This is a genomic window from Thermus sp. (assembly GCF_039793865.1).
In the GTDB taxonomy this organism is placed as follows: Bacteria; Deinococcota; Deinococci; order Deinococcales; family Thermaceae; genus Thermus.
Map to the genome: position 1 here is coordinate 1 of NZ_JBAMMI010000041.1, position 41827 is coordinate 41827.

Annotated in this window: 31 protein-coding genes and 3 pseudogenes; 18 read left to right on the top strand and 16 right to left on the bottom strand. The window is 69.6% G+C overall.

The features are described 5' to 3' along the window. The first annotated feature begins 86 nt into the window (after window positions 1–86). The gene (gene mfd, locus ABJK26_RS03785; RefSeq protein WP_347240903.1) at window positions 87–3023 is read left to right on the top strand and encodes a transcription-repair coupling factor; all 2937 of its coding nucleotides are present in this window, start codon (window positions 87–89) and stop codon (window positions 3021–3023) included. On the opposite strand, the gene ABJK26_RS03790 is transcribed toward mfd, so the two are convergent. Both ABJK26_RS03790 and ABJK26_RS03795 read right to left on the bottom strand, forming a co-directional pair. Continuing rightward, window positions 3020–3577, bottom strand: a complete 558-nt coding sequence (locus ABJK26_RS03790) for a hypothetical protein (protein WP_347240904.1) — start codon at window positions 3575–3577, stop codon at window positions 3020–3022. The genes mfd and ABJK26_RS03790 overlap by 4 nt on opposite strands. A 12-nt stretch (window positions 3578–3589) precedes the next feature. Continuing rightward, the gene (locus ABJK26_RS03795) at window positions 3590–4936 is read right to left on the bottom strand and encodes a hypothetical protein (RefSeq protein ID WP_347240905.1); all 1347 of its coding nucleotides are present in this window, start codon (window positions 4934–4936) and stop codon (window positions 3590–3592) included. A 122-nt stretch (window positions 4937–5058) separates the two neighbouring features. On the opposite strand from ABJK26_RS03795, the gene ABJK26_RS03800 reads away from it, so the two are divergent. The 3 genes from ABJK26_RS03800 to ABJK26_RS03810 are packed head-to-tail and all read left to right on the top strand — an operon-like array spanning window position 5059 to window position 10299. Next, entirely contained in the window at window positions 5059–7350 is a 2292-nt protein-coding gene (locus ABJK26_RS03800) for a 3-hydroxyacyl-CoA dehydrogenase/enoyl-CoA hydratase family protein (RefSeq protein ID WP_347240906.1), read from the top strand. A gap of 11 nt (window positions 7351–7361) precedes the next feature. Next, window positions 7362–8555: a thiolase family protein gene (locus ABJK26_RS03805; protein WP_347240907.1), complete on the top strand. Its 1194-nt coding sequence runs from the start codon at window positions 7362–7364 to the stop codon at window positions 8553–8555. Window positions 8556–8565: 10 nt separating this feature from the next. Then, a complete protein-coding gene (locus tag ABJK26_RS03810) occupies window positions 8566–10299 on the top strand; it encodes an acyl-CoA dehydrogenase family protein (RefSeq protein WP_347240908.1) in 1734 nt (577 codons plus the stop codon). Between the two features lie 70 nt (window positions 10300–10369). Here the strand turns inward: ABJK26_RS03810 and cysS are convergent, their stop codons facing one another. After that, window positions 10370–11809 carry a cysteine--tRNA ligase gene (cysS, locus tag ABJK26_RS03815; RefSeq protein ID WP_347240909.1) on the bottom strand — a complete coding sequence of 480 codons (1440 nt, stop codon included), beginning with the start codon at window positions 11807–11809 and terminating at the stop codon, window positions 10370–10372. Window positions 11810–11845: 36 nt separating this feature from the next. On the opposite strand from cysS, the pseudogene hslO reads away from it, so the two are divergent. The 6 genes and pseudogenes from hslO to merA all read left to right on the top strand — a co-directional run bounded on the left by hslO (window position 11846) and on the right by merA (window position 16729). Beyond that, a pseudogene (gene hslO / locus ABJK26_RS03820) lies at window positions 11846–12875 on the top strand (Hsp33 family molecular chaperone HslO). Window positions 12876–12887: 12 nt separating this feature from the next. Next, on the top strand, window positions 12888–13301 hold the full coding sequence (locus ABJK26_RS03825) for a universal stress protein (protein WP_347240910.1): 414 nt from the start codon (window positions 12888–12890) through the stop codon (window positions 13299–13301). 9 nt (window positions 13302–13310) lie between these two features. Next, window positions 13311–14549: an aminotransferase class I/II-fold pyridoxal phosphate-dependent enzyme gene (locus ABJK26_RS03830; protein WP_347240911.1), complete on the top strand. Its 1239-nt coding sequence runs from the start codon at window positions 13311–13313 to the stop codon at window positions 14547–14549. A gap of 165 nt (window positions 14550–14714) precedes the next feature. Continuing rightward, window positions 14715–15143 (top strand): MerR family transcriptional regulator, encoded by a 429-nt coding sequence (locus ABJK26_RS03835; protein WP_347240912.1) that lies wholly within the window; start codon window positions 14715–14717, stop codon window positions 15141–15143. A 9-nt stretch (window positions 15144–15152) separates the two neighbouring features. After that, the gene (locus tag ABJK26_RS03840) at window positions 15153–15362 is read left to right on the top strand and encodes a heavy metal-associated domain-containing protein (RefSeq protein ID WP_347240913.1); all 210 of its coding nucleotides are present in this window, start codon (window positions 15153–15155) and stop codon (window positions 15360–15362) included. Continuing rightward, entirely contained in the window at window positions 15359–16729 is a 1371-nt protein-coding gene (gene merA, locus ABJK26_RS03845; protein ID WP_347240915.1) for a mercury(II) reductase, read from the top strand. The genes ABJK26_RS03840 and merA overlap by 4 nt, the downstream gene beginning before the upstream one ends. Before the next feature lie 115 nt (window positions 16730–16844). Here the strand turns inward: merA and ABJK26_RS03850 are convergent, their stop codons facing one another. Together ABJK26_RS03850 and ABJK26_RS03855 are read right to left on the bottom strand one after the other, a co-directional pair. Then, a complete protein-coding gene (locus tag ABJK26_RS03850) occupies window positions 16845–18071 on the bottom strand; it encodes an aminopeptidase (RefSeq protein WP_347240916.1) in 1227 nt (408 codons plus the stop codon). A gap of 31 nt (window positions 18072–18102) precedes the next feature. After that, on the bottom strand, window positions 18103–18228 hold the full coding sequence (locus ABJK26_RS03855; RefSeq protein ID WP_347240917.1) for a hypothetical protein: 126 nt from the start codon (window positions 18226–18228) through the stop codon (window positions 18103–18105). 67 nt (window positions 18229–18295) lie between these two features. Here ABJK26_RS03855 and nifJ point away from each other — a divergent pair, with 67 nt between their 5' ends. Further along, complete coding sequence (gene nifJ, locus ABJK26_RS03860) at window positions 18296–21796, top strand: pyruvate:ferredoxin (flavodoxin) oxidoreductase (RefSeq protein WP_347240935.1); 3501 nt, start codon at window positions 18296–18298, stop codon at window positions 21794–21796. 10 nt (window positions 21797–21806) lie between these two features. After that, window positions 21807–22805 carry a dihydroorotate dehydrogenase-like protein gene (locus ABJK26_RS03865; protein WP_347240918.1) on the top strand — a complete coding sequence of 333 codons (999 nt, stop codon included), beginning with the start codon at window positions 21807–21809 and terminating at the stop codon, window positions 22803–22805. Here ABJK26_RS03865 and ABJK26_RS03870 read toward each other — a convergent pair. After that, window positions 22771–23019, bottom strand: a complete 249-nt coding sequence (locus tag ABJK26_RS03870; RefSeq protein ID WP_347240919.1) for a hypothetical protein — start codon at window positions 23017–23019, stop codon at window positions 22771–22773. The genes ABJK26_RS03865 and ABJK26_RS03870 overlap by 35 nt on opposite strands. A gap of 34 nt (window positions 23020–23053) precedes the next feature. Between ABJK26_RS03870 and polX the strand changes: the two genes are divergently transcribed. Beyond that, on the top strand, window positions 23054–24781 hold the full coding sequence (gene polX / locus ABJK26_RS03875; RefSeq protein ID WP_347240920.1) for a DNA polymerase/3'-5' exonuclease PolX: 1728 nt from the start codon (window positions 23054–23056) through the stop codon (window positions 24779–24781). Here polX and ABJK26_RS03880 read toward each other — a convergent pair. Both ABJK26_RS03880 and ABJK26_RS03885 read right to left on the bottom strand, forming a co-directional pair. Continuing rightward, on the bottom strand, window positions 24759–25418 hold the full coding sequence (locus ABJK26_RS03880) for a type-5 uracil-DNA glycosylase (protein ID WP_347240921.1): 660 nt from the start codon (window positions 25416–25418) through the stop codon (window positions 24759–24761). The two genes, polX and ABJK26_RS03880, sit on opposite strands and share 23 nt — an antisense overlap. Next, on the bottom strand, window positions 25418–26983 hold the full coding sequence (locus ABJK26_RS03885) for an acyl-CoA carboxylase subunit beta (RefSeq protein WP_347240922.1): 1566 nt from the start codon (window positions 26981–26983) through the stop codon (window positions 25418–25420). Before ABJK26_RS03885 ends, ABJK26_RS03880 begins: the two co-directional genes overlap by 1 nt. A 70-nt stretch (window positions 26984–27053) precedes the next feature. Between ABJK26_RS03885 and ABJK26_RS03890 the strand changes: the two genes are divergently transcribed. After that, a complete protein-coding gene (locus ABJK26_RS03890; RefSeq protein ID WP_347240923.1) occupies window positions 27054–27440 on the top strand; it encodes a hypothetical protein in 387 nt (128 codons plus the stop codon). A 23-nt stretch (window positions 27441–27463) separates the two neighbouring features. Here ABJK26_RS03890 and ABJK26_RS03895 read toward each other — a convergent pair whose 3' ends face one another. Genes ABJK26_RS03895 through ABJK26_RS03905 form a run of 3 tightly spaced genes read right to left on the bottom strand, consistent with a single transcriptional unit; the run spans window position 27464 to window position 30320 of the window. Beyond that, window positions 27464–28408: an electron transfer flavoprotein subunit alpha/FixB family protein gene (locus tag ABJK26_RS03895; RefSeq protein WP_347240925.1), complete on the bottom strand. Its 945-nt coding sequence runs from the start codon at window positions 28406–28408 to the stop codon at window positions 27464–27466. 10 nt (window positions 28409–28418) lie between these two features. Further along, complete coding sequence (locus ABJK26_RS03900) at window positions 28419–29162, bottom strand: electron transfer flavoprotein subunit beta/FixA family protein (RefSeq protein ID WP_347240926.1); 744 nt, start codon at window positions 29160–29162, stop codon at window positions 28419–28421. 12 nt (window positions 29163–29174) lie between these two features. Then, window positions 29175–30320 carry an acyl-CoA dehydrogenase family protein gene (locus ABJK26_RS03905; RefSeq protein ID WP_347240927.1) on the bottom strand — a complete coding sequence of 382 codons (1146 nt, stop codon included), beginning with the start codon at window positions 30318–30320 and terminating at the stop codon, window positions 29175–29177. 97 nt (window positions 30321–30417) lie between these two features. On the opposite strand from ABJK26_RS03905, the gene ABJK26_RS03910 reads away from it, so the two are divergent. The 3 genes from ABJK26_RS03910 to ABJK26_RS03920 are packed head-to-tail and all read left to right on the top strand — an operon-like array spanning window position 30418 to window position 34740. Beyond that, window positions 30418–33300, top strand: coding sequence for an ATP-binding protein (locus ABJK26_RS03910; protein WP_347240928.1), 2883 nt, complete (start codon window positions 30418–30420; stop codon window positions 33298–33300). Next, complete coding sequence (locus ABJK26_RS03915; protein ID WP_347240929.1) at window positions 33278–33631, top strand: response regulator; 354 nt, start codon at window positions 33278–33280, stop codon at window positions 33629–33631. Before ABJK26_RS03910 ends, ABJK26_RS03915 begins: the two co-directional genes overlap by 23 nt. Window positions 33632–33663: 32 nt before the next feature. Next, a complete protein-coding gene (locus tag ABJK26_RS03920; protein ID WP_347240930.1) occupies window positions 33664–34740 on the top strand; it encodes an ABC transporter substrate-binding protein in 1077 nt (358 codons plus the stop codon). Between the two features lie 68 nt (window positions 34741–34808). Here ABJK26_RS03920 and fdhF read toward each other — a convergent pair whose 3' ends face one another. The 5 genes and pseudogenes from fdhF to ABJK26_RS03945 form a co-directional block, all read right to left on the bottom strand. Further along, window positions 34809–36848 carry a formate dehydrogenase subunit alpha gene (gene fdhF, locus ABJK26_RS03925; RefSeq protein ID WP_347240931.1) on the bottom strand — a complete coding sequence of 680 codons (2040 nt, stop codon included), beginning with the start codon at window positions 36846–36848 and terminating at the stop codon, window positions 34809–34811. Next, the gene (locus ABJK26_RS03930; protein ID WP_347240932.1) at window positions 36848–37450 is read right to left on the bottom strand and encodes a 2Fe-2S iron-sulfur cluster-binding protein; all 603 of its coding nucleotides are present in this window, start codon (window positions 37448–37450) and stop codon (window positions 36848–36850) included. The genes fdhF and ABJK26_RS03930 overlap by 1 nt, the downstream gene beginning before the upstream one ends. Further along, on the bottom strand, window positions 37440–38912 hold the full coding sequence (locus ABJK26_RS03935; protein ID WP_347240933.1) for an NADH-ubiquinone oxidoreductase-F iron-sulfur binding region domain-containing protein: 1473 nt from the start codon (window positions 38910–38912) through the stop codon (window positions 37440–37442). The genes ABJK26_RS03930 and ABJK26_RS03935 overlap by 11 nt, the downstream gene beginning before the upstream one ends. 15 nt (window positions 38913–38927) lie before the next feature. Then, entirely contained in the window at window positions 38928–39971 is a 1044-nt protein-coding gene (gene galK / locus ABJK26_RS03940) for a galactokinase (protein WP_347240934.1), read from the bottom strand. 7 nt (window positions 39972–39978) lie between these two features. Beyond that, a pseudogene (locus tag ABJK26_RS03945) lies at window positions 39979–40838 on the bottom strand (metal ABC transporter substrate-binding protein). Window positions 40839–40907: 69 nt separating this feature from the next. On the opposite strand from ABJK26_RS03945, the pseudogene ABJK26_RS03950 reads away from it, so the two are divergent. Continuing rightward, window positions 40908–41764, top strand: a pseudogene (locus ABJK26_RS03950) (aminotransferase class III-fold pyridoxal phosphate-dependent enzyme). Window positions 41765–41827: the final 63 nt, after the last annotated feature.

Consider the following 41827-nt stretch of genomic DNA (forward strand, 5'->3'; position numbering starts at 1 on the left):
CCCACAACCTGGGCCTCATGGCCCAGAAAATGGCTGGGTAGCAACTTGGGTTAGAATAGCCTTTGGCCCCTTGGGGCCTTGGCGGCATGGAAATCGCCCTAGAGAGCGTCTACGGCCACCGCCTGGCGCTTCCGCAGGTTGTGGCGGCCCTGCTTTTCTCCCGGGAGGCGCCCCCGGCCCTCCTCCTCGCGCCCGAGGCGCGGCTTAGGCGCTACCGGGACCTCTCGGCCTTCGGGGCGCGGGTCTACGTGAACCCCGGCCTCGAGGCCCTGGAGGAGAGGGCCCTCTTCGTCCTCTCCTACGAGGAGGCCCTAAGCCCCTTCCCCGAGGACCCCGAGGCCTGGCGGCTTCTCCTGGAGGTGGGCCGGAGCTATCCGAGGCAGGTCCTTCTGGAGAGGCTCCTCAAGCTGGGCTACGCCCGGGACGAGGACTACCGGGTGCTGGGGGAGGTGGTGGAGCTCGGCGAGGTGCGCCTGGAGTTCTTCGGGGACGAGCTGGAGAGGCTTCTCGTTGGGGGGGAGGAAAGGCGGCGCCACGTTCTTTTGCCCAAGCCGGGGAAGGCGGAGGGCTTCCCCTCCAAGAAGGTCCTCCACTTCCCGGGGCCCGTCTACCTAGATAGCCCCGCCCTTGCCCCTAAAGAGCTCTGGCCCCTTCTCGCGGGAAGGCCCTGGGTGGCCCTAGGCGGCGGGGTGGAGCTTCCCCCCTTGGAGCTTGGGGCGAAGCCCCTCCCCCCTTACCGGGGAAGCCTGAAGGCCCTGGAAAAGGACCTCGCCCGCTGGCTCGCCGAGGGGAAGCGGGTCCACCTCTTCGTGGGCCACGCCCGCACCCTGGAGTACCTTAAAAAGCGGCTCCAGGCCTTCTCGCCCCTGGTCCTGGACCGCTTCCCGGGGCCCAAGGGGCGGCTTGCCCTCCTCCCCGGGGACTTTGAGGGCGGGGCGGAGTGGGGGGAGTGGGTCCTCCTTACCGAGGCCCTGGTCTTCGCCACCGGGGGGGTGCGGGCGCGGGTCCGGGCGGGGGAGGGGCTTTCCGACCCCGGGGCCCTTTCCCCCGGGGACTACCTCATCCACCCGGAGCACGGCATCGGGCAGTACCTGGGCCTAGAGACCCGGGAGGTTTTGGGGGTCAAGCGGGACTACCTGGTCCTGCGCTACAAGGGGGAAGGGAGGCTTTACCTCCCCGTGGAGCAGCTCCCTCTCCTTAAGCGCCACCCCGGCACCACCGACGACCCCCCGGAGCTTTCCTCCCTGGGCAAGGGGGAGTGGCAGCGGGCCAAGGAGCGGGCGCGGAAGGACGTGGAGGAGCTCGCGGGGCGCCTCCTCGTCCTCCAGGCCAGGCGCAAGGCCACCCCGGGCCGGGCCTTCCCTCCTCTTCCCGAGTGGGACCCCCTGGTGGAGGAGGGCTTCCCCTACGAGCTCACCCCCGACCAGAAGCAGGCCCTGGAGGAGGTGCTCCGGGACCTCGAGGCCCCCCACCCCATGGACCGCCTGGTCTCGGGGGACGTGGGCTTCGGCAAGACCGAGGTGGCCCTGAGGGCCGCCCACCGGGTGGTGGGGCACGGCGCCCAGGTGGCCTTCCTCGTGCCCACCACCCTCCTCGCCGAGCAGCACGGGAAGACCTTCAAGGAGCGCTTCCAGGGCCTGCCCGTGCGGGTGGCCGTCCTCTCCCGCTTCACCCCGCCCAAGGAGGAGGAGGCCATCCTGAAGGGCCTCGCCGAGGGCACGGTGGACCTCGTCATCGGCACCCACCGCCTCCTCCAGGAGGACGTGCGCTTCAAGGACCTCGGCCTCCTCATCGTGGACGAGGAGCACCGCTTCGGCGTGGCCCAGAAGGAGAGGATCCGGGAGCTCAAGGCGGAGGTGGACACCCTCTACCTCTCCGCCACCCCCATTCCCCGCACCCTCTACTCCGCCCTGGTGGGGCTTAAGGACCTCTCCAGCATAAGGACCCCGCCCCCCGGGAGAAAGCCCATCCGGACCTTCCTCGCCCCCTTTGACCCCCTCTTGGTGCGGGAGGCCATCCTCTTTGAGCTGGAGCGGGGGGGCAAGGTCTTCTACGTCCACGACCGGGTGGCCTCCATGGAGGCCAGGCGGCGCTTTCTGGAAGGGCTCGTCCCCGAGGCCCGCATCGGGGTGGTCCACGGCCAGATGCCCGAGGGCCTCATAGAGGAGACCATGCTCCTCTTCGCCGAGGGGGCCTACGACGTTCTCCTCGCCACCACCATCATTGAGGCCGGCCTGGACGTCCCCGAGGCCAACACCATCCTCATAGAGCGGGCGGACCGCCTGGGCCTCGCCACCTTGTACCAGCTCCGGGGCCGGGTGGGGCGCAGGGAGGAGGAGGCCTACGCCTACCTCTTCCACCCGCCCCGCCTCACCGAGGCCGCGGAGAAGCGCCTCGCCGCCATCGCCGACCTCTCCGACCTGGGCTCGGGCCACCTCCTGGCGGAGCGGGACATGGAGATAAGGGGCGTGGGGAACCTCCTCGGCCCCGAGCAGCACGGGCACATCCGGGCGCTTTCCCTCGAGGTCTACACCGAGCTTCTGGAGGAGGCCATCCGCAGGCTCAAGGGGGAGGTCAAGGAGGAGAGGAGGCACGTGACGGTGGACCTCGCCCTCTCCGCCCGCCTGCCCGCGGAGTACGTGGGGAGCCTCGAGGCCCGTAGCCGCTACTACAGCCGCTTCGCCGAGGCGAAAAGCCTCGCCGAGCTTTCCCGCCTGGTGCGGGAGCTAAAGGAGCGCTACGGGCCCTTGCCCGAGGAGGCGGAGAACTTCGTGAACCTCACCCGGCTCCGCCTGGTGGCGGAGAGGAAGGGGGTGGTCTCCATCACCGAAAGCCTCACCCACCTGGAGGTGGTCTTCCCCCGCCACCCCCTGGACTACGACGCCCGGGGCCTCAAGAGCCTCCCTTGCCGGGTGGAGCTCACTCAGTACCCGCCGGGTTTTCGCCTGGAGAAAAAGGGCCTAAGGCCCCGGGACTGCCCCGAGGCCCTCTTGGAGGTCCTTTACCTCTTCGCCGACCGCTAGGGGTTTGCGATCAGGTTGAAAAGCCTAAGGCGCAGGACCACCTCGGCCTGGGTGAGGGTGTACTGGACCTGGTCCCCGCTATTCACCCGGACCCGGGCCCCGAGGCGGAAGGCCCCGGTCTTGATGAGGTTGTAGAGGCGGTCGCCGGGCCCTATGGCGAGGCTTCCGTCCAGGGTGGCCGTCTCCCCGCGGTTCAGGGTGAGGGAGGCGGTCTTCACGGCGAAGTCCCCTCCTGTGCCGTCGTAGAGGTTAGAGTCGCTCTGGGGCCCCGCCCGGACCTCGAGGGTGAGGTCTGCGGCAGAGTTGCCCGTGTTCTGAAGCCCCACCTGGAGGGCGATCTGCCCGTCCTCCAGGGCCTCGGCCCCCGGCACCTGGATTTCCTGCCCCGCCGGGTCGTCGGGGAGGCGCACCTCGGCCTGGGTGAGGCTTAGGGTCCCCGAGCGGTTTCCCTCGGGAACGAAGCTCAGGAGGTCCACCTCCACCCGGTGCACCGTGTGGCCGCTACAGGCCGCGAGGGCCAGGGCGAGTCCCATGAGAAAGAGCGCGCGCTTCACAGGCCACCTCCTCTAAAAGCTCACCGCGAGAGCGATGCCGTAGACCGTGCCCCCCACCAGGGGCGCCTCGTGGGTGGTGAGGGCGAGGTCCAGGGCCAGGGCCTCCAGGTTCACCCCCGCCCCCAGGCCGAAGCGAAAGCCCCCCTCCAGGCCCACCCCCGTCCGCAGGGCCCAGGGGCCCAGGCCGTACTCCAGTCCCAGGTGGAAGGCGGGGGCGGTGCTGCCGAAGCGGGCGTCGGCGGCGAGGAGGAGGCTACCCACCTCCAGGGGCAGGCGGTAGGCCCCGTTCAGGAGGAACTCGGGGGCAAAGAGGTCGCTCCTTTTGGTGGTGGGGGTCCGGGTCTCCGCCGTGCCGTCATAAGCCACCTCGAGGCCCTCCCACTGGGAGAAGCCAAGGAGGTTCCTCGCCCCAAGCCCCAGGGCCCACGCCCCCCCGTCCACCGCCACGCCCAGGTCGGCCCGGAGGCCAAAGCCCTGCCCCTCCGCCCCCTGGCCGAAGGCCCCCTCCAGGAAGGGGGCGTAGCTCAGGAAGTAGCGGTAGCGGTACTCCGCCCCCTGCACGTTGCCGTTTTGGTCAAAGGTAGGGCGGGCCTCGGCGTTGCCCTCGGCGTAGGCCAGGCCGTAAAACCCTTCGCCCCTCGCCCCCACGTAGACCTTGCCGAGGCCCGGCACCTCGGCAAGGGGCAGGGCGAAGCCCAGGGCCAGGCTGAACCCGGCGCTATAGCTGCCGCTGGCCTCGAGGGCGCAAGGGGAAGGGGTGCTCCCCTTGCAGGGGTCCAGGCTTCCGCTCGCCAGGGCCTGGGCCAGGGCGGGGCTTGGGCTCACCCTCAGGCCCTGGGCCCCGGCGAAGGTCCCAAGCCTCAGGTAGGTGCCGGGCCCAAGCTCCAAGGCGATGGGGAGAAGGGGGTCCGGGACGAGGGCCCGGGGCTTTCCCGGATCGCTCCCCACCTGGAAGGAGGGAACCAGGGGCTTGCCCGAGCCATCGGTGATGGAGACCCCATTGGCGCTCACCCGGAAGACCACCTCGTCGGGGCTTCTTGCCGGGTTGAGGAGGAAGCTATCTAGGTGGGCGGCCTGGTCGTAAAAGCTCAGGAGGTCAAACCGGGTGCGGAAGGCCTGGGGGTCGGTGAAGTAGGCGAAGGGGCTGGTTTCCGGGAAAAAGGGGAGAAGCCGGAGGAGGCCCACGGGAACCTGGAACCCCTCCTCCTCCCAACTTCCCGGGAAGGCGGCGTAGGCGGGGTTGGCCCCGGCCTGGGAGGGCCCGGGCAGGAGGACGCCCCCCATGCCCAGGCTTCGCACCCCCTGGGCGAGCCCCAGGGCCGAAAGCCCCATAGCCAGAAGGACAAGGGTTCTCCTCATACGGCTTTCATTCTACCCAGGTTTCTTTCCCCGGGTCAAGCTTTTGGGGGGCCTCGAGGCCGCCCCCCTTTGACAGGCGGCCCTTGGCGGCGTAAACTTTGACTCAGTATAAGGAGGTGCCCATGATCAAGAAGGTAGGCGTGGTGGGCGCGGGGACCATGGGTAGCGGGATCGCCGCCCTGGTGGCCAGCGCCGGGGTCCCGGTGGTGCTCTTGGACATCCCCGGGAAGGAGGACCGGAACGAGCCCGCCAAGCGGGGCCTGGAGCGGGCGCTCAAGGCCAAGCCCGCGGCCTTCATGGACCCCGAGCGGGCCCGGCACATTGAGATCGGCAACACCGAGGACCACCTGGAGAAGCTCAAGGACTGCGACTGGGTGGTGGAGGCCATCCTGGAGAAGCCGGAGCCCAAAAGGGCCCTCTACGCCCGCCTCGAGGCCCTCCTCAAGCCCACGGCCATCGTCAGCTCCAACACGAGCGGAATTCCCATGAAAGTGCTCCTTGAGGGGCGCTCCGAGGCCTTCCGCCGACGCTTCCTGGGCACCCACTTCTTCAACCCGCCCCGCTACCTCCACCTCCTGGAGCTCATCCCCACCCCCGAGACCGACCCCAAGGTCCTGGAGGAGATCCGCCGCTTCGGGGAGCGCATTTTGGGCAAGGGCACCGTCCTCGCCAAGGACGCCCCGGGCTTCATCGCCAACCGCCTCGGGGTCTACGGCATGGTCCAGGCGGTGCGCCTCATGGAGAAGCACGGCCTCACCATTGACGAGGTGGACGCCCTCACCGGGCCCCTCCTCGGCCGCCCCAACTCCGCCACCTTCCGCACCGCCGACCTCACGGGCCTGGACGTGCTGAAGCTCGTGACCGAGGAGCTCGCCCAGGCCACGGGGGAGGACTTCGCCCTTCCCGGCTGGGTCCATAAGCTGGTGGAGGAGGGCCGCCTGGGGGAGAAGGCGGGGGCGGGGTTCTACAAGCGGGTGAACGGGGAGATCTACACCCTGGACCCCAGGACCCTGGACTACGCGCCCCGGGCCAAGCTGGACCTCCCCGAGCTTCGCGCCCTCCGCGACCTCCCCTTGAGGGAGCGCTTTCCCAAGGTTTTGGACCTCCCCGGCAAGTACGGGGCTTTCCTCCGGGAGCTTTTCGCCAAGACCGCCCACTACACCCTGGAGAAGGCCCCCGGGATCGCCTACGACCTCGCCTCCGTGGACCAGGCCCTGGAGTGGGGCTTCGGCTGGGAGGAGGGGCCTTTTAAGAACATGGACGCCGTGGGGCTTGCCCGGGTGGAGGCCCTCTTCGCCGAGCACGGCCTAGAGGCCCCTGACCTCCTTGGGAAGGCCCAGGGGGCCTTCTACAAGGACGGGACCTACCTGGGCTTTGACGGCGCCTACCGCCCCCTGCCCAAGCGGGAGGGGGTCATCTCCTTAAAGGCCCTCAAGTCCGAGGGGAAGACCCTCTTGGAGGGCAAGGAGGCGGCCCTTTTAGACCTCGGAGACGGGGTGGCCCTTTTGGAGTTCCGCACCAAGATGAACGCCATCGGGGAAGGGGTCATCCGGATGCTCCAGAAAAGCCTGGAGTTCGTGGAGGAGAAGGGCTACGTGGGCCTCGTCATCGGCAACGAGGACCCGAGGGCCTTCTCCGCCGGGGCCAACCTGGCCCTCATCCTCTCCCTGGCCCAGGAGGGGGACTGGGACGAGCTCGCCCTGGCGGTGCGCCAGTTCCAGAAGGCCTCCATGTCCCTGCGCTATAGCCCCTTCCCCGTGGTGGTGGCGCCCTTCGGGCTCACCCTGGGGGGCGGGGCGGAGTTCACCCTCCACGCCGACCGGGTCCAGGCCCACGCCGAGCTCTACATGGGCCTGGTGGAGGCCGGGGTGGGGCTTCTCCCTGCGGGAGGCGGCACCAAGGAGATGCTCCTCCGCTTCACCCAGGAGCTAAGCCCCTACGAGGAGGCCGACCCCTTTGAGGCGGTGAAGCGGGCCTTCGGGCTCATCGCCATGGCGAGGACCTCCACGAGCGCCCTCGAGGCCCAGAGGATGGGCTTCCTCCGGGACGGGGACGGGATCAGCATGAACCGGGACTTCCTCATCGCCGACGCCAAGAGGCGGGTTTTGGAGCTCGCCCCCGACTACCGCCCCCCCCTCGCCCCGCGGATCCGGGTCCTGGGGAGCGAGGCCCTGGGCAACCTCCGCTACGCCGTCTGGTCCTTCCGCGAGGCGGGGGAGATCACGGACCACGACATGCGGATCGGCCTGGAAATCGCCTACGTCCTCTCCGGCGGGGAGGGCCCGGCCCGGGAGGTCTCCGAGTGGGACCTCCTGGACCTGGAGCGGGAGGCCTTCTTGAAGCTCCTCGGCACCCGGAAGACCCAGGAGCGCATCGCCTACACCCTGAAGACGGGGAAGCCTCTCAGGAACTAAAGGGGGAAAAGATGCGGGATGCGGTCATCGTGAGCGCGGTACGGAGCCCCGTGGCCCGGGGCAAGAAGGACGGGGCCTTGGCCACCCTCCACCCCGTGGACCTCTCCGCCCAGGTGATGCGGGCCGCGGTGGAGCGGGCGGGCCTGGACCCTAGGGAGCTTGAGGACGTCCTCTGGGGGTGCGCCATGCCCGAGGCGGCCCAGGGGCTGAACATCGCCCGGCTCGCCCTCCTCCGGGCGGGCTTTCCCGTGGAGGTGGCGGGGGCCACGGTCAACCGCTTCTGCTCCAGCGGCCTCCAGACCATCGCCATGGCCGCCCAGGCGGTGATGACGGGCATGGCCGACGCCGTCTTGGCGGGGGGCGTGGAGATGATGAGCCAGGTGCCCATGTCGGGCTTCCACACGAGGCTCCACCCCGACCTCACCCCCACGGAGTGGAGCCCCGAGACCTACTCCACCTACATCGGCATGGGCTTCACCGCCGAACGGGTGGCGGAGCGCTTCGGCATAAGCCGCGAGGACCAGGACCGGTGGGCCCTAAGGAGCCACCAGAAGGCGGCCCAGGCCTGGGCCGAGGGGCGCTTCGGCGAGGTGGTCCCCATCCGGGTGCCCAAGGTGACCTACCAGGGCACCCGGAAGCGGGTGGAGGAGGTTCTCTTCACCCGGGACGAGACCGTGCGGCCGGAGACCAGCCTCGAGGCCCTCTCCAAGCTGAGGCCCGCCTTTAAAAAGAACGGCACCGTGACCGCGGGCAACGCGAGCCCCTACTCCGACGGGGCGGCGGCGGTGGTGGTCATGAGCCGGGAGAAGGCGGAGGCCTTGGGCCTAAAGCCCCTCGCCCGCTTCCTGAGCTTCGCCGTGGCCGGGGTGGAGCCCGACATCATGGGCGTGGGCCCCGTGAAAGCGGTGCCCAAGGCCCTGAAGCGGGCCGGGCTCACCCTGGACCAGATCGCCCTCATTGAGTTCAACGAGGCCTTCGCCGCCCAGGTCTTGGCGGTGATGCGGGCCTTGGAGATGCCTGAGGAGCGAACCAACGTGAACGGCGGGGCCATCGCCCTGGGCCACCCCCTGGGGGCCACGGGGGCCAAGCTCACCGCCCAGCTCCTCACCGAGCTTAGGAGGCGGGGCGGGGGGTACGGTCTCGTCACCATGTGCATCGGCGGCGGCATGGGCGCCGCGGGCGTGTTTGAGGTGTACCCGGCCTAAGGAGGAGAGCATGACCGAGGAAAAGAAGCTTTGGCAAAAAGGCGGCGGCTGGCTTCTTGGGGTGCCGGAGCGGGTCTACACCCCGGAGGACTTTGACGAGAGCGTCAAGGAGATCGCCCGCACCACCCGCGCCTTCGTGGAGCGGGAGGTCCTTCCCCTCCTGGAGCGGATGGAGCACGGGGAGCTGGAGCTCAACGTGCCCCTCATGAAGAAGGCGGGGGAGCTCGGGCTTCTCGCCATTGAGATCCCCGAGGAGTACGGGGGTCTGGACCTCCCTAAGGTGATCTCCACCGTGGTGGCCGAGGAGCTTTCGGGAAGCGGGGGCTTTTCCGTCACCTACGGGGCGCATACCTCCATCGGCACCCTGCCCCTCGTCTACTTCGGCACCGAGGAGCAGAAGCGCAAATACCTCCCGAAGCTCGCGAGCGGGGAGTGGATCGCCGCCTACTGCCTCACCGAGCCGGGCTCGGGCTCGGACGCCCTTGCCGCCAAGACCCGGGCCACCCTCTCCGAAGACGGCAAGCACTACGTCCTGAACGGGGTCAAGCAGTGGATCTCCAACGCGGGCTTCGCCCACCTCTTCACCGTCTTCGCCAAGGTGGACGGGGAGCACTTCACCGCCTTCCTGGTGGAGCGGGGCACCCCGGGGCTTTCCTTCGGACCCGAGGAGAAGAAGATGGGCATCAAGGCCTCCAGCACCCGCCAGGTGATCCTGGAGGACGTGAAGGTGCCCGTGGAGAACGTCCTCGGGGAGGTGGGCAAGGGGCACAAGATCGCCTTCAACGTCCTCAACGTGGGCCGCTACAAGCTGGGGGCGGGGGCCGTGGGGGGGGCGAAGCGGGCCTTGGAGCTTTCTGCCCAGTACGCCAACCAAAGGGTGCAGTTCGGCCGCCCCATCGGCCGCTTCGGCCTCATCCAGCAGAAGCTCGGCGAGATGGCGAGCCGCATCTACGCCGCGGAGAGCGCCGTCTACCGCACCGTGGGCCTCATTGACGAGGCCCTTTCCGGCAAGAAGGGGCCCGAGGCGGTGATGGCGGGTATCGAGGAGTACGCCGTGGAGGCCAGCATCATCAAGGTGCTGGGCTCCGAGGTCCTGGACTACGCCGTGGACGAGGGGGTGCAGATCCACGGGGGCTACGGCTACTCCCAGGAGTACCCCATTGAAAGGGCCTACCGCGACGCTCGCATCAACCGCATCTTTGAGGGGACCAACGAGATCAACCGCCTCCTCATCCCGGGCATGCTCCTCCGCCGGGCCCTGAAGGGGCAGCTTCCCCTCTTCCAGGCGGCCATGAGGCTCCAGAAGGAGCTTTTGGAGCCCGCCTTTGAGGAGCCCGAGGACCTCGAGCTCCACCAGGTCCAGAACCTTAAGAAGCTCGCCCTCATGGTGGCGGGCCTCGCGGCGCAGAAGTACGGCCAGGGGGTGGAGGAGGAGCAGGAGGTGCTGGGGGCCGTGGCCGACATCCTCATCGACGCCTACGCCGCGGAGAGCGCCCTCCTCCGGGCCAGGCGGCTTGGCGGGCTCGCCGAGGGGCTGGCCCGCATCTACCTGGCCCAGGCCCTGGACCGGGCCCAGGCGGGGGCGCTTTCCGTCCTGCCCCGCCTCGTGGAAGGGGACGAGGCCCGGGTGGTCTACTCCGCCGCCCGCAGGCTCACCAAAAGGGAGCCCCTGGACCTCGTGGCCCTGCGCCGCCAGGCGGCGGAAGCGGTGCTGGAGGCGGGGGGCTACCCCATTTTGCGCTAGGGACCCCACCGCGGCCTTCGCCGTGGTGGAGGCCTGACCCCGTGTGGGGAAAGCCCGCACGGGGCGCTCTTTAGCGCTCTAGGCGCCACCTGGGACCCTCCTTGGTGTCCTCCACCACCACCCCCAGGGCCTTTAGCCTCTCCCGGATGAGGTCGCTCTTGGCGTAGTCCTTGGCCCGCCTCGCCTCTTCCCTGAGCTCCAGGAGGAGGGCGATGAGGTCTTCCAAAAGGGGTCCCGAGACCTTTTCCTCCAGGACCCTCTCAGGGAAGAGGCCGAGGATCCCCTCCCCCAGGGTGTGGAGGAGGGCCTCGGCCCGGGCCAGGCTTTCCGCCTTGGCCTCGGGGAGGAGGCGGTTTAGCTCGGGAAGGAAGCCGAAGAGGGCGGCCAGGGCCTCGGGGGTGGAGAGGTCGTCCTCTATGGCCTCCATGAAGGCCTTTTCCAGGGCGTCCAGCGCCCTTTCCAGCTCCGGGGTGGCGCCGGGGGGAGCGGCCTTCCTGCGCGCGCGCACCTCCCGGTAGGCGTGGAGGAGGCGGCCATACCCCTTTTTGGCGCCCTCCAGCCCTTCCCAGGTGAAGTCCATGGGGCTCCGGTAGTGGGTCTGGAGGAGGTAGAAGCGCACCGCCATGGGCTCGTGGGCCTTGAGGAGGTCGTGGAGGAGGACGAGGTTCCCCGTGCTCTTGGCCATCTTCTCCCCTTGGAGGAGGACATGGTTGTGGTGCATCCAGTGCCGGGCGAAGCGGAAGCCCGCCGCCTCCGCCTGGGCGATCTCGCACTCGTGGTGGGGGAACTGGAGGTCTATCCCCCCGGCGTGGAGGTCAAACCCCTCCCCCAGGTACTTGAGGCTCATGGCGGTGCACTCAATGTGCCAGCCGGGGTAGCCTTCCCCCCAGGGGCTTTTCCAGCGCATGAGGTGCCCGGGCTCGGCGGCCTTCCAGAGGGCGAAGTCCAAGGGGTCCTCCTTCTCCTCCCGCACCTCCACCCGGGCTCCCGCCCGAAGCTCCTCCAGGCGTTTCCCCGAGAGCTTGCCGTACTCGGGGAAGGAGCGCACCCGGAAGTAGACGCTTCCTTTCCGCTCGTAGGCGTGTCCCAGGGCGAGGAGCCTTTCCGTGAGCTCCAGCATCTCCGGGATGTGGCCGCTGGCCCTGGGGGCGATGGAGGGCCTGAGGACGTTTAGGGCCTTGAGGGCGTCAAAGTAGCTCCAGGTGTACTTCTCCGCCACCTCCATGGGCTCGAGGCGCTCCAGCTTGGCCCGCTTCAGGATCTTGTCCTCGCCCTCCTCGTCCTCGGTGAGGTGGCCCACGTCGGTGATGTTGGAGACGAAGCGGACCTTGTAGCCCTGGTGGAGGAGGTACCGCCTGAGGACGTCGTAGACGATGGGCCCCCGGGCGTGGCCCAGGTGAGGGTCGGCGTAAACCGTGGGGCCGCAGACGTAGATCCCCGCGTGGCCGGGGACCGCCGGCTCAAAGGGCACCTTGCGCCTTTGCAGGGTGTCGTAGATCACGAGGCCCATATGGGGGATTATAGGCCCGTGGCATAATGGCGGGGTATGGGAAGGATCCTTAGGGGCCTTGCCGGGGGAGGGGACTTGCGGGTGGTGGCCGCCGAGACCACGGACGTGGTGGAGGAGGCGAGGCTTCGCCGCGGCCTTTCCCCCACGGCCACCGCCGCTTTGGGCCGGGCCATGACCGGGGCCCTCCTCCTCGCCCAGCTCCTCCTCAAGACCCACAAGGAGCGCCTCACCTTGCGGGTGGAGGGCGCGGGGCCCCTGGGGGGCATGGTGGTGGAGGCGGACGCCTTCGGGCACGTGCGGGGCTACGTGAAAAACCCCAGGGCCGAGGTGCCCCTCCGGGAGGACGGGAAGCTGGACGTGGGAACGCTCGTGGGGGCCGGGGCCTTGCGGGTGGACCGGAGCCTGCCGAATGGCGAGATCTACACCAGCGCCGTGCCCCTGGTCTCGGGGGAGATCGCCGAGGACCTGGCCCACTACCTCTTCCAGTCGGAGCAGATCCCTTCCGCCGTGCTCCTCGGCGTGCGGGTCAAGGGGGAGGGGGAGGTGGAGGTGGCGGGGGGCGTGGCCGTGCAGGTGATGCCGGGAGCCAAGGAGGAGGTCTTGGGCCGCCTCGAGGCCAACCTGAAGGCCCTCCCCGGCCTCACCCCCCTCCTCCGGGAACGGGGCCTGGAGGGGGCCCTGGAGGCCCTCCTTGCGGGCCTGGGTTTTGAGCGCACCGACCTTCGCGCCCTGCCTGGGCTATTCCCAGAACGAGATCCCCGCCCGCTTCCTTTGCCGCTGCAGCCGGGAGAAGGCCCTGGAGGCCCTGGTCTTCTTCACCCCCGAGGAAAGGGAGGAGATGATCGTGAAGGACGGGGGCGCGGAGGTGGTCTGCCACTGGTGCGGGGAGGTCTACCGCTTCTCTCCCGAGGAGGTGCGCTCCCTGGTGGCCGAGGTGCGCTGCCCCGACTGCGGGGCGCTTTGGCTCTACCCCAAGGCGGACGGCACCCTGGCCCGCATAGAGGGGGATACCTGCCGCTGCGGCCGCAAGGTGGAGTTCCCCTCGGAAGTCCGGCCGCAGGCCTGATAAGCTTGGGCCATGTTCAAGACCATCCTCCTGGCCTACGACGGCTCGGAGCACGCGAAGCGGGCGGCGGAGGTGGCCAAGGCCGAGGCGGAGGCCCACGGGGCGAGGCTTATTGTGGTCCACGCCTACGAGCCCGTGCCCGACTACCTGGGGGACCCCTTTTTTGAGGAGGCCTTGAAGCGCCGCCTGGAGCGGGCGGAGAAGGTCCTGGCCGAGGCGGTGGCCCTCACCGGGGTGTCCCCGGAGAACGCCCTCCTCCTGGAGGGCCGCCCGGCGGAGGCCATCCTCGAGGCCGCCCGGGGAGAAAAGGCCGACCTCATCGTCATGGGCACCCGGGGCCTGGGGGCGGTGGGGAGCCTCTTCCTGGGAAGCCAGAGCCAGAAGGTGTTGGCCGAGGCCCCCTGTCCCGTGCTCCTCGTGCGCTAGGGAGGAAGGATGAGGTACGAGACCCTGGCGGTGCTTTCCGGCCTCCCCGAGGACCCCCACGGGGCGGTGGGGCTTCCCATCTACGCCGTGGCCGCCTACGGCTTCAAGACCTTGGAGGAAGGGCAGGAGCGCTTCGCCACCGGGGAAGGCTACGTCTACGCCCGGCAGAAGGACCCCACGGCCAAGGCCTTGGAGGAAAGGCTCAAGGCCCTAGAGGGGGCCCTGGAGGCCGTGGCCCTGGCCTCGGGGCAGGCGGCCACCTTCGCTGCCCTCCTCGCCCTCCTCCGCCAGGGGGACGAGGTGGTGGCGGCCAAGGGGCTTTTCGGCCAGACCATCGGGCTTTTTCAGCAGGTCTTGGGCCTCATGGGGGTGAGGGTGCGCTACGTGGACCCCGAGCCCGAGGGGGTGCGGGAGGCCCTCACGGAGAAGACCCGGGTCCTTTTCGTGGAGACCATGGCCAACCCCGCCCTCCTCGTGCCCGACCTCGAGGCCCTGGCTTCCCTGGCCGAGGAGAGGGGCGTGGCCCTGGTGGTGGACAACACCTTCGGGGCGGCGGGGGCGCTTTGTAGGCCCCTAGCGTGGGGGGCCCACGTGGTGGTGCAAAGCCTCACCAAGTGGGCCTCGGGGCACGGCTCGGTGCTGGGCGGGGCGGTGCTTTCCCGGGAAACTTCCCTTTGGGAGCGCTTTCCCCAGTTCCTGGAGCCCGACTCCAAGGGCCAGATCCCCTGGGAGGCCCTGGGGGCCAGGTGCTACCCCGAAAGGGTGCGCACCTTGGGGCTCTCCCTCTTGGGCATGAGCCTCTCTCCCTTCCACGCCTACCTCCTCTTCCAGGGCCTGGAGACCGTAGCCCTGAGGGTTTCGCGGATGAGCGCGACCGCAAGCTTCCTCGCCGAGCGCCTCCAGGGCCACCCCAAGGTGAAGGCCCTCCGCTATCCCGGCCTCCCCGGGGACCCGGCCTACCCCAACGCGCAAAAGTACCTGGCCTCGGGGGGTCCCATGCTCACCCTGGACCTGGGAAGCCGGGAGGCGGCGAGCCGCTTCCTCGGGGCCATCCGCCTCCTCAAGGCGGCGAACCTGGGGGACGCCCGCACCCTCTTGGTGCACCCCTGGACCACTACCCACAGCCGCCTGAAGGAGGAGGCGAGGCTTCAGGCCGGGGTCACCCCGGGGCTCGTGCGGGTCTCCGTGGGCTTGGAGGATCCGGAGGACCTGCTGGCCCTCTTCCTGGAGGCCTTGGAGGCGGTGTAGCCATGGGCCCTTGGGTGGCTTTGAAGGTGGCGGGTGTGGCTATGGAGGGTGAGGGTTCGGGTCTAGAGAGGAGATATGTGGCACATGCCAGCTTAATCGTGAAAAGATACACTAGCGCACCTCTCCGGCCCGCCCCTTCTGAAACCCCCGGATAAGGGGTGAGCCATGCCTCTTACCATCGGTCAGCTCGCCCGAGCCTTTGGCCTCTCCCCGGACGCCCTCCGCTACTACGAGAGGCTCGGCCTCCTCGCCCCCGAGGGGCGGACGAAAGGGGGGTACCGCCTCTACGGGGATCAAGCCCTTGACCGCCTCCGCTTCATCAAGGAGGCCCAGGCGGCGGGGCTTAGGCTGGAGGACATCGCCGGGATCCTCCGGGCCATGGAGGGGGGGCAGCCCCCTTGCCGCCACGTGCGGGAGGCCCTGGAAAGGCGTTTAGAGGAGGCGCGGCGCAGGCTTCGGGAACTCCAGGCCTTAGAGAGGGCCCTGGCCGAACGGCTTGCCTACGCCGAGGCCCACCCCGACCCCGCCTGCGACGGGAAGGACCACTGCGTCTACCTGGACCCCCTTGACCCTAGAGCTTGCTCTAGGGTCTAACCTGGGGGCATGGACAAAAACCGCTACCGCATCAAGGTGCCCAAGATCCACTGCGCGGGGTGCATCCGCACGGTGGAGGCGGCCCTCGGCCAGGTGGCCGGGGTGGAGAAGGTGAGGGTGGACTACCTGAGGAAGGAGGCCCACGTGGTGGGAGAGGCGGCCTTGGAGGACCTCCTCGCCGCCCTGGAGCGGGTGGGCTACCCGGGAGAGGCCCTATGACCTACGACCTCCTCATCGTGGGCTCGGGCTCCGCCGGGGTGGCGGCGGCCCTGGAGGCGAGCGCCCTCGGGGCCAAGGCGGCCCTCGTGGAGGCGGGGGTTTTGGGGGGGACCTGCGTGAACGTGGGGTGCGTGCCCTCCAAGTACCTCCTCCGGGCGGCGGACGCCTTCCACCGGGCGGGCCATCCCGCCTTCCCCGGCCTCCGCACGGAGGCCCTCGAGGTGGACTGGACGGCCCTCCTCTCGGGCAAGGAGGCCCTGATCTCGGCCCTCCGGAAGGAGAAGTACCAGGAGGTCCTGGAGGCGGCCGGGGTCCTTGTGCTCCGGGGGAGGGCCCGCTTCCTGGACGGGGAAAGGATGGAGGTGGAGGGGCGGGAGGTCCTCGCGGGGCGGTACCTCCTCGCCACCGGGGCGAGGCCCTTCCTTCCCCCCATCCCGGGCCTCCGGGAGAGCGCCCCCTGGACCTACCTCGAGGCCCTCTCCGCCCCCGCCCTCCCCGAAAGCCTCCTGGTGGTGGGGGGAGGGCCCGTCGGCCTCGAGCTCGCTCAGGCCTTCGCTAGGCTCGGGAGCCGGGTGGTGGTCCTCGAGGCCCTGCCCGAGGTCCTGCCCCAGGAGGACCGGGAGCTTGCCCGGCTCCTTCGGGGCTACATGGAGGAGGAGGGCCTTAGGGTCCACACCGGGGTCCGGGTGGAGGCCGTGGCCCGGGAAGGGTCCTTCCGCGTCCAGACCGACCGGGGGGTTTTTGAGGCGGAGAGGCTCCTCGTGGCCACGGGGAGGAGGCCGGACCTGGAGGGGCTCGGCCTGGAGCGGGCGGGCGTAGCGCGGGACGAGCGGGGCTTCCTCAAGCTGGACCCCACCTTGCGCACCACCAACCCCCGGGTCTACGCCGCCGGGGACGCCGCCGGGCTTCCCCAGTTCGTCTACGTGGCGGCCCACTCGGGCCGGGTGGCGGCGCGAAACGCCCTGGGGGTGGAGACGCCCCTGGACCTCGCCGCCCTCCCCCGGGTGACCTTCACCGACCCCGCCCTGGCCGCGGTGGGCCTCACCGAGGAGGAGGCGAGGGCGAGGGGCCTGACGGCGCGGGCGGCCTTTCTCCCCCTCTCCCTCCTGCCCAAGGCCCTCACCGCCCGCGACACCCGGGGGGGTTTCAAGATCGTGGTGGACGAAGAGGGCACGGTCCTCGGCCTCCACGTCCTGGCCCACGAGGCGGGGGACGTAGTGCAGGAGGGGATCCTGGCGGTGAAGTACGGCTTAAGCTACCGGGACCTCGTAGACGCCTTCCACCCTTACCTAACCCTGGCCGAGGGGGTGCGGCTCGTGGCCCAGGCCCTGGACACCGACCCCCAAAAGCTTTCCTGCTGCGCCTGAGGGGGTGGCCCGGTCGTGGTCCGAGGGCCAGAAGTCCGATAAGCAAGAACCACTTCGTCGCCTCACCTCCGCCTCTAAGGCTAGCCGGTGGGGAGGCAGAGGGGAGTAAAGCCCTTTACACCACCCACTTCCCCCGGCGCATGAGGGGAGTGCGGGTCCCGTCCTCGTGGAGCCCGTCCACGTCCACTTCCTCGGAGCCGATCATCCAGTCCACGTGGACGAGGCTCTCGTTCCCGCCCCGCTTCCGGAAGGCTTCCCCCGAGGGGCGGCCCTCGAGGTTTTCCGCGTAGGCCTGGCCGAAGGCGATGTGGCTTGCGGCGTTCTCGTCAAAGAGGGTGTCGTAGAAGACGAGGCCCGTTTTGGCGATGGGGTTGTCCGCGGGGACCAGGGCCACCTCCCCCAGGCGCCTCGCCCCTTCGTCCGCGTCCAATAGCCGCCTCAGCACCTCCTCTCCCTTTTCCGCCCGCACCTCCACGGCGAGGCCCCTCTCAAACCGGGCGAAGATCCCCTCCACCAGGGTGCCCCCCAGGGCCAGGGGGCGGCTTGCCCGCACCACCCCCTCCACCCGCTCCCGGTGGGGGGCGGTGAAGACCTCTTCCGTGGGCAGGTTGGGGTTGCAGAGGCGCCCCTTCTTGGTGGGGGTGGCCCCGCCCTGCCAGAGGTGCCCCTCGGCGAGGCCCACCACGAGGTCGGTTCCCGGCCCCCGGAAGTGGAGGGCGTGGAAGCGGCGCGCGTTCAGGTAGGCCACCTTCTCGTGGAGGGCGCGGTTGTGCGCCTCCCAGGCGGCGATGGGGTCCTCTAGGTCCGCCCGGGTGGCCTGGAAGATGGCCTCCCATAGCCTCCTCACCGCTTCCTCCTCGGGTAGGTCCGGGAAGACCGCCCTCGCCCAGCCGGGGTGGGCGAAGGGGACGATGGTCCAGTTGGTGACGAACTCGGTGATGGCCTCGAGGGCGGGCTTGTAGGCCCGGGCGCCCGCCTGCTGGGCCCTTCCTACCCTCTCCGGGGGAAGCCCCTCAAAGGCCTTCGGGTCGTTCCCGGAGACGGCAAGCCTCGCCGCCCCCTCCCGGAAGGCCTTGGCCATGCCCTCATAGAGCCAGGCGGGGGCCTTCTCCAGCCCCTCTTCCGGCACCAGGGCGAGGCGCTTGCGGGCAAGCTCCTGGTCCCCGTAAAGCGCGGTGAAGAGGCTCGCCCCCTCCCGGTAGGCCTTCTCCGCCAGGAGGCGCACGAAGTCCACGGCCTCTATGGGGGCGGTGGCGATGACCTCCTGCCCCTTTTCCAGATTGAGCCCCACGCGGATGGCGAGCTCGGCGAGCTTCTCCAGGTTCTGCTTGAAGGCGTCCACGCCCCAAGTCTTCGCCTAAAGGGGGCCTTCGTCAAGGCCTGGGGCAGCTTCGGGGCCTGGCGAGAAGCAGGGCGAGGCCCGCGAGGAGAAGGAGGAGGGGGCGGTAGGCCTCGAGGGCCACCCCCAAGGCGGCGAGGGCGAGGAGGTAGCGGAGCATGCCCCCATTCTACCCCGGGACATTCCTCACCCGGGGGAAGGGATAGGGTAGGGGAGAGGTGAAGCCCATGCGCCCCATCACCGTGGACGGCAACGAGGCGGTGGCCCGGGTGGCCTACCGCCTCTCCGAGGTCATCGCCATCTACCCCATCACCCCCAGCAGCCCCATGGCCGAGCTTTCCGACGAGTGGGCCGCCCGGGGGGAGCCCAACCTCTTCGGCCTACCCCCCAAGGTGGTGGAGATGCAGTCGGAAGGGGGGGCCGCCGGGGCGTTGCACGGGGCCTTGCAGGAGGGGGCCCTGGCCACCACCTTCACCGCGAGCCAAGGCCTCCTCCTCATGATCCCCGACATGTACAAGATCGCCGGCCAGGCCCTCCCCGGGGTCATCCACGTGGCCGCCCGGGCCCTGGCCACCCACGCCCTCTCCATCTTCGGGGACCACCAGGACCTCTACGCCGTCCGTCCCACCGGGTGGGCCATCCTGGTCTCGGACTCGGTCCAAGCGGCCCAGGACCTGGCGGCCATCGCCCACGTCTCGGCCCTGAAGGCGAGCCTCCCCTTCCTCCACGCCATGGACGGCTTCCGCACCTCCCACGAGGTGCAGAAGATCCTCCCCCTCTCGGACCGGGAGCTCAAGGCCCTCTTCCCCTACGAGGCCCTGGAGGCCTTCCGCAGGCGGGCCCTCACCCCCGAGGCCCCGGTGATCCGGGGCACGGCGCAGAACCCCGACCACTACTTCCAGAACCGCGAGGCCATCAACCCCTACTACCTGAGGCTTCCCCAGGTGGTGCAGGAGGCCATGGACCGCTTCGCCGGGGTGACGGGCCGGCGCTACCGCCCCTACGAGTACCTGGGCCACCCCGAGGCGGAACGGGTGGTGGTGGTCATGGGCTCGGCCTCCTGGAGCGTGGAGGAGGCGGTGGAGCGCCTCCTCCGCCAGGGGGAACGGGTAAGCATGGTGCGGGTGCGGCTCTACCGGCCCTTCCACGCCGAGGGCTTTCTCGAGGTCCTCCCCCCCACCACGAGGAAGCTCGCCGTCCTGGACCGGGGGAAAGAGCCCGGGGCCGTGGGGGAGCCCCTCTTCCAGGAGGTGGCGGCGGCCCTGGCCCTTAGGGGAGGCGAGGTGCCCGTGGTGGTGGGCGGGCGGTACGGCCTTTCCTCCAAGGAGTTCACCCCCGCCATGGCCCTCGGGGTCTACGAGGAGCTGAAGAAAGAGCGCCCCCGCCACGGCTTCACCGTGGGCATCGTGGACGACCTCACCGGCACGAGCCTCGCCTACCCGGAGGCCGACTTTGAGGACCCGGCCTCGGTGCGGGCCGTCTTCTTCGCCTTGGGCTCGGACGGCACCGTCTCCGCCAACAAGAACACCATCAAGATCATCGGGGAGGAGACCCCCCTTTACGCCCAGGGCTACTTCGTCTACGATTCCAAGAAGTCGGGCTCCCGCACCGTGAGCCACCTGCGCTTCGGCCCCAACCCCCTGAACAAGCCCTACCTTATCCAGAAGGCCAACTTCGTGGGCATCCACCAGTGGGGCTTCTTGGAGCGCTTCCCCATGCTGGAGGTGGCCGAGGAGGGGGCCACGGTCCTCCTCAACAGCCCCTACCCCAAGGAGGAGGTGTGGGAGCGCTTGCCGAGGCCCGTGCAGGAGGCCATCCTCCAAAAAAACCTCAAGGTCTACGTGGTGAACGCCTACGAGCTGGCCCGGAAGGTGGGCCTCCCGGGGCGCATCAACACCATCATGCAGGCGGCCTTCTTCAAGCTCTCCGGCGTCCTTCCCGAGGAGGAGGCCAAGGCCCGCATCAAGAAGGGCATTGAGAAGAGCTACGGCAAGCGGGGGCGCACGGTCTTGGAGCGGAACTTCCAGGCGGTGGACCTGGGCTTTGACGCGGTGGAGGCCCTTCCCGTGCCCGGGCGGGTCACCTCGGAGCGGGAGCTCGTCCCCCCCATGGTGGGGGACCCGCCCCCCTTCGTGCGGGAGGTGCTGGGCCCCATCGCCTTGGGCCTTGGGGATGCCCTGCCCGTCTCCCTCTTTCCCCCGGACGGCACCTACCCCACGGGCACCGCCCGGTACGAGAAGCGGGGTATCGCCGAGTTCGTGCCCACCTGGGACCCCGAGGTCTGCGTGCAGTGCGGGAAGTGCGTCCTGGTCTGCCCCCACGCCGTGATCCGGGCCAAGGTGGTGCCGGAGGAGGCCCTCCAAGGGGCTCCAGAGGGCTTTCCCCACCGCAAGGCCATGTGGAAGGAGCTCTCCGGGGAGTTCGTCCTGGCCATCAGCCCCGACGACTGCACGGGGTGCTCCCTTTGCGTGGAGGCCTGCCCGGCCAAGGACAAGCGCAACCCCAGCCGCAAGGCCCTGAACCTGGCCCCCCGCCTCGAGGTCCGGGAGGCCATGAACGCCCACTGGGACTTCTTCCTCTCCCTCCCCGAGACCCCGAGGGCGGGCCTCAAGCTCCACGCGGTGAAGGACGTCCAGCTCCTCCCGCCCCTCTTTGAGTTTCCCGGGGCCTGCGCCGGGTGCGGGGAGACCCCCTACCTGCGCCTCCTCTCCCAGCTCTTCGGCGACCGCCTCATCGTGGCTAACGCCACCGGGTGCAGCTCCATCTACGGGGGGAACCTCCCCACCACCCCCTGGAGCAAAAACCGGGAGGGCCGGGGCCCCGCGTGGGCCAACTCCCTCTTTGAGGACAACGCCGAGTTCGGCCTCGGCATGCGCCTCGCCCTGGACAAGAAGGCGGAGTACGCGAGAAGGCTTCTTCCCGAGTTCCGGGAGGTCCTGGGGGAAGAGCTTTTAAAGAGGCTTCTTCGTGAGGTGGGCCCCGAGGAGGTGGAGGAGCGGAGGAAGGACGTGGCCCGTCTCCAAGAAAGGCTCGCCCCCCTGGAAGACCCCCGGGCCAAGGACCTCCTGGCGGTGGCGGACGCCCTCATCCCCCACTCCGTGTGGATCGTGGGGGGGGACGGCTGGGCCTATGACATCGGCTACGGGGGCCTGGACCACGTCTTGGCCAGCGGGGCCAACGTGAAGGTCCTGGTCCTGGACACCGAGGTCTACTCCAACACCGGGGGCCAGGCCTCCAAGGCCGCGGGCCTGGGGGCGGTGGCCAAGTTCGCCATGGCGGGCAAGCCCACCCCCAAGAAGGACCTGGCCTTCATGGCCATGAGCTACGGCCACGTCTACGTGGCCCAGATCGCCATGGGGGCGAACGACGCCCACACCGTGAGGGCCTTCCTCGAGGCCGAGGCCCACAAGGGCCCCGCCCTCCTCATCGCCTACAGCCACTGCATCGCCCACGGCATCGACATGGCCAAGGGCATGGACCACCAGAGGCTGGCGGAGCGCACCGGCTACTGGCCCCTCTTCCGCTACCTGCCGGGGGAGGGCCTGAGGCTGGACTCCAAGCCCCCCACCCTGCCCCTAAGGGAGTACCTCTACGCCGAGAACCGCTACCGCCTTCTCCTGCAGACCCATCCCGAGGGGGCCGAGGCCTTCTTGCGCCTGGCGGAGGAGGCGGTGCGGGAGCGCTGGGAGCGGCTTATGCGCCTGGCGGCGAGGGAGGCCTTGGCCTGAGGAGGTGACCATGGACCTGAGGACCACCTATCTCGGTTTGGAGCTGGCCCACCCTTTGGTGGCCTCCGCCTCCCCCTTCACGGAGAAGCTGGAGGGCTTCCTGCGCCTGGAGGACGGGGGGGCGGCGGCCATCGTCATGCACTCCTTCTTTGAGGAGCAGGTGACCCTCGAGGAGGAGATGCTGGACCACTACCTCCACTACGGCCACGAGAGCTACGCCGAGGCCCTCTCCTACTTCCCCCGGGCCCACGAGTACCGCCTCACCCCGGACCGCCACCTGGACCTCCTGGCCCGGGCCAAGGAGCGGGTCTCCGTGCCCATCATCGCCAGCCTCAACGGGGTGAGCCGGGGAGGATGGGTGGAGTACGCGAGGCTTCTGGAGGAGGCCGGGGCCGATGCCCTGGAGCTCAACCTCTACTACATCCCCACCGACCCCGCCCTCTCCGGGGCTGAGGTGGAGGCCATGTACCTGGACACCATCCGCGCGGTGGCGGAAAGCGTGAGGGTGCCCGTGGCGGTGAAGGTGGGCCACGCCTTCACCGCCTTCGCCCACTTCGCCAAGCGGGTGGAGGGGACCGGGGCCCGGGCCTTGGTGCTCTTCAACCGCTTTTACCAGCCGGACTTTGACCTGGAAACCCTCTCCGTGGTGCCCACCCTAAGCCTCTCCCGCCCCCACGAGGTCCTGCTCAGGCTCCACTGGGTGGCCCTCCTCTACGGCCGGGTGGACCTGGAGCTCGCCCTCACGGGCGGGGTGCACTCGGGGAAGGAGGCCGCCAAGGCCCTCCTGGCGGGCGCCCAGGTGGCCATGATGACCTCCGCCCTTCTGGAAAGGGGTCCCCGCCACTTCCAGACCGTCCTCTCCGAGCTTCGGGCCTTCATGGAGGAAAAAGGCTACGAGAGCGTGGAGGAGATGCGGGGCGCCATGAGCTACCGAAACGTGGCCGAGCCCGCCGCCTTGGAGCGGGCCAACTACCTCAAGGTTCTGGGCTCGTACCGCCTTCTTCCTTGAGGGCGTAGAAGCCCCTCCCCTGGGCCACCACCGGGCTCCGGTGCCAGCGGGCCAGGGCGGAGAGGCGGATCTTGGCGATCTTTTCTGGCTCCCGCACCGCCTCCCAAAGGCCCATCTCCTTGAGGCGGCGGCCGATCTCCGTGTAGTGGAGGGGGTGCCCTTCGGCCTTCAGGAGGGCCACCACGGTCTTGCGGAAGCGGTCCGGCCTCGGCATGGCTTGGCCCCCAGTGTACGCGTATAGTAGGGCCATGAGGAACCAGGAGTTGGCCCGGATCTTTGAGGAGATCGGGCTCATGAGCGAGTTCCTGGGGGACAACCCCTTCAGGGTCCGGGCCTACCACCAGGCGGCCCGGACCCTCTACGACCTGGACACCCCCATAGAGGAGATCGCCGAAAAGGGCAAGGAGGCCCTCCTGGAGCTTCCCGGGATCGGACCCGACCTCGCGGAAAAGATCCTGGAGTTCTTGAGCACGGGCAGGGTCAAGAAGCACGAGGAGCTTGCCCAAAAGGTCCCCCGGGGAGTCCTCGCCGTCATGGAGGTGCCCGGGGTGGGGCCGAAGACCGCCCGCCTCCTCTACGAGGCCTTGGGCATAGACTCCCTGGAGAAGCTCGAGGAGGCCCTGGACCGGGGGGAGCTCACCCGGCTTAAGGGCTTCGGCCCCAAGAAGGCGGAGCGCATCCGGGAAGGCCTCGCCCTTGCCCAGGCGGCGGGGAAGAGGAGGCCCCTTGGGGCGGTGCTCTCCCTGGCGCGGGACCTCCTCGCGGGCCTAAGGAGCCTCCCCGGGGTGGAGAAGGCGGAGCTCTGCGGCTCGGCGAGGCGGTACAAGGACACCGTGGGGGACCTGGACTTTTTGGTGGCGAGCCGGGAGGGCGAGCGGGTGGTGGCGGGCTTCGTGGGCCTTCCCCAGGTGAAGGAGGTCTACGCCAAGGGGAAGGAGCGGGCCACGGTCTTCCTGAAAAACGGCCTCCAGGTGGACCTAAGGGTGGTCCCGCCGGAAAGCTATGGGGCGGGCCTCCAGTACCTCACGGGGAGCAAGGACCACTCCATCCGCCTAAGGGCCCTCGCCCAGGAGAAGGGCCTGAAGCTTTCCGAGTACGGGGTCTTCCGGGGGGAGAAGCGCATCGCCGGAGAGACGGAGGAGGAGGTCTACGCCGCCCTCGGCCTCCCCTGGATCCCGCCCCCCTTGAGGGAGGACCGGGGGGAGGTGGAGGCCGCCTTGGAGGGAAGGCTTCCCAGGCTCATAGCGCTTTCCCAGGTGAAGGGGGACCTCCAGGTCCACTCCACCTACTCCGACGGGAAAAACACCCTGGAGGAGCTCTGGGAGGCGGCGAAGGCCCTGGGCTACCGCTACCTCGCCGTGACCGACCACTCCCCGGCGGTGCGGGTGGCGGGGGGGCCCTCCCCCGAGGAGGCCCTGAAGCGCATAGAGGCCATCCGCCGCTTCAACGAGACCCACGGGCCCCCCTTTCTCCTCGCGGGGGCCGAGGTGGACATCCACCCGGACGGCACCCTGGACTACCCGGACTGGGTCCTAAGGGAGCTGGACCTGGTCTTGGTCTCCATTCACTCCCGCTTCAACCTCTCCAAGGCCGACCAGACGAGGCGCCTCCTCAAGGCCCTGGAGAACCCCCTCGTCCACGTCCTCGCCCACCCCACGGCGAGGCTTTTGGGGCGGCGCGCCCCCATTGAGGCCGACTGGGACGCTATTTTCCAAAAGGCCAAGGAAAAGGGCGTGGCGGTGGAGATCGACGGCTACTACGACCGCATGGACCTCCCCGACGACCTGGCCCGGATGGCCTACGGGATGGGGCTTTGGGTGAGCCTCTCCACCGACGCCCACCAGGTGGACCACCTCCGCTTCATGGAGCTCGCCGTGGGCACGGCCCAAAGGGCCTGGATCGGCCCCGAGCGGGTCCTCAACACCTTGGACTACGAGGACCTCCTGGCCCGGCTCAAAGCCCGGCGAGGCGTTTAGCCTCCTTCAGGACCTCCAGGAACATCTCCCGGGTGAGCTTTCCGGTCTGGGTGTTCTGCCGGGAGACGTGGTAGCTCGCGAGGAGGTGCCTTCCCCCGGGAAGGGGGTAGTGGGCCCCGTGGCGGAAGGGGTGGGCGCTCTTCCGAAGGCCGAAGTGGGCGAGGAGGGCCTCGAGGGCCACCCTCCCCAGGGCCAGGTAGACCCGCACCCCGGGGAGGAGGCCGAGCTCCACCTCCGTCCAGCGGGCGCAGGTGCGGATTTCCTCGGGGGTGGGCTTGTTCTCGGGCGGGGCGCACCGCACCGCCGCGGTGAGGTAGACCCCGTGAAGCCTCAGGTCGTCGCCGGGAAGGCTTTCCGGTTTGTTGGATAAACCCGCCTCGTAGAGCAGGGGGTAGAGGAAGGCCCCGGAGGCGTCCCCGGTGAAGGGGCGGCCCGTGCGGTTGGAGCCGTGGGCCCCGGGGGCGAGGCCGAAGAGGAGGATCCGGGCCTTAGGGTCCCCGAAGCCCGGCACCGGCTTCGCCCAGTAGGGCTCGCCCCGGAAGGCCCGCTTCTTGCCCGCTACCCCTTCCCGCCAGGCCACGAGGCGGGGGCAGAGGCGGCAGGCGGCGAGTTCCTCGCGGAAGGCCTCGAGGTCCATCACAGGGGGATGTTGTCGTGCTTCTTCCTGGGCCTCTCCTCCTGCTTGTCCCAGAGCATCCTCAGGTGCCGGTAGAGGACGCGCCGGGTGTCCTTGGGGTCAATGACGTCGTCAATGTAGCCCCGGGCCGCCGCCACCCAGGGGTTGTCAAAGGCCAGGCGGTACTCCTCAATCTTCCTCCTCCGGGTCTCCTCGGGGTTCGGGGAGGACTGGATCTCCTTGCGGTAGATGATGTTCGCCGCTCCCTCGGCCCCCATCACCGCCACCGCCGCCGTGGGCCAGGCCAGGACCACGTCGGCCCCCATGTCCTTGGAGTTCATGGCGAGGTAGGCCCCCCCGTAGGCCTTGCGGGCGATGAGGGTGATCTTGGGGACCGTGGCCTCGGCGTAGGCGAAAAGCATCTTGGCCCCGTGGCGGATGATCCCCCCGTGCTCCTGGGCCACCCCGGGCAGGAAGCCCGTCACGTCCACCAGGGTGAGGAGGGGGATCCCGAAGGCGTCCATGGTGCGGATGAAGCGGGCCGCCTTGTCGGAGGCGTTGATGTCCAGGGCCCCGGCCATGAAGCGGGGGTTGTTGGCGATGACCCCCACGGGGTACCCTCCGAGCCGCCCCAGGCCCACGATGAGGTTGCGGGCGAAGCGGGGCTGGATTTCCAGAAACTCTCCGTCGTCCAGGAGGGTGCGGATCACCTGGTGCATGTTGTAGGGCCTTTTGGCGTCGGGGTGGACGAGGTCCAAAAGCTCCGGGGTGGGGCGGAAGGGGTCGTCCTTGGGCTCCAGAACCGGGGGCTTTTCCCGGCTGTTTTGGGGGAGGTAGGAGAGGAGCTTCTTGATGAGGTCCAGGACCTCCTGGTCGTCCTTCCCCTCCAGGTGGGCCACCCCGCTTTTTTCCATGTGGACGTCGGCTCCCCCGAGCTCCTCAAAGCCCACCTCCTCCTTGGTGACGCTCTTGATCACCTCGGGCCCGGTGATGAACATGTAGCTCGTCCCCCGGCTCATGAGGATAAAGTCGGTCATGGCGGGGCTGTAGACCGCGCCCCCGGCGCAGGGCCCCAGGATGGCGGAGATCTGGGGCACCACCCCGGAGTAAATGGCGTTCCGGTAGAAGACCTCCCCGTAGCCCGAGAGGCTGTCCACCCCCTCCTGGATCCGGGCCCCCGCCGAGTCGTTGAGGCCCACGATGGGGGCCCCCACCTTGGCCGCGAGGTCCATGAGGCTCGCGATCTTGCGCCCGTGCATCTTGCCCAAGGAGCCCCCGAGCACGGTGAAGTCCTGGCTGAAGACGAAGACGAGCCTCCCCCCGATGGTGCCGTAGCCCGTCACCACCCCGTCCGCGGGGGCCTCGAGGCCCTCCATGAGCCCGGTCTCCAGGTGCTCGGCGAAGGGCATGAGCTCCACGAAGCTTCCCGGGTCCAGGAGGTAGTCTATTCGCTCCCTCGCCGTGAGTTTGCCCTGCTGGTGCTGCTTCCTTATGCGCTCCTCGCCCCCTCCCAGGAGCACCTTCTTGCGCCGCTCCTCCAGCTCCGCCAAAAGCTCGTCCAGGATGAGACGGGCGTTGTCGGCCATAGGTGAGGGCATGATACAATGCCCTTGGGCCCAGAGGGAAGCCCGGGCCTTAAGAGAAAGGAGGTGTTCCATGAAAAGGTGGTTTTACGCCCTTGTGGCCCTTGCGGTTCTGGTGCTCTTGGGCTGGGGGGGTTACCGGGCCTACGCCTCCTACCAAGGCCTGGCGGCCCGGGTGGCCCTTCTGGAGGCCAAGGTCCGAGCCCAAGAGGAAGCGTTAAGGGCCCTTTCCGATCGGCTTTCCCGGGTGGAAGGGGAGGTCTTCAAGGCGCCGAGCCCGCCCCTTTCCCTGCCCGAGGTGCCCCCGCCCCAGGGGGCCCCGGCCTGGCCCTATGCGGTGGGGCTTCTGGTGGCGCTTCTCCTCCTCTACCTGGTCCTCCGCCTGGTGCGGCAGACGGGCCAGGGGTCTAAGGAGCAGGCGCCCCCTTCCGAGGGGGAGGGCGGCCCGCCCCAGGGCTGAGGCCGCCCCCTGAGGTTGGGCCTTCAGTCCTTCAGCTTTTTCACCGCCTCAATGAGGGCGGGAAGCACCTGGTGCACGTCTCCCACGATGCCGTAGTCGGCGTGCTTGAAGATGGGGGCCTCGGGGTCCTTGTTCACCGCCACGACGTACTTGCTCTTGTTCATGCCCGCGAGGTGCTGCACCGCCCCCGAAACCCCTAAGGCGACGTAGAGGGCAGGCTGGACGGTCTTGCCGGTTTGCCCCACCTGCTCGGCGTAGGGGCGCCAGCCCGCGTCCACCACCGCCCGGGTGGCCCCCACCGCCCCCCCGAGGAGGGCGGCGAGCTCCTCCACCTTCTTAAAGGCCTCCGCGCTCCCCATGCCCCGGCCCCCCGTGACCACCACGTCCGCCTCGGTGAGGGAGACCCCTTTCCTTTCCTCCTGGAGGCGCTCCAGCACCTCCACCGTGGGCACCTCGGGCACGGAGAGGGCCACCACCTCGGCCTCCCCTGAAAGGGGTTCGGCCAGGGGCGTGGTGTTGGGCTTCACCGTGAGGACCACGGGGAGGGAGGCCCGCACCCGCTCCGTGACCCGGTTCAGGTAGGCGTAGCGGGTGGCGTGGACCTCGCCCTCTTCCACGCGGGACTCGAGGGTGTCCTCAAGAAGCCCCGCCTTCAGGGCGTAGGCCACCCGGGCGAGGTAGGTGCGGCTCTGCCTCGAGGAGGGGGCCACCACCGCCTTGGCCCCCGCGGCCTCGGCGGCCTTGAGCACCCCAGCCGCCCACTTCTCGGCGGTGTAGGGGCCTAGGGTGGCGGTGTAGAGGACCTCCACGTGCTTGCGGGCTTCCTCCACGGGGGCCTTCTCCTCGGCGAGGAGAAGGCCGGCCACCTTCCCCCCCAGGGCCTGGGCCAGGTCCCTGGCCCGGGTGAGGGCCTCGAGGCTTCCCTTCCTGAGCCGCTTTCCGTCGTGGTCCAAGACTACGAGCACCATTAGGCACCTCCTAGATGACCTTGGCCTCCTCGTGGAGGAGCCGCACCAGCTCTTCCGCCGCCGCTACGGGATCCTTGCCGTCCAGGATCTTGCCGAGCCTGGACTTCTCCTGGATCTCCTCGGAAAGGAGGACGACCTTGGGGGCAAGGCTGGCCTGGACCTTCCGGATCTCCTTCTTCTTGGCCTTCATGATGCCGGGCAGGGTGGGGTAGCGGGGCTCGTTCAGGCCCTGCTGGGTGGTGAAGAGGGCGGGAAGCCTCACCCGCACCCACTCCGCCCCCTCGTCCAGGTCGTGCTTGGCCCGGGCCGTTTCCCCTTCCAGCTCCAAGGCGGTGGTCCAGGCCACCACCGGCACCCCTAGGGCCTCCGCCAGGGCGCCCCCAAGGGCCTGGCTGTCCCAGTCCGCCTGCTGCCCCCCGGTGAGGACCAGGGTGGGGGCCTCCTCCTTGAGCACCTCCGCCAGGGCCTCGGCCACGGCCACGGGGTCGGCGTAGCCCTCGTAGACCACGTGGACCCCCCGGTCCATCCCCATGGCCAAGGCGGTGCGGATGGCCTCCTCGGTGCGCTCGGGGCCGAAGCCCACCACCACCGCCTCCCCGCCGTGCTTCTCCTTGAGGCGGAGGGCCTCCTCCACCGCGTACTCGTCCATCTGGTCCAGGATCATCGTGGCCCCGGAGAGGTCCACCCGGTCCCCCTGGACCTTGAGCCTGCTCTCGCCGTCGGGCACCTGCCGGATCACCGCCACGAACTTCATCCCTCACCTCCCTCACTCCGCCAGGATGTGCCTGGCGATGATGAGCCTCTGGATCTCGTTGGTCCCCTCGTAGATCTGGTTGAGCTTCACGTCCCTGAGGAGCTTTTCCACGGGGAACTCCCGCACGTAGCCGTAGCCGCCGTGGATCTGGATGGCCTGGTTGGCCGCCTCAAAGGCGATCTCCGAGGCGTAGGCCTTGGCGATGGCGCTGGCGTGGGCATGGGGGAGGCCTTGGTCTGCGAGCCAGGCGGCGTAGTAGGTGTACACGCGGGCGGTCTCAATGCCGATCATCATGTCGGCGAGCTTGAACTGGACGGCCTGGAAGCCCGCGATGGGCTGGCCGAAGGCCTGCCGTTCCTTGGCGTACTTCCTGGCCTCGTCCAAAGCCCGCCTCGCCACCCCCACGCTCCCCGCGGCCACGGGGATGCGGGTCTTGTTCAGGGTCTGCATGGCGATCTTAAAGCCCTCCCCTTCCTCGCCCAAACGGTTTTCCACGGGCACCTTCACGTCCTCAAAGACGAGCTCGTAGGTGCCGCTGGCCCTTTGGCCCATCTTCCCGTGGATCTTGATGGCCTTGAAGCCGGGGGTGCCCCTCTCCACCACCAGGGCCACCACCCCCTTGTGGCGGAGCTCGGGGTTCAGCGTGGCGAAGACCACCACCCACTCCGCCTCTCCCCCGTTGGAGATCCACATCTTGGTGCCGTTCAAGATGTAGTGGTCCCCCTGGCGGATGGCCCGGGTCTTCAAGGCGGCGGCGTCGGAGCCGTTCCCAGGCTCCGAGAGGGCGAAGGCGGCGAGGGCGGGCTTCTTGGTGAGGGGCCTTAGGAAGCGCTCCTTCTGCTCCTCCGTCCCTGCGAGGAGCACCGGGGTGATGCCCAGGTCGCTCGCCATGGGGATGGTGTAGATGCCCATGCAGGCGTAGGCGAGCTCCTCCCCCACGATCACCTCGTCCAGCATCTTGAGCCCCATCCCCCCGTAGGCCTCCGGGATGATGGCGTTCAGGAGGCCCACCTCGTGGAGCTTCTCTATGACGGGCCAGGGGACCTCCTCCTTCTCGTCGTACTCCCGGGCCACGGGGAGGATGACCTCCTTGGCGAAGCGCCGGGCCAGGGCCTGGAGCTGCCTTTGCTCCTCCGTGAGGCTGAAGTCTATGGGCATACCGCACCTCCGGGGGCCAGGGGGCCCACTCTTTGACCCAGTCTAAGATTTTGCCCCGTCCCTGGCAACCCAGGCCCCATGCTACCATTGGGGCAAGATGCGGCTTGTGGGGCAGATGGAGGTCCTGGCCCGCTTCCAACGGGCGCTTTTAAAGGACCTCGAGCCCACCCAGCTCCTGCGCAACTTCCTGGAGGTGGCCACGGAGGAGGGGGTGGAGCGGGCGGCCCTCTTCCTCTACCACCCCGAAAGGCGGGAGCTCGTGGGGGAGGTGGCCTCGGGGCAGGGGCGGCACCACACGGTCTCGGCCATCGCCCTTCCGCTCTACGCCCGCGGCCCCATCCAGGAGGCCTTCTTCGCCGAGGGCCCGGTGAGGCTCAAGGAGGAGTGGCTCCTTCCCGTGGTGGGGGAGGAGGCCCGCTTCTGCTGGGCCGACCCCGAAAGGCGGTGCACGGAGCGCCCCCGGGCCACGCGGGAGAACCGCCCCGTGGTCTGCCCCTCCTGCCCGCACTTCGCGGCCAAGGGGGTGCTGAGCCTCGAGGGCGTCCCCCAGGGCCTCGTGCCCTTCCTCCCCCTCCTCTCCCAGCTCACGGCCCTGGCCTTGAAGAACGGGGAGCTCCTGAGGGAGCGGGACGAGGCCTTAAGGCGGCTTTCCCGGCACTCGGAGGCCCTCTGGCACGTCACCGCCCTCGCCCGGGAGGTGGCGAGGCTTCTAGAGCCCGGGGCGGTCCTCGAGGCCCTGGCCCGCGCCCTGGCCGAGCGCTTCGGCTTCTTCCGGGTCACCGTGGCCCTCGCCCGGGAGGGCCTCTTGGAGGGGTACCTCACCGTGCGGGGCCGAGAGGTGTTCTGGACGGAGGGGCGGAGCCGGATCCGTCTTCCCATCGCCTCCTCCCCCGACCCCATGGCCCGGGCGGCCCGGGAGCGGCAGAGCCTCCTGGTGCCCCGGGAGGCCCTCCCCGAAGGGGTGAAGGAGGGGATGGGGCCCAGCGTGGCCTACCTGCCGGTGGTGGCGGAGGAGGAGCTCCTCGGGGTGCTGGCGGTGGACCACGGCCCCGGGGGGCCGCCCGTGGCCGAGGAGGAGGTGCGCCACCTGGAGCTTGCGGTGAGCGCCGCCGGGGTGGCCCTGCAGAACGCCTGGCTTTTCCGGGAGAAGACCCGGCTCTCCCTGGCCCTGGCGGCGGAGCGGGAGCGCCTCACCCAGGTCCTGGAGGAGCTTCCCGACGGGGTGGTGGTCCTCTTCGGGGAGCGGGGTTTCGCCAACGCCCGGGCCCGGGAGGTCCTGGGCTTGGGGCCGGAGGTGGCCCTGGAGGACCTGCCCGCCGCCCTGGCCCCGGCCCTGGAGGGAGGGAGGATGGAGCTCGCCCTTGGGGGGCGGGCCTTCAGCGTGCGGGGGCGCAGGGCCGGGGAGGCGGCGATCCTGGTCCTCCACGACATCACCGAGCGGGCCCGGGTGGAGCGGGCCCTGAGGGAGCAGGCGGCCTTCACCCAGGCCCTGGTGGACCTGGCCCAGGAGGCCCTCAGGCGGGAGAGCCTAAGGGCCCTTGGGGAGGCGGTGGTGACCCGCCTGAAGGAGCTCTTCGCCGCGGAGGAGGGGCTTTTGGTCTCGGTGGAGGGGGGGAAGGAGGAGGTGGTCTTCGCCACCTGCGCCCTCCCCGAGGGCCTGCCCCGGCCCAACCTCCTGGAAAGGGCCCTCGCCCAAGAGGCCCCCTTGGGGGTGGAGGTCCTCACGGCCGAGGACTGCGCCCTGGCCGGGGCTTTGGGCCTGGGAAGCGCCCTGGTGGTGCCCTTCCGCGCCCGGGGATTCCGGGGGGTCCTCCTCCTCGGGTACCGGGCCTCTCGGCGCTTCTCCGAGCGGCTTCTCGCCCGCCTTGCCCAGGTGCCCACCCTCCTTGCCCTCGTTCTGGAGAAGACCCGGTTCCTGGAGCTTCTTGAGGCGGAGGAGGCCCGCCTCCTGGCCCTCCTGGAGCACTACCAGGACGTGGTGTGCGTCCTGGACCAGGACGGGGGGTTCCGCTTTGTTAGCCCCAGCGTGTGGAGCGTTCTCGGCTACGAGCCCCAGGGCCTCGGGCGGGCCTGGGACCTCGTCCACCCCGGGGACCTGCCCCAGGCCCAGGCCTTTTTCCAGGAGCTCCTTGCCCAGCCGGGCTCCACCCTCTCCGGGGAGTTTAGGGTCCTGCACAGGGACGGCACCCCCATTCCCGTGGAGGCCTGGGGCCGGAACCTCCTCCAGGACCCCAGGGTGGGGGGCGTCGTGGTGGACCTCCGGGACCTGAGGCCGAGGCTCGAGGCCGAGCGGGTCAAGGGGGAGTTCATCGCCGCCGTCTCCCACGAGCTCCGCACCCCCCTGGCGGTGATCATGGGCCTGGCGGAGCTCCTCAAGGAGGAGCCCCTCTCGCCTTCGGCCCAGGAGTCCCTGGACCTCATCCTGGAGAGCGCCTTCCGCCTCAAGACCATGGTGGACAACCTCCTGGACACGAGCCGCCTCGAGGCCGGCCGCTTTGAGGTGGTGCGGCGGCCCGTGAACCTCAAGCCCCTCCTCCTGGACCTGGCGCGGAGCTTCCAGGGGGTGGCCCGGCTTTCCGGGGTGGACTTCCAGGTGGAGGTGGAGGAGCTTCCCCTCCTGGAGGCCGACCCGGATCGGGTGGCCCAGGTGGTGGGCAACCTCCTCTCCAACGCCTTCAAGTTCACCCCATCCGGGGGCGCGGTGCGGCTTTCCGCCTGGCAGGCGGGGGAGGAGGTGGCGATAGAGGTGCGGGACACGGGCCCGGGCATCCCCAAGGAGGAGCTTCCCAAGCTCTTCCAGCGCTTCGCCCGGGCGGAGAACGCCCGGGCCCGGGGCGTGTCCGGTACCGGCCTTGGGCTTTTCATCTCCAAGCACATCGTGGAGGCCCACGGGGGGCGGATAGAGGTGGAGAGCGAGGAGGGCAAGGGGAGCGCCTTCCGGGTTATCCTGCCGCTGTATGGCCCGCATCCTTCTGGTTGAGGACGAGCCCCTGGTGGCCCACATGGTGCGCCGCCTCCTGGAGCGGGCCGGCCACCAAGTGGACTGGGCCCCTTCCGGCCAAAAGGCCCTGGAGCGCTTCGGGGAAGGGTACGACCTCGTGATCTGCGACCTGGTGATGCCGGGCCTTTCGGGCCTCGAGGTGATCCGCCAGGTCCGGGCCAGAAGCCCCATTCCCGTCCTGGCCCTTTCCACTAGCGTCTCGGCCCGAAGCCAGGAGGAGGCCCTTAAGGCCGGGGCCCAGGCCTTCCTGGGCAAGCCCTTTGAGGGCCAGACCCTTCTCGCCCAGGTGGAGAGGCTTGTGGGGGGGTGAGCCCCATCCTCTATAGTGGAAGGGGAGGTCCTATGAGGCGGCGGAGTTTCCTCAAGCGGGTGGGGGTGGGCTTGGCGGCGAGCCTCGCCTACTCCGTCTTTGCCCAGGCGGCTCCACAGGTGCGCTGGCGGCTCGTTTCCAGCTATCCCAGAAGCCTGGACACCCTCTTCGGCGGGGCCGAGGACCTGGCCAGGAGGGTTTCCGAGCTGACGGGGGGCCGGTTCCAGATCCGGGTCTTCCAGGCGGGGGAGATCGTGCCGGGGGCCCAGGTGCTGGACGCCGTCCAGGGGGGCACGGTGGAGGCCGGGCACACCTACGGTCCCTTTTACGTGGGCAAGAACCCGGCCCTGGCCTTTGACGGGGGCGTGCCCTTCGGCATGACCTACCGCCAGCACAACGCCTGGATGCTCTTCGGCGGGGGGCTAGATCTCCTCAGGCAGGTCTACGCCGACTTCGGGGTGGTTCAGTTCCCCGGGGGCAACACCGGGGCCCAGATGGGGGGCTGGTTCCGCAAGGAGATCAAGACCCTTTCGGACCTCAAGGGCCTAAGGATGCGCATTCCCGGCCTCGGGGGCCTGGTGATGGGCCGGCTCGGGGTGGTGCCCCAGACCCTGGCGGCGGGGGACATCTACCCCGCCTTGGAGCGGGGGACCATTGACGCCACGGAGTTCTCCGGCCCCTACGACGACGAGAAGCTCGGCTTCTACAAGGTGGCCCGCTACTACTACTACCCCTCCTTCTGGGAGCCCAGCGCCCAGCTCTCCTTCCTGGTGGGGCAGAAGGCGTGGCAGGGGCTTCCCAAGGAGTTTCAGGAGGCCTTCCAGGTGGCGGCGGCCGAGGTCAACCTCACCATGATGGCCAAGTACGATGCCCAAAACCCCAACGCCCTGGAGCGCCTCCTGAGGGCGGGGGTGCGCCTCAGGCGTTGGCCCGGCGAGATCATGAAAAAGGCCCTGGAGGAGGCCCAGGCCCTTTACGAGGAGCAGGCGGCCAAGGACGCCACCTACAAGAAGGTCTACACCGCCTACTGGGCCTTCCGGAGCGAGGTTTTCCGCTGGTTCGCCGTGGCCGAGCTGGGCTACGAGGCCTTTGCCCTTCCCGCCTCCTGAGGGGCTACACCTTAGTTTCGCGGCAGCTTTTGGGGGCTCCCGCTCTGGCGGCAGCCAGAGCGGGGTACTTAGTCGGCCTTTTCCAGGCGCACGGCGCTCACCTTGTACTCGGGGATGCGGCTCACCGGGTCCAGGGCATTCAGGGTGAGGCGGTTGGCGGGAGCCTCGGCGAAGTGGAAGGGGGCGTAGACCACCCCTTCCGGGGTGCGGTCCGTGACCCAGGCCTTGGCCAGAATCCGCCCCCTGTGGCTCACCACGTAGACGGGGTCCCCGTCCTCTAGGCCCAGGCGCTTTGCGTCCTGGGGGTTTACCTCCACCCGCATCTCCGGATAGGCCTCGTTGAGGCGGCTGTTGCGGCTTAGGGTTCCCCCGTGCCAGTGAAAGAGGACCCGGCCCGTGGAGAGGGTGAGGGGGAAGTCCTGGGAAGGGGTTTCCGCCGGGGGCGCGTAGGGGGCGGGGAAGAAGCGGGCCCGGCCCGTGGGGGTGTTGAAGCGCTCCCGGAAGAGGACGCCCTCCCCAGGGTGGTCCTCCTCCGGGCAGGGCCAGCGCACCCCCTCTCCTTCAAGCCGCGCGTAGGAGATGCCCCCCACCATCTCCGGCACCGCCCGGCGGATCTCCTCCCAGACGCTCTCGGGGTCGGGGTACTCCCGCCAGGGGCGGCCCAGGGCCCGGGCGAGGCGCCTTCCCAGCTCCTCGGTGATCCACCAGTCGGGCCGGGCCTCCCCCGGGGGGTCCAGGAGCTTTCGCACCCGCTGGACCCGGCGGTCGGTGTTGGTGAAGGTGCCGTCCTTTTCCAAAAAGCTCGCCGCCGGCAGGATGACGTCGGCGAAGGGGGTGGTCTCGTTCTCCAGGATGTCCTGGACCACCAGGAAGGGGAGGGCCTGAAGCTTCGCCTTCACGTGGTCCTGGTAAGGCTCGCTGGTCACGGGGTCCTCGCCCACCAGGTAGATGGCCTGGACCTTAGGGATGGCCTCAAAGACCTCGGTCATGCGCAGGCCGGGCGTTTCCGGTAGGGGAACCCCCCAGAAGGCCTCAAACCTCCTCCTTACGGCCTCCTCCGCCACCTTCAGGTAGCCCGGGTAGACGTCGGGCAAGCCCCCCATGTCCCCGGCCCCCTGCACGTTGTTCTGGCCCCGCAAGGGGTTGAGCCCCGCTCCCTCCTTGCCCACCTTCCCCGTGAGGAGGGCGAGGTTGACCAGGGCCTGGGCGGTGGCCGTGCCCTTGGTGTGCTGGGTCACCCCCATGGCCCAGTAGGCCCCGGCCCTCTCCGTGGTGGCGTAAAGGCGGGCGGCCTCGGCGATCTTTTCCTTGGGGACGCCCGTCACCTCCTGGGCGGCCTCGAGGGTGTACCCCTCCAGGGAAGCCCGCCACGCCTCAAACCCCTCGGTCCGGGCCTCCACGTAGGGGCGGTCCCACAGGCCTTCCTCCAGGATGTGGCGGGCCATGGCGTTCAGGAGGAAGACGTCGGTCCCCGGGCGCACCCGGAGCCAGAGGGTGGCGGCCTCGGCCATGCCCGTGTACCGGGGGTCCACCACGATCATCCTGGCCCCCTGCCGCACCCGCTTCTTGATCATGGCGGCGATGACCGGGTGGGTCTCGGTGGTGTTGGAGCCCACCACCAGGAAGAGGTCCGTCTTCGGGATGTCCTCCAGGGGATTGGTCATGCTGGCCCCACCCAAGGAGCGGCTTAAGGCGGCGGTGGAGGAGGAGTGGCAGAGCCGGGAACAGTGGTCCACGTTGTGGGTGGAAAGGAGCGTCCGGGCCAGCTTCTGGGCCAGGTAGACCTCCTCGTTGGTGGTCTTGGCCGAGGGGAAGACGGCGATGGCCTCCGGCCCCGCCTGCTCCAGAACCTGGAGGAGCCTCTTTGCTACCAGGTCCAGGGCCTCCTCCCAGCTCGCCCGGCGCAAGGGGGCTCCCTTCTTGTCCCGCACCATGGGGTAGAGGAGGCGCTTCCCTGAGAAGGGGAAGTCCAGGCCGAAGCGGCCCTTGACGCAGAGGGTCCCGTGGTTGGGGGGGATGTCCGGGGCCAGGACCCGGACCACCCGGCCCTCCCGGATCTCGGGTTCCACCTGGCAGCCCACGCCGCAGTAGGGGCACGTGGTGCGCATCATCCCACCTCCAGGGCCAGGGGCCTCAGGGCCCCCGTGGGGCAGACCTGGACGCAGTTGCCGCAGAAGACGCACGGGGTCTCGGGGAGGGGGCGGCCCAGGGGGGTGGTGGGGTGGGCGAGGAGGCCGCGGCCCTCCCAGGTCAGGGCGTAGACCCCCATGATCCCGTCCCCGCAGGCGTCCACGCAGCGGCGGCAGTTCACGCACCTGGCGTAGTCCCGGAGGAAAAAGGGGTTGTCCCGGAGGACCTCCCGTTCCTTCCGCCCCGCCACCTCCCCCCAGCGCCCGGGGTCCGCCCCGTACCGCGCAAGGAGGGCCTGGAGGTCCGGGGCCAAGGAGAGGTCGGTGGTGAGAGCAAGCCACTCCAGAAGGGTCTTGCGGTAGGTCCGAAGCTCCTCGGTCTCCGTGCGCACCTCCATGCCTTCCTGGGCCCGGGTGGCGCAGGCGGGCAGAAGGCGCCCGTCGGCCTCCACCAGGCAGAGGCGGCAGAGCCCCTGGGTCTCCGTGTGGGGGTGGTGGCAGAGGGTGGGGACCTCGGCCACCTCCAGAAGGAGGGCTCCCTCCCTGGCCTCCACTTCCTTCCCGTCTACCTTAAGCCGCACCTTCCACCTCCAAAAGGCTCTGATAGGCCCAGTAGGCGCTCTGTCCCAGGCCGCAGAGGCTTCCCTTGAGGGTGCGGGCAAGGTCCTCTAGAAGCGCTTTGTCCCGCTCCCTTCGCCTTACCATCTCCGCCTGCACCGCCGTGCCCAAGGGGCAGGGGAAGCACTTGCCGCAGGACTCCTCTTGGAAGAAGTGGGCGAGGCCCAGGAGGACCTCCCAGAGGTCCGCCTCCTGCCCAAAGGCCACCACCGCCCCCGCCCCCAGGGGGAGCCTTTCCCTATAGCGCAAGGGGAAGGCGAAGTCCCGGGTGAAGACCCCGGCGGCCCCGCCCAGGAGGGCGGCCTTCAGGGCTGAGGGCTCACCCCCCGCCCGGCGCAGGGCCTCCCCCAAGGGGGTGCCCAGGGGGAGCTCGTAGAGGCCGGGCTCGGCCACCTCTCCGCTTAGGGAAAAGAGCTTGGGCTCCTCCCTTCGCCAGGCCTCGGGGCCTTCCCTCAGGATCAGGGGGAGGTTGGCCAGGGTCTCCACGTTCTGCACTAGGGTGGGCCTTCCCCAAAGCCCCCGTTCCACCGGGAAGGGGGGCTTCAGGCGGGGCTCGGCCCGTCTGCCCTCCATGGACTCGAGGAGGGCGGTTTCTTCCCCGCAGATGTAAAGGCCCCCGCTCCGGAAGACCTCGGTGGGGACGGGAAGGAGCCCCGCCTCTCCCAGTTCCCCGATGGCCCTTTCCAGGCCCAGTATCGCCGCCTCAAACTCCTCCCGCACGTAGAGGTAGACCCGGCTTGCCCCCACGGCCAAGGCCGAGAGGAGGGCCCCTTCCAGGACCAGGAAGGGGTGGTGCTCCAGGAGGAAGCGGTCCTTGAAGTTCCCGGGTTCGGACTCGTCGGCGTTCGCCACCAGGTATTTGGGGGGCTCCCCCTGGGCCACGGCCCGCATCTTCACGTGGGTGGGGAAGGCCGCCCCGCCCCGGCCCAAAAGCCCCGCCTCCTCCACCGCCCTTAGGACCCTTTCTGGGGTAAGCTGGCCCGCTTCCCAGGCCCTAAGCCAGGAGAAACCCCCCAGGGCCCGGTGCTGGGAAAGGCTCAGGATGGGCTCCGGGGGGATGAGCCGCCTTCCCCGGCCCAGGGCGAAGGGGAGGCGGAACTCCCGGAAGGACACCCACCCCCCACCCCACTCCAAAAAGCGCCCCTCGGGGGTGAAGCGGAGGTAGATGGGGGAGAGGGCCTCGAGGCCCAAGGGGGGATGGGTGCCGTCCGCCCTTTCCAAAAGCCCGGGGAAGCCCCGGGACCGGGCCACGGGATCGTCCACCAGAAGCCTTCCCTGGGGAAGGCCCCGGTACCGGGGGTAGTAGCGCACCACCCCCCAGGCCTGGGCCAGGGGCACCCCGGCCAGGCGGGCGGCTTCCGCCACCTTTTCCTCCGTGAGGGGCAGGCGGGCGTCCAGGAGGGGGAGGAGGCTGGGTTTTTCCATGTCTCCAGCTTATCCCTAAAGGACGCGTAGCCCGGGGAAGCGGGAAAGGAGGGCCTTTCGGAAGGCTTCGTACCGGCCTTCCTCCAGGAGGGCCACCACCGCCCCCCCGAACCCCGCCCCCGTGAGCTTGGCCCCGAGGGCCCCGGCCCCTAGGGCCTCCTCCACCAGCTGGTCCAGCTCGGGGAGGCTCACCTCGTAGTCCTGGGAGAGGGAGCGGTGGCTTTGGACCATGAGCTCGCCGAAGGTCCGGGCATCCCCCCGCCTCAGGGCCTCCGCCCCCCTTAGCACCCGCAGGTTCTCGCTCACCACGTGCCGGGCCCGTTTGTTGAGGGGTTCGGGGAGGCCCTCCACCAGGGAGGGGTCGGCCACGTCCCTGAGGGCCCGCACCCCAAGCCGCCTCGCCGCCTCCTCGGCCTCCTGGCGGCGCTGGTTGTACCCGGCCTCCGCCAGGCGGCGCCCAAGCCCGAGGTCCAAGACGGCGACCCGGGTTTTGGGGGGCAGGGGAAGGTTCTCGTGGGTCAGGGTGCGGGTGTCCAGGAAGAAGGCCTTCCCGAGCTCCCCCAGGCTCGCCACCATCTGGTCCATGAGGCCGCAGCGCACCCCTACGTAGGCCGACTCCGCCCGCTGGGCCAGGACGGCCACCTCCCGGTCGCTCAAGGGGAGGCGGTAGAGGAGCCTCAGGGCCTTGAGGGCGGCCACCTCCAGGGCGGCGGAGCTGGAAAGCCCGGCTCCCATGGGAACCTCGCCCCGCACGTAAAAGCGGGCCCCCGGCACCGGGTGGCCCGCCTCCCTCAGCGCCAGAACCACGCCGAGGAGATAGTCCAGGAAATCTCCCTGGGGCGGGCTTTCCAGGGGCCTGGCGCGGAGCTCTCTCACGTTTTCGCTGTAGGCCTCCACCCGCCCTTCCGCCCGCCCCGCCTCCACCCGGGTGGAGTAGGGGAGAGGGGCGGGGAGGACGAAACCCTCCTGGTAATCGGTGTGCTCGCCGAGGAGGTTCACCCGCCCGGGAGCCTTGGCGCTGGCCTCGGGCAGGGCGCCGAAGATTTCCTGGAAGCCCATGCCCCCATTATGGGCAAAGGGCCTTCAGGTTGTGGTCCAGGAGGTCCAGGTAGCTCCTCACCCTCTGGTCCAGGGTGTCGGTGTAGAGCACGGCCACCCGGGCCCCGAGGGCTTCGGCGAGGGTTTTTAGGGCCTTTCCCTGGAACTGGGGCTCGGCGAGGACGAGCCTCACCCCCTCCCGCTTGGCCCGTTCCAAAAGGGCGAGAAAGCTCCTGCTCCCCACCTCCTGGGCCCCGGCCCCGCTCAAGACCCCACCACCGCCAGGCCGTAGCGCCGGGCGAAGTAGCGGAAGGCGTCGTGCTGGACCACCACCTTCGCCCCCTTGAGGCCACAGGCCTGGAAGGCCCGGTCCCGCTTGGCCACCTCCTCCTGGAAGCGTTTGAGGTGGGCCCGGTACTGCCCCTCGCCCTGAGGGTCCAGGGCGGTGAGCTCCTTGGCGATGCGCTCGGCGTAGCGGAGGGCGTAGGCCGGGTCCAGCCAGAGATGGGGGTCGCAGGGGCCGTGGGCGTGTTCCTTTTGGTGGGGTTCCTCTTCCTCCGCGCAGATGAGGCCCGGCTGGCCCTCGCCCAGCTTGACCACCTTCGCCCCCTGGGGGAGGAGGCCGAGGAGCTTGGGGAGGAAGGGCTCGAGGCCCAGGCCGTTGGCGAAGAGCACCCGCGCCTGGGCCAGGGCGCGGGCTGCGGCGGGGGTGGGCTCAAAGGTGTGGGGGTCGGCCCCGGGGGGGACCACGGCCACCACCTGGACCCGGCTTCCCCCCACCTCCCGGACCAGGTCGGCCAGGATGGGCGTGGTGGCCGCCACCCGCACCTGGGCCAGGGCGGGGGCCAGGAGGAGGCTGAGGGTTAGCGCGAGCGAGCGGAGGCTCATGGCAATAAATCCTACGTCAAGCCCGGACCTTCGCGGGTCCCCGGGAGGAAGGGCCTATGATCGGGGCAAATGGACCTCAAGGCCCTTCACCGGAAGCGGGTCCTCACGCCCTGGCTGGCCCAAAGGGACCTGGACCCTCCCCTGGTGGTGCGGGGGGAGGGGGTGTAGCTTTACGACGCGGAGGGGCGCCGGTATTTGGACCTTTCCGCCGGCCTCGTGGCGGTGAACCTGGGCCACGGCCACCCGAGGCTTGCCCGGGCCATCGCCGAGCAGGCGGCCACCCTGGCCTACGCCGCTCCGAGCCTCTTCCACGACAAGCGGGCCCTCCTTGCCCAGGCCCTCTCCGACCTCGCCCCCTGGCCCGAGGGGGGAAGGGTCTTCTTCGCCCCCTCGGGCACCGAGGCCAACGAGGACGCCCTTTCGCCAAGGGGGTGACCTCGGGCTACGTCCCCCTGGGCGGGGTGCTTCTGCGGGAGGGGCTGGCCCGGGCCTTTGACGAGAACCCCCTGCCCACGGGGCACACCTACTCCGGGCACCCCTTGGCGGTGGCCGCGGGGCTTGCCGCCCTCGAGGCCTACCGGGAGGAGGGGATCTTCGCCCGGGTGCGGGCCATGGAGGGGTTCTTCCGCCGGGCCCTGGAGGGGCTCTTTGCCCACCCCCTGGTGGGGGAGGTCCGGGGCCTTGGGGCCTTCTACGCCGTGGAGCTGGTGCGGGACCGGGCCTCCAAGGAGCCCCTTTCCCCCTGGCACGCCCCCTTAAGCCCGGCCATGGGGGCCCTGGTGCGGGCCCTCTTCCAGGAGGGGGTCTACCTCCTCGTGAAGCACAACCTCCTCATCGTGGCCCCGCCCCTCACCATCGGGGAGGAGGCGTTTTTGGAAGGGGTGGAGCGGCTTTCCCGGGCCCTGAGGCGGGTGGAGGTGGCCTAGGGTGCGGCGCTACGGGGACCTTCTCGCCTTCCTCGCCGCCCTCGAGGGCCGCCCCTACCCTTT

Bases quoted from the DNA above. Each gene is read 5' to 3' on its own strand.
- ABJK26_RS03935 (WP_347240933.1), bottom strand. From the start codon at position 38,912: ATGGAAAAACCCAGCCTCCTCCCCCTCCTGGACGCCCGCCTGCCCCTC.
- ABJK26_RS03840 (WP_347240913.1), top strand. From the start codon at position 15,153: ATGGACAAAAACCGCTACCGCATCAAGGTGCCCAAGATCCACTGCGCG.
- fdhF (WP_347240931.1), bottom strand. From the start codon at position 36,848: ATGCGCACCACGTGCCCCTACTGCGGCGTGGGCTGCCAGGTGGAACCC.
- mfd (WP_347240903.1), top strand. From the start codon at position 87: ATGGAAATCGCCCTAGAGAGCGTCTACGGCCACCGCCTGGCGCTTCCG.
- ABJK26_RS03800 (WP_347240906.1), top strand. From the start codon at position 5,059: ATGATCAAGAAGGTAGGCGTGGTGGGCGCGGGGACCATGGGTAGCGGG.
- ABJK26_RS03890 (WP_347240923.1), top strand. From the start codon at position 27,054: ATGAAAAGGTGGTTTTACGCCCTTGTGGCCCTTGCGGTTCTGGTGCTC.
- ABJK26_RS03915 (WP_347240929.1), top strand. From the start codon at position 33,278: ATGGCCCGCATCCTTCTGGTTGAGGACGAGCCCCTGGTGGCCCACATG.
- cysS (WP_347240909.1), bottom strand. From the start codon at position 11,809: ATGGGCCTCGTGATCTACGACACCCTGCAAAGGCGCAAGGTGCCCTTT.
- polX (WP_347240920.1), top strand. From the start codon at position 23,054: ATGAGGAACCAGGAGTTGGCCCGGATCTTTGAGGAGATCGGGCTCATG.
- nifJ (WP_347240935.1), top strand. From the start codon at position 18,296: ATGCGCCCCATCACCGTGGACGGCAACGAGGCGGTGGCCCGGGTGGCC.
- ABJK26_RS03795 (WP_347240905.1), bottom strand. From the start codon at position 4,936: ATGAGGAGAACCCTTGTCCTTCTGGCTATGGGGCTTTCGGCCCTGGGG.
- ABJK26_RS03865 (WP_347240918.1), top strand. From the start codon at position 21,807: ATGGACCTGAGGACCACCTATCTCGGTTTGGAGCTGGCCCACCCTTTG.
- ABJK26_RS03830 (WP_347240911.1), top strand. From the start codon at position 13,311: ATGAGGTACGAGACCCTGGCGGTGCTTTCCGGCCTCCCCGAGGACCCC.
- ABJK26_RS03870 (WP_347240919.1), bottom strand. From the start codon at position 23,019: ATGCCGAGGCCGGACCGCTTCCGCAAGACCGTGGTGGCCCTCCTGAAG.
- ABJK26_RS03825 (WP_347240910.1), top strand. From the start codon at position 12,888: ATGTTCAAGACCATCCTCCTGGCCTACGACGGCTCGGAGCACGCGAAG.
- ABJK26_RS03885 (WP_347240922.1), bottom strand. From the start codon at position 26,983: ATGGCCGACAACGCCCGTCTCATCCTGGACGAGCTTTTGGCGGAGCTG.
- ABJK26_RS03900 (WP_347240926.1), bottom strand. From the start codon at position 29,162: ATGAAGTTCGTGGCGGTGATCCGGCAGGTGCCCGACGGCGAGAGCAGG.
- ABJK26_RS03910 (WP_347240928.1), top strand. From the start codon at position 30,418: ATGCGGCTTGTGGGGCAGATGGAGGTCCTGGCCCGCTTCCAACGGGCG.
- ABJK26_RS03835 (WP_347240912.1), top strand. From the start codon at position 14,715: ATGCCTCTTACCATCGGTCAGCTCGCCCGAGCCTTTGGCCTCTCCCCG.
- galK (WP_347240934.1), bottom strand. From the start codon at position 39,971: ATGGGCTTCCAGGAAATCTTCGGCGCCCTGCCCGAGGCCAGCGCCAAG.
- ABJK26_RS03895 (WP_347240925.1), bottom strand. From the start codon at position 28,408: ATGGTGCTCGTAGTCTTGGACCACGACGGAAAGCGGCTCAGGAAGGGA.
- ABJK26_RS03810 (WP_347240908.1), top strand. From the start codon at position 8,566: ATGACCGAGGAAAAGAAGCTTTGGCAAAAAGGCGGCGGCTGGCTTCTT.
- ABJK26_RS03805 (WP_347240907.1), top strand. From the start codon at position 7,362: ATGCGGGATGCGGTCATCGTGAGCGCGGTACGGAGCCCCGTGGCCCGG.
- ABJK26_RS03905 (WP_347240927.1), bottom strand. From the start codon at position 30,320: ATGCCCATAGACTTCAGCCTCACGGAGGAGCAAAGGCAGCTCCAGGCC.
- ABJK26_RS03920 (WP_347240930.1), top strand. From the start codon at position 33,664: ATGAGGCGGCGGAGTTTCCTCAAGCGGGTGGGGGTGGGCTTGGCGGCG.
- merA (WP_347240915.1), top strand. From the start codon at position 15,359: ATGACCTACGACCTCCTCATCGTGGGCTCGGGCTCCGCCGGGGTGGCG.
- ABJK26_RS03855 (WP_347240917.1), bottom strand. From the start codon at position 18,228: ATGCTCCGCTACCTCCTCGCCCTCGCCGCCTTGGGGGTGGCCCTCGAG.
- ABJK26_RS03880 (WP_347240921.1), bottom strand. From the start codon at position 25,418: ATGGACCTCGAGGCCTTCCGCGAGGAACTCGCCGCCTGCCGCCTCTGC.